Origin of the sequence: Microseira sp. BLCC-F43 (genome assembly GCF_041929235.1) — a bacterium.
Lineage (GTDB): Bacteria > Cyanobacteriota > Cyanobacteriia > Cyanobacteriales > Aerosakkonemataceae > Microseira.
On the sequence record NZ_JBHFNP010000352.1, the window covers coordinates 1 to 56682 of the forward strand.

Below are 56682 nucleotides of genomic sequence, written 5' to 3' on the forward strand. Positions count from 1 at the left end.
TAGGATGCTTCAACACGTAGATAGTTATTCCTACTTACAATTTAATTTTAACACAAAGACCACGGTGGTTAAAACCACTCGTGTCGCACACCGACCAGCACTAGAGTGACTGAGTTTCCCGCATACCGCGAGGTCTTATGATCGATCGCTCTTTGCCTGCAATTTGCGATCCCTGTGCTGGACTTGATACCATAATATCTGTCTCCCATTTTTTGGGGTATTTTGGCGATCGCCCTTTTGTTTGCGAGACTGGGGGGCGATCGCTTTTGGGTTATGAATTAGTTTACGGTGTTATACCACCTTCTGTCAAGCATGGGGTTAGTTAGAGTAAAAGTCAGAGAACTAGCGGCAGAGAAGGGCTGGACATTTAAGGAAGTTGCCGAACGCTCCGGGGTGGTTTACAACACTGTTAAACACTATGCGCGCTGTCCGGGAATGTCCACGGTTGACTTTATTTCGCTAAAAAAGCTAGCTCGCACGTTTGATGTGATGATTGAGGACTTGGTGGAGATAGTGGAAGAGTAGGTAAATGCCTACGGTAAGCGCGTGCGATCGCGCTTGACTAGAGTTTCTGACGCGCGATCGCTCTCTTAGATCGGTCTAAAAACAGGCGGTCCCTTTTAAGCAAAAATTTCCGCAACGGCAATCGCTGTATTTTTACTGTTGGAAAGGAACTAGCTCTACGTACTCACATCTGTAATTGTGGCATTTTCTTTTATTTTTTTATAAGCTCTCAGCCAATTTAAACAGCGTTTAGGACCTAGCTTATTTTTTAGATCTTCTAGGGATTTGTAAGAACGCCTAGCCCTAATTAGCTTGGCGTATCCAGACTTTATTCCTGGGATTGAAGTAAGATCCGAATTGGTATTGTTGAGAAATTCTATGAACTCTTTGACATCCTGTTCTGTAATGTCCTGTGGGTAAATCTTGGTTTGCTTGTATGATTTCAGCCAGTTCAAAGAACGCTTGACGCCAAGTTTCTTTTGGATATCTTCGAGTGAAGTGTAAGGACGATGTTCTGCAATTAGCTTGGCATATCCAGATTTGATTCCTGGGATTAAAGTTAGATCGTATCTCTTATTGTTGAGGATCTCTATAAATTCCCTAACGTCTTGAGGATCAATTACAATTTCATTTAGCTTTGATTGTAAAATTATTTGAGCAATAGCCTTCTCTGCTACTGATTTTTCAGCGGCAATAATAAATATCCAAAGTCGTTCTAGATCTGCTGCAATCGCAGCTTGGTAAATTGGCAATCCCGTTAACAGATGGTATTTTTCTTCTTCATCAGTGAGACAAGCAATTGGGATAGAGAAGTTAAATCCCCAATCCTTCAAGTGACTAGAAACATTTGCCAGGGTATCTTTTGAAGTCCCAGAATCTTGTGCAAATACTTCTATCTGGTTTAAAGCCACCAGGTAAGGTTTCGTTTCAATTCCACGGTAAAAACTAACCATCTTATCTTGCCACAACCCTTTCTATTGCATCAATTTTTTCTACTAACTTTTCGGTTAATTCTGAAAACTGCCTAGCCACTTTGCCAGCGTCTCGACAGCTTTCTGCGTATACAGAGAGGGGTTGTCGCTTCAGGGAAGCTTTACCAACATATTCTGACCGTTCAATTGTTGGCAAAATTGGAATTTCTCTAAATCTTTTCTCTACTAATTCTCTGACAATGTTATTCAAATTCGACCTTTTTTGAGTCATCATAGGAACAATGCCAAGAATGGTTCCCCGCTCACTACTAACCTCTTCTCGAATATCTTGCGCTCGTCTTATGGGAGTTTTAATACCATTGACTGAGAGGTACTCCATCTGTGATGGAATTATTAGATATTTAGCAGCAAACAATCCATTACGTGCAATATTGGTAGAACTTGCTGGTGTATCAATAATTACATAATCGTAGTCATTTGCCATACCTGATTTCTGTAGTGCCCTGTTAAGCCTATTTTGGGGATATGTTAAATCTGCGATCGCCGTATCATTAGTTTTATCACTGCTAGGTAAGACATCAATCTTACCTCCATAGCCAGCTATATCAAAACGTGTATTAAACGGACTCGGTTTTATGTATTCCTTATAGTCGAAAGTATCTAGATCGCAGTTCCGTAAAAATTCTACCAGCTCTTTCCTATTTGTAAAAGATTCCAAAATTTTTTCATATTGTTCTAAACTGGAAGCATTGTCAAATTCATCTGCATAGTTAACTCCCAAAGATAAGCTAGCATTAGCTTGATCGTCTAAGTCTATCACCAAAACTCTTTTCCCCTGCCTGGATAACTCATAGGCAATATTTACAACTAAAGTGGTTTTACCAACTCCTCCCTTAGAGGTGTAAACTGCAATTGTTCGCATTTTCACTGATTCCAAAAATTTTATCAAAAAATATGATATCGGTTGAACTTTTTCTGGATATACTATATGATGCTTACACTTTAACCTGGATTTTCCTTGTATATATTCATATATTTCAACTAAAAATGGGTCTATTAACACCCCAAATCTTATACGTGAATGTCGAAGGTACATATCTAATTGAAATCGAGCATTCTCATCAATCGGAGTATTCGCTGTCTTTACCTCAATTAAAAAGTTGACATACCTACTGAAATCTTCCACTAGAAAATCCACGTGTTTTGTATTAACGCCTTTTTTGTTTGACTTAGGCACTTTGATATTAAACTCTGGATGCCAGTGAGAATAACCACTTTTACGTGGTAAACCTGCCATCTCCAACATTGTTTGAACTAAATGCAGAGACACATAAGCTTCATCATTCCAATGGGAAGATATTTGAGACATACCTAAGTTTTAATATTTACCCTAGTTCCCTTTACAGATTTTGTATCAAAAATCCCCCGCCCACTGGCGGGGGATTTTTTCAATTACCTAAAACGAGGTGATTCAGCCGATTACATCAACCGAACTTACCAGCAGTAGAGGCAATCAAGAAGGCAGCGTAGGTCACGAAGTAGCCAACGGTAAAGTGAGCTAGACCAACCACACGCGCTTGAACGATGGACAGAGCAACAGGTTTGTCCTTCCAGCGAACCAGGTTTGCCAGAGGAGTGCGCTCGTGTGCCCAGACCAAGGTTTCGATTAACTCTTGCCAGTAACCGCGCCAGCTAATCAGGAACATGAAACCAGTCGCCCAAACTAGGTGTCCCAACAGGAACATCCAAGCCCAGACTGACAGGTTGTTCGTGCCGTAGGGGTTGTAACCGTTGATCAATTGGCTGGAGTTCAACCAGAGGTAATCCCGGAACCAACCCATGAGGTAGGTAGAGGACTCATTGAACTGAGCCACGTTACCTTGCCATACACACAGATGCTTCCAGTGCCAGTAGAAGGTGAGCCAACCAATCGTGTTGAGCATCCAGAACATCGAGAGGTAGAAGGCATCCCAAGCGGAGATGTCGCAAGTACCGCCACGACCTGGGCCATCGCAAGGGAAGGCATAGCCGAAGTCCTTTTTATCGGGCATCAGCTTCGATCCGCGCGCATCCAACGCACCCTTGACCAGGATCAGGGTGGTGGTGTGCAGACCTAGCGCGATCGCATGGTGTACCAGGAAATCGCCAGGACCAATTGTTAAGAACAGCGAGTTAGTACCAGCATTGATTGCATCCAACCAACCGGGTAACCAAACGTTACCGCTGTTGGGCCATGCGGTGGTGGCAATGCTATCTGGGTTAGACAGCAGGGTGTTGAAGCCGTACAGCACCTTACCGTGGGAAGCCTGAATGAACTGGGCAAACACCGGCTCGATCAGGATTTGCTTTTCAGGAGTACCGAAAGCAACTACTACGTCGTTGTGGACGTACAGACCCAGGGTGTGGAAGCCCAAGAACAAGGACACCCAAGACAGGTGAGAAATGATGGCTTCTTTATGTTGCAGTACCCGATCCAATACGTTGCCTTTGTTAGCTTCTGCATCGTAGTCCCGCACCAAGAAGATTGCTCCGTGGGCGAAAGCACCGACCATCAGGAAACCAGCGATGTACTGGTGGTGGGTATAAAGTGCCGCCTGTGTGGTATAATCCTGCGCCAAGAAAGCGTAGGGTGGCAGCGAGTACATGTGTTGAGCGACCAAGGAAGTGATGACGCCTAAGCTAGCTAGAGCCAGAGCCAGCTGGAAGTGCAGCGAGTTGTTAAGCGTGTCGTACAGACCTTGGTGAGGCAGGTTGAATTGCCCTTCGCTCTTGCCACCGATCAAACCCGACTTCGAGTTCAGCATTTCTTTAATGCTGTGACCGATGCCGAAGTTGGTGCGGTACATGTGACCGGCGATGATGAAGATGACTGCGATCGCCAGGTGGTGGTGAGCCATATCGGTCAACCACAGCGATTGCGTTTGGGGATGGAAGCCACCCAAGAACGTCAGAATTGCCGTTCCTGCACCGTCAGCCGTGCCGAACAGGTGAGCGGTGGTATCCGGATTCTCAGCGTAAACGCCCCAGTTGCCGGTAAAGAAAGGAGCCAAACCAGCTGGGTGAGGCATGGTGGACAAGAAGTTATCCCAACCCACGTGCTGACCGCGAGATTCGGGGATAGCAACGTGAACCAGGTGACCCGTCCAAGCCAAGGAACTGACGCCGAACAAACCAGCTAAGTGGTGGTTGAGGCGGGGTTCAGCACTCTTGAACCAAGACAAGGAAGGACGGAACTTGGGTTGCAAGTGGAGCCAGCCAGCAAACAGCATTACTGCTGCCAGAATCAGGAGGAATATCGAACCTTGGTAAAGGTCGTTACTCGTCCGCATCCCGATGGTGTACCACCACTGATACAGACCCGAGTAAGAAATGTTCACCGGATAAGCAGCAGTAGATTGGGTAAACGCATCCACAGCTGGTTGACCGAATTGGGGGTCCCAAATCGCGTGAGCAATGGGACGGACGTTTAGGGGATCTTTGATCCACTGTTCAAAGTTACCTTGCCAAGCCACGTGGAACAGGTTGCCCGAAGCCCACAGAAAGATGATGGCGATGTGACCGAAGTGGGAGGCGAAGATCTTTTGGTAAAGATTTTCCTCCGTCATGCCATCATGGCTTTCAAAGTCGTGAGCCGTAGCAATCCCGTACCAAATCCGACGAGTAGTCGGGTCTTGAGCGAGGTCTTGACTAAACTTGGGGAATTTGGTTGCCATAGTCTTACTAAATCCTCCTCGCCCTTATAAAGAAAGTGACCGAGCCAGGAAGAATGCCCAGGTTGTGGCAATTCCTCCCAAGAGGTAGTGAGCTACACCCACCGCACGTCCCTGAATGATGCTCAGAGCGCGAGGTTGGATTGCAGGCGCCACTTTTAACTTGTTGTGCGCCCAGACGATGGATTCGATTAATTCTTGCCAGTAGCCGCGACCGCTGAACAAGAACATCAAGCTAAACGCCCACACGAAGTGCGCTCCCAGGAACATCAGGCCATAAGCTGACAGCGCTGAGCCGTAGGAGTTGATTACCTGAGAAGCTTGCGCCCACAGGAAGTCCCGCAGCCATCCATTAATTGTGATGGCACCTGCGGCGAAATTACCGCCGGTCACGTGAGACACCGTACCATCGGGTAGAACGGTTCCCCACACATCCGATTGCATCTTCCAGCTGAAGTGGAAAATCACAATAGATAGGGAGTTGTACATCCAGAACAGACCCAGGAAGACGTGGTCCCAACCAGAAACCTGGCAGGTGCCGCCCCGTCCCGGACCGTCGCAGGGGAAGCGGAAGCCCAGATTAGCTTTGTCAGGGATGAGGCGAGAACTGCGAGCAAACAGCACGCCTTTGAGGAGAATTAATGCCGTGACGTGGATGGTGAAAGCGTGGATGTGGTGAACCATAAAGTCCGCCGTTCCTAACGCAATCGGCATCATCGCCACTTTACCGCCGACTGCGACAATGTCACCGCCGAAGGCATGGCTAACCGTAGCCAGCGCGTTGGGCGCTGTATTGCCGGGAGCCAGGGTGTGGATATTTTGTACCCACTGGGCGAATACGGGTTGTAGCTGAATTGCCGTATCCGAGAACATGTCTTGGGGACGACCCCAGGCACGCATTGTGTCGTTGTGGACGTATAAACCGAAGCTGTGGAAGCCCAGGAAAATACATACCCAGTTGAGGTGGGAAATAATCGCATCCCGGTGACGAATCACCCGATCGAGCAGGTTGTTGACGTTCTGCGCCGGATCGTAGTCGCGCACCATGAAGATCGCGCCGTGAGCTGCACCGCCAACGATACAGAAGCCGCCGATCCACATGTGGTGGGTGAACAGGGATAGTTGGGTGGCGTAGTCCGTCGCCATGTATGGATAAGGAGGCATCGCATACATGTGATGGGCAACGATGATGGTCAGCGAACCCAGCATGGCTAAGTTAATAGCCAGTTGAGCGTGCCAAGAAGTGGTGAGGATTTCGTAGAGACCTTTGTGACCTTCTCCGGTGAAGGGGCCTTTGTGGTTCTCTAGAATTTCCTTCATGCTGTGACCGATGCCCCAGTTCGTCCGGTACATGTGACCGGCGATGATGAACAGGACAGCGATCGCTAAGTGGTGATGTGCCGTATCCGACAACCACAAGCTGCCAGTTACCGGGTTCAAGCCGCCCTTGAAGGTGAGGAAGTCAGAATAAACTCCCCAGTTCAAGGTGAAGAAAGGCGTCAACCCTTGGGCGAAGCTGGGATACAACTCTGCCATCTTGCTTGGGTCCAAAATGAACTCGTGAGGCAGGGGGATATCCTTGGGTGCTACGCCAGCATCCAGCAGTTTGTTGATTGGCAGAGATACGTGAATTTGGTGACCGGCCCAACCCAGGGAACCACAACCCAGCAATACTGACAGGTGGTGATTCATCATCGACTCCACATTCTGGAACCATTCCAGTTTGGGAGCGCGCTTGTGGTAGTGGAACCAGCCAGCAAACAGCATCAAAGCTGCCATTACCAACCCACCGATAGCGGTGCAATATAGCTGGTAGCTGTTGGTGAAGCCGGAGGCGCGCCACAGATAGAACAGACCCGAAGTGATCTCAATCCCGTGGAACCCGCCGCCGACATCGGCGTTGAGAATTTCTTGACCTACGATAGGCCAAACAACCTGGGCACTGGGTTTAATCCCAGTCGGGTCGGCTAGCCAAGCTTCGTAGTTGGAGAATTTAGCGCCATGAAAATACATGCCGCTAAGCCAAACGAAAATAACTGCGAGGTGACCGAAGTGCGCGCTGAAGATTTTGCGCGATACATCTTCTAGGTCACTGGTATGACTGTCGAAATCATGGGCGTTGGCGTGCAGGTTCCAAATCCAGGTGGTGGTTTTGGGTCCCCGTGCCAGGGTACGGTCGAAATGACCTGGTTGTCCCCACTTTTCAAATGAAGTAGGTACCGGATCTTTATCGACGACTACCCTTGCCTTTGCCTCACGCTCTGGAGGACTAATCGTCATGCAAGACTCTCCTCTCTCTAGCTTTACAAGGATCGAGAGTGAACCCGTCAAGGTCGGGTTGTTGGGGGTTGTTGATCGAAACCCTCCGCCTTATTAGGCAATATAACGGTGGTTACAGAATTTAGCAAATTGTTACCCTCTGTTACATTGCTGGCAAAGGTTTCTGTTGATGAATTATAGGTCTAGCCTTCCAATATGTTTCACGGAAGTTAACAATAATTCAAAGAAGCTCAACCGTAAGCCTGTTCTGGCTTTTAGTTGGATGTCATGGCGAAAAAGTCAAGGGGGTTTTTGATTGAGTTTACAAAACTCAATGATTGAATAAAATTAATCTTCACATTTTGTCGAGTTGGGCGATCGCTCTTGGGTTACCAGATAAAGGTGAGGAAGGTTGAGCCTTTTGGGCTATAGTCTGCTATGGACAGCTTGTAGAGCGGGTTAGATCGAGGCAGATTCACTGAATAAATGACGGCAACAGGGTGGGTAGGTGCTGATTATTGCCGCTTACCGCATCAATTTTGTTGGCAGCTAAACCAGACTCTACAGGGCTGTGGTTCGATATTGGTCGTTTAGGAGTACTAGCAGCGTGATTGATATAAACTGGCGGCGGAAGCTTTGGCGATCGCTACTAACATCGATAATGGCAATCGTTCTGATATGGGGCGCGTTTGGGTGTAGTTCGCGCACTTCCACACCCCCACCACCCGAGGTGCCCAAATCTGTACCGGCGAAAGTCCAACCGAAGATATCCGAAGCTTCGCCCCCCGCAGTCATTCAACAATTGCGTCAGGAACTGGATAAATACCAGCCACAAGTCAAAATACTGAGTCCTCAACCCGACGAGGTGCTGCAAGATAATACTGTCACCGTCCAATTTCAGGTTCAAGATCTGCCCATCTTCAAAAACGCAGATCTAGGTTTGGGGCCGCATCTCCACGTCTTCTTAGACAATCAACCTTACCAGGCAGTTTATAACGCTTCGGAACCACTGGTGTTGGAAGATTTACCCCCCGGCACCCATACCCTGCGCGTTTTTGCTTCCCGTCCCTGGTACGAAAGCTTCAAAAACGAGGCAGCTTATGCCCAAACCACATTTCACATTTTCAGCAAAACCGATGAAAATAATCCCAACCCAACCTTGCCGCTGTTGACCTACAGCAGTCCTCAAGCGAGCTATGGAGCCGAGCCAATCATGCTCGACTTCTACCTTACCAACCAGCCGCACCTCGCAGCCCAAGAAAATCCCGGTATTGGTCAAGTGCGAATTCGCTGCACGATTAACGGCGAAAGCTTCACCCTCGACCAATGGCAGCCAATTTATCTCAAAGGCTTTAAGTCAGGAAAGAACTGGGTACAGCTAGAGTTACTCGACGAACAGGGTAACCCGATCAAAAATGCCTTCAACAACACGATTCGCGTCATTAACTATAACCCAGAAGGCAAAGATACTCTTTCTCAGCTAGTACGGGGCGAATTGTCAGCTGATGATGCTCGTGGCATAGTCGATCCTGGCTACGTTGCCAAAGAACCAGCGCCTACTCCAACTCCAGAGGCAACACCCACACCGACTCCAACTCCAGCAACAGGTGCAACAGAAACACCCACACCGACACCAACTCCAACCCCAAGCGCAACCCCAACTCCAGCACCAGCTGCAACACAAACGCCTACACCGACACCAACCCCCGTCGCAGTCCCGTCACCTGCGCCTACCGTTGAACAAACACCCGCAGTTCAACCACCTCAAGAGAAACTGCCTCAAGTTGAGCCAACTGCTTCTAAACCAATAGAAAAAGAGGAACCGCCTCAAGTTGAGCCAAGCAAACCATCTGAAACAGAGCCAACTGCTTCTAAAAAAATAGAAGAGCCTAAATCGGATGGATTTTACAGTCGCTTCCCCCGTCCAGGTGCTGCGGAAGCCACTCCCTCACCCGCACCGCTGGCAACAGAACCCAAACAGGTGCAAAAACCAAAATTCGGCGGATTCTTTAATTTCTTCCGGCGTCAACCTGCTGTTATGCCTTCACCTTCGCCCAGTTTGACGCCAACGCTACCGGAAGTAATTGTTACACCAACACCTGCACCGGCAGCAGCTAAAGCCGAGCCTTCAATACCAGAAACTTTGCCAGAAGTCAAGCCTTCTATTTCTCCTCAGCCGTCTTTAGAACCAACTACTCCTGTAGAAGAAAAACAGGCAACTGACCAAACGAGCGAAACTAATACCCCTGTCGATACAGAGGAGACAACTCAGCCAGAACCAGAAGCAACACCAGAATTAGAGTTGAAGCTTCCCAGTGAATCAACAGAACCATCTGCACCAGGGAAACAAGCAACACCAGAATCAGAGTTGAAGGTTTTCAGTGAATCAACAGAACCATCTGCACCAGGGAAAGAAGCAGAAGCACCAACAACGCCAGAACCATCAGAAACTCAGACACCTGAAAAAACGACGGGTGTTCTAACAGAGAGTTGATTGAATCGGGTAGGGTGGGCAATGCTCACCCTGCTGGAGGGCGATCGCACTCCCCCTCAAACTGCCGCTAAAGTAAAGAAGTCAAGACTTACGCACGTCGAGGGCATCACCTTTGTTTCTGCTGGATTTATTCTCAAGCCAGAAGGGCAAGAAACCCGGCTTGATGATTATGTAGAGGAGGTTAAGTTTTGCTGGCAAGATAGCTTTAAAAGTTCTGGTAATGAATGGCAATATCCAAAGGTTTGGCTGGTTGAAGAATATACTGTAAAGTTATATAATGAGGACATGAATTTAGAGCATTGTGAACGAGGTAATCGCATACAAAGTAAAGTTAAACGTGAGCTAATCAGGCATCTGCGTCAATCCTATCTACTTGGCTAAGGATACATTAATTACCAACAGGATATTCCGCTTCTGGAATACTGCTAATCGGCTTACTAAACCAGAGAATTTTGGATAAAATTAGGGGGGATAAATGCAAGTGAGGAAAGTCCAAGAATAGGCGGCGTAACTGATGAAAACCGACAAGGCTTTGCATGTGAGAGGAATAATCCTCCTGATCTTGATTAATTTGGTAGCGGCTACGACTTATCCACTGACCAAAGACATCGTTAGTAGTCTTTCACCAAGTGTATTGATAGCTACGCGTTTTGTAATAGCGGCGTTTTTTTTTGCTAGGAATTTACGAAATCTAAATATACTGCTGCTTCGCGATGGTGCGATTCTGGGACTTTTGCTGTTCCTCTATTTGACGACCGAAACAATTGCCCTTAAGACCATACCGGTAAATCGAGCCGTATTCATTGTGAGTCTAAGTGCACTGCTCGTGCCTTTGCTGGGGTGGTTAAATGGTCAACGCATATTACTGAGAACGTTTCTGTCTGCTGGATTAGCAGCGCTCGGGATTGGCGTAATGTTTTGGGAAGGAGGAGGACTGGGAGTTGGCGACCTGTTAATGTTGGGTGGTACTGTTTTTTATGCACTCTATACTCTATTCTTGGAGAAAGTCACACTAAATCACCCTGCTTTATCACTCACCAGTGTCCAACTGTTATGTATTGCGGGACTGGGAGCATTGTGGTCTAACTCGCGAATCATGACAGAGTTTGATGCAATTAACCAGCAATGGGGACCAATTCTCTATCTGGCACTGGTAGCAACTGCTGCCATCATCTGGCTGCAAACTTTAGCACAACGTTGGGTTTCAGCAAATGAAACTGCTTTACTCTACACAATTGATCCTATATTCTCCGTAATCTTCTCGTTTTGGCTACTGGGTGAACAGCTAGGTATACGAGGACTACTTGGCGCAGGTTTTGTTCTGGCTGCTCTTGTACTAAGTCAAGGCTTTCAGGGGACTGAGCAGCCTAGCGACGTACAAGTTAATGGGTCGGCTATTGCAGAACTGTTATCGGCTGATATTGAGTCAATTAATGTTCCAGCGACCCTTGTGACCCCTAACCTTGTGGAATTGGAATTAGATTCGTAATCTGTACTAGGAAAAAAAATGGACATGGGCAGCGATATTTTCATACAACAAACCGAGAAAGGCAGAGGCGTTTTCGCTGGCAGATTCTTCCGTAAAGGTGAGACTGTGGTGGTTGGACACCGAGTCAAGATCCTGCCAGAAAGAACTATTTACTCCTTCCAGATGGACTTTGACCTGCATGTAGAATTAGATCAACCGGCAGAATTGATCAATCATTCTTGTAGCCCCAACACGGGGGTGCGGAATAACCAATTCGGAGGCTACGATTTCGTAGCCTTGGTTGATATTCCTGTAGGCAGCGAGATTACATGGGACTACGAAACAACCGAGTATTCTTTCATTGACATTCCAAGATGTTATTGTGGATCGCCTCAATGTCGATTAAAGCCTCGTGGATTCAAATTTCTCCCTGCCGAAGTCAAGAAAAAGTACGGTGAGTTTATCGCCGATTACCTAAAGGTAACCGCAGTTTAAAACTGCACCCAGTTTCAGGTTGGAGATGGAGGTATGGCTCTGGCATGGGGTTGACTTTAGCTACTAACGTAAGTTGCTAGTTACATCCAACGACGCTGGTAATGGGTAATGGGTAATTGGTAATTGTCACGATTCCACCCCCAATGAATCGAATTAGCAATTACCAATTACCAATTACCAATGTGACAACAAGCTCAAATTCTGAGGCAAGCGCTCGGGACTAAAGTAAACGTTCGTAGTAAGGACTTTAGTCCTTTCAAGCATCCGGAAGAATTAACAAACGTAGAATTTTTTCTACATCATCGATTTCACCCACTATCTTTCGTACAGGTCGAGGCCAAATTTTGACAATCGTGGGTGTAGCAGATACCTGAGCAGCTTCTGCTTGCTCCGGATGCTTTAAAACATCAATCACTTTCAAAGTATAAGGTTGATGGAGCGACTGTTCCAAAAGCTGGTGCAAATTCTGAAGAATTCGCTCGGTAGCCGCATTGTAACCAGAAACAAAAAGGCGCAGCACATATCCAGGAGTTTCGGGCATTTCAGGCAGGTGCGAGTATTGTTCTGGTTCCCAACGCGGGTAAAAACCGTTTTTTTCAAATTGCACTACCAAGTCGTGTTCTTCCCACAATTGCGGGAAGTCCTCGCGATAAGTTCCCAACACCATAGGATCGCAATGTTCCTCTTGCCAAGGAGCAGTTTGCCAGACCAAATCCCGCATTTGAAAAATAGCGTTCAGCAGCGCTTGATGACGCAGAACAGGTGGGTAAGCTTCCGCAAAAATCTGCACTTGCTGCGTGCGAGGATTTAACGAGCGATCGATCGTAGCCGTGTAGCAGGGTACTAAAAAATGGGGTGGCTCTGGTAGAGATAAAATTTCCTGCAACGCCGCACACAAATGCAGATGCCATCGATTTTGCTTGTTGGGGTCAATGCAGTAAATTAAATCTCCCCCTGGGGTGAACAGCGCAATACCTTTGAAAAATTGTTCTTTGTCAGTAGTCATTAGTCAGTTGTTAGTTGTGTACGAGTAAGTTTGACTAAACATCCATATCAATAAATCGACAATTGTTATAAACTTGCCCAAGTCATATCATGTCATTAAGCAAAGGTAGTGCAAGTGTTTTTGATACTGTAGGCGTGGGTTTTACCAATCAATCCGTGGAACCACGAGATATTTCGTTAAACCCGCCCCTACAACAAGCAAAGTATAAATAAACCCGCCCCGCAACTGCGTTACCAATGAACCAAACATAATATCAGTAGGATTTAGGCAAAGAAACCAGGTTTCTCGGAAAAATAGTCGATTTGTCAGCTAGAGATAGACTCAGAAACCAGGTTTCTCGGAAAAATAGTCGATTTGTCAGCTAGAGATAGACTCAGAAACCAGGTTTCTCGGAAAAATCGTGGATTTGTCAGCTAGAGATCGACTCAGAAACCGGGTTTCTCGGAAAAATCGTGGATTTGTCAACTAGAGATATACTCAGAAACAAAGGTGATGGCATCGTCGTGGGTAAGTCCTGAGTTGTTTTTTCGATAAAATAACCCCAGGCGAGATACCTGGGGCTATTTGCTGACAAGATAGATAATTATACGCGACCTCGGAGGAACTGAGCCATCTCGTTCGGAGTCGGGGACATTTCCAAGGCAATTTCTTCGGTGATGCGACCGTCTTGATACAGCTTGAGCAGAGATTTATTCATCGTAGTCATGCCGTCGAATTCAGAGCGGTTCATGATCAGCGTAATTTCATCGTACTGACCCTCTTTGATATATTCTTTGACAGAATCAGTATTGATCAGAATGTCGTGGAAAGCTGCACGCTTACCATCGGTTGTTTTGCACAATCCTTGGGCAATTACTGCTACCAAGGATTCGGACAAGGCAACTCGCATTGAATGCTGTTCTTCCGCCGAGTAAAGGTTGAGAATCCGCTCGATGGTTTTGACGGCGCTGTTCGTGTGCAGCGTTCCCATTACTAAGTGACCCGTTTGCGCTGCTTTGAGGGCGGTGTTGACGGTTTCTTTATCCCGCATTTCACCCACCAGAATCAAATCTGGGTCTTCCCGCAAGGCAGCTTTGAGAGCGTTGTCAAACTTGAGGGTATGCATCCCGACTTCCCGTTGCTTAATCAGCGACTTGCGGCTTTGATGGACGAATTCAATCGGGTCTTCAATGGTGATGATGTGCTTCGCCATCTCTTTATTGATATAGTCGATCATCGCCGCCATTGTGGTGGATTTACCAGAACCCGTTGGTCCGGTCACCAAAATCAGTCCCTTGTGATAGTGGCAAATATCTTTGAAGATTGCGGGTAAGTTTAACTGCTCCATTGTCAAAATTTTGACCGGAATCAGCCGCATCACCATTGCTGGACCGCGCAGCGAGCCAAAGATGTTAATCCGCACGCGGGCGAAGTCGTATTGCGTCGCACCGTCAAAGTCTAAGTGGTCTTGAAAGCGACGAATTTCGTCATCGGTCAACACTTCCCGCAGCCAGCTGGAAAACGTAGCTTCGTCAGTTACGGGCCATTCTGTGCCAATAATGTCCCCCCGATGGCGGAAGCGGGGTGGTTCTGCTACACCCAGGTGAATGTCTGAATATCCCTGCTCAAAGGCTTTTTTTACAATTGTCTCTAGAGTCGGTTGCCCTGGTGGAAGACCTGTAGTTTTAGGTGTTGCTGGAGCGGCTGCGGGCGCTGCGGCTGGGGGTGGAGAAGCTTGTTTAACAGCGGCAGCAGGGGCTGTTTGTGCGGGCGGCGGTGATGTGGGTGGGGGTGCGGCTGCCCCTGGAGTCCGGGGCATTGTGGGCGGTACACCCATCGTGTTGGTTGGATTCGGATTCCGAGGTATTCCCGGCGGTGGGGGCGGCGGGGGGGTGGCTCCTGGAGTCGGCTGTCCCATGGGCATGGTTACAGTGCGATCCGTTGGCTGCTGATTGAGGTTAGCAGCCCCATCGGGGGTGGGGCGAGGTGGGGGCGGCGGTACGGGCGGAACGCTACGATAACCAGGTGGGGGCGATATGGGTGGACGCTGTGAATCTGTCATAGATTTATTTCTTTACTAGACTTGGGGATTTTCTATCTTTCGGGGTACAGCGAACTGGCTGGTATTTTGCTAACTTCAGTTTTCCCATAAATTGGTGTCGAGCATCAGTTCAGATAGAACATCGGAAATTTATTTAATCGTTGTTTGTGCAATAGCTTAATCCAACCGAGCGGCTCCACGCCTGGATGACGTCAGGGAAGGTTACGAATACAGGACTTACGCAAGAAGAGAAAAGAAACCTGGTTTCTTCGTTAATCTCTGGTTCCCAAACCCACGATTTTTCGTATCACCTTAGTTTCTTGGCGAAAGTCCTGGAATCATTGGCTTTAAGCAATCGCCTAAGCAAGACAAGCGAGATAAGTTCTGATCTCCCATCTGTCCCGATGGGCGACTGGTAGGCGAAAATTTTTTCTTTAACCAAGAACTTTTTATAAGCTTTAAGAAATTTTTTTGGCTCAAGCATAGGTTATATTTATAAAAACATCTGATGCCGGTTTTCCCCATTCGTCTCTAAATTCTCATGCGCCTCGTGCAAAAAATATATCCTTAGATAGATGCAGGATAATTATTTACTATTTGACTATTTGATGATAAAAGTGGAAAAAGGCTGAAAGGCTTATGGGGCTTGATAAAGAGCGATAGTAAGCCAGCAAGTGTAAAGTTTATTAAAAATTATGCTCATCTTCATGAAAAGTTTATATATACTAAAAACCACGCGATCCCGAAGCGGGGATGAACATACAGTATTCTGCACAACTTTAATTCTGGACTTAACCCAAGGAGAGATTAAAATGGCATTATCCAACAGCCAGACCTTAACACATACTTATTCCTTCGCAGCGATCAAGAGCTTTTTGATTTGGACTTTCGCTCTGTCAGTGTGCCTGCTGGTCGTAGGGTTCCCCATCGTGATCCTGATGGTGATCTTCGGGTCTTTATTGTCGATAGTGTTGCAATCTGTAATGCCGGTCAGTGCCGTTTTGCTAGTGGCAGGTGCTTTAATAGGAGCGAATCTTTTAGCGGTGATGGCAGGTGCGGCAATGCTCTCTGCTAAAGGCGTTCATCCAAACCAAGTCAGTTGGTTGCGTTGGATGTACGGTCAGGAGAACCCCGTACATAAGTCAGTGTACGCTGCTTGTCCTTTAACCTGCGATATCCATCCGTCTGCGTAATCTAGTAGGGAGGTATCTTTTGTAAGCCTATCTAGCATTGTTGCAACGGATTTACTGACCCGGCAAAAGCCGGGTTTTTTCACAATAAATTTTTTGCTCTTGACAGTAGGATGTGGAAAAATTAACATCAGGCTGACAACTGGCTATGCCCTGGGGTTAAATGTTGCAGTCTCCTTTCAAGGTTTGCATTATTTTGGGAACTCGTCCGGAAGCGATTAAACTAGCGCCGGTGATTCAACAGTTCAAGAGTTGGCGCAGCTTTGACACGCAAGTGGTTTTAACCGGACAGCATCGCGAAATGGTCGATCAAGTGATGCAACTGTTCGAGTTAAGCGCGGATTACGATTTGGAGATCATGCAGCAAAAACAAACGCTGACGGATATTACTTGTAAAAGTTTGCAAGGTTTAGAAAGATTATTTAAGCAATTGCAGCCTCAAGTCGTGTTGGTGCAGGGAGATACGACGACGGCGTTTGCAGCAACGCTAGCGGCTTTTTACCAAAAAATTCCTGTAGGACATGTAGAAGCAGGGCTAAGGACGGATAATATATATAATCCTTATCCCGAAGAAGCAAACCGGCGGCTGATTTCCCAGCTGGCACAGTTGCACTTTGCCCCTACATCCCGTTCTGTAGAACACCTGAAACGTTCTGGTATCTTGGGGGAAATTCACCAAACTGGTAATACGGTGATCGATGCTTTGTTAGCGGTGGCGCAACGTCAGCCAGAATGTAACGTTCCTGGTTTAGATTGGCAGAAGTATCGGGTGATGCTATCTACGGTTCACAGACGGGAAAACTGGGGTGAACCGCTGCGAGATATTGGGAAGGGATTTTTACAGATTTTAGATAAGTTTCCCGATACGGCGTTGTTGTTACCTCTGCATCGCAATCCTACGGTGCGAGAACCGCTACAGGAGATATTGGGGAATCATCCTAGAGCTTTTTTAACTGAACCTTTGGATTATGGGGAATTGGTGGGTGCGATTGGGCGTTGTTATTTATTGTTAACGGATTCGGGTGGGTTGCAGGAGGAAGCACCCAGTTTGGGGAAACCTGTTTTGGTGTTGCGGGAAAATACCGAACGTCCGGAGGCGGTTGAGGCGGGTACTGCTAAGCTGATTGGTACTACTCCTGGCGGGATTTTGGCTGCGGCGACCCAGTTGTTGACTAATGAAGTTGTTTATCAATCTATGGCGACGGCGGTTAATCCGTTTGGGGATGGTCATGCGGCGGAACGGATTTTAAAGATTGTGGAGGATTATTGTTTGAGGGGGGGATGAGAAGATTGATTGAACCGCAGAGACGCAGAGGACGCAGAGGGAAGAGTGGGGAGAGAGTGTCGCTTTCTTCTGTTCGCGTTCTTCGTGTCTTCGCGGTTAAATTATTAGAAGTTATACAAAGCCTGCCTTCGCAGGCTTGAATGTTATCAATTCTGGAGTGGCTATGTCTAAGCGCAAAAAGCACAATCTCCAATGGGTTAAGCAAACTCTTGAGCTAAAAGAAGATCATAATTGGAAGTCACAACCGGGTACTAAGATTTTTGTGGCTGGGCGAGGTGCGTTGCGGTTTGATGTCCCCGCAGATTGGTATTTTGAACCGCAGGAGAAGTCGTTCCGGTTTCTGGATAAAAAGCCACCCGATGATGATTGTTGTTTGGAGGCTTCGTTTAATTTACTTCCGCCTGGGGATTGGGCAGATTTTCCTCTGGTGCCTCTATTAAGGAAGGTGGTTGAAGAAGATAGCCGAGATGCGATTGAGAAGGGGGAAATTATTCGATTAAAGCGCCAAACTGCCCGTTTAGTCTGGACTCAGTTCAAGTTTATTGACCCTAAAGAACACCGGGAAGCTTATTCTCGTATTTGTATTGGGTTGGGTTCTAATGTTCAATGTCTGATTACTTTTGACTTTTGGGTAGATGATGCTGAGCGGGTTACGCCTGTGTGGGATACTGTGATGGATTCGGTAGTTCTCGGTTTATTTATCCGCGATCCGCGTACTGGGTTTGCTTTTCCTGATTAGAGTTGGTGTTGCGAGTGCGATCGCTTTATTGAACCGCCAAGACGCCAAGAACGCCAAGGAAGAGAGGGAAGGGAGAGCGATCGCACTTTAATCTGCGTTATTCTTCTGGTGGATGCCAGCCAGCATTTACCCACTGACCCCTAACTGTTACAGCAATTTTATTGTTTAATTTTAAAGCTATGACCGTTGCACGACCGCAGTCTGTCAATCCCATAATTTCTGTGCCGTCTTCACTCCAGGTAAAATGTTGCAACCATTGTTGAGTGCGCGGATTAAATAACTTAACGCGAGTGTTTGTAACGGGATCTAAGGCATCGGTTTGGGTTCCTTTGTAGTTATTACACAGACTACAAGCAAGCCAAAGATTTTCTTCATCGTCAGTTCCACCTCTTGCCTTGGGAATGATATGCTCAATTTCTAATATGCCCAGAATGTACTGTTGCCAACTGCGACAATAACCGCAGCGGTTTTGAGCTTGTACCCGGACTCTAGCACGGACTTCATCAGAAATTGTCATTGATGTTATCCTTTTAATGGTTCGAGTAAGCCGCGCCGTACCGCCTCATTTAATGCTTGAGCTTGTCGCAGAAGTCTATCTTCATAAATGTGGATGAGTGCCTGCAATTCGTCACGTTCTGTTAATGCAATTGTACCGGATTGTTGCAGGTCTAATAATTCAGTCAATCTTTGTTCTTGAATGGGTGGTAGCCTCAGTTGCGTTAGGGCAATTACTTCTGAGTCAGACAGTGCGGATACTGGTTTTGTAGTTGGTAACAGTAAAAGTTCAATCGTTTCTGCTAAAATTTCAGCTACACTGCGGTGTTGTAGCTGTGCAAGTCTTTCTGCTTGTTGATAGACTTCATCTGGCAGATTCAGGGTGATTGGGGTACTCATAGGTGAAAAGAGATCGCACAATTTTTTCTATTCTGGCACATTAGCTTTATAGAGCGATCGCCTACCTGAAACATACACTGCATCGCTAGCCTCTAAAATGAATAGCGATACGGCTGACGCCACACTTCGTGACCGGGTAGCGTGCGGTCGGCATATCGCTTTCTCTCTATTTCTACACTTGCTGAAATTGGCTTACTAACCACGTTGCTACTTGTGACTGATCTGGTTGTCTGCTACGTTCTAATGCTTCTTCTAATACAGAGATAGCTAACTCTGGTAATGCCTGAGATTGATAAATCCGCCGACTTCCACCATCGGCTAAGATTTCAAATGCCAAAACTTTGGCTTTTTGGACATCTACTATCCAATATTCATCCACTTTTAATTCTTCATACAATAACCGCTTCTCACCTTTATCATCGGATAAAGTAGTATCAGCAATTTCACTTGCTAAATTAGGCGGTAAGAATTGATCGAGATCGACAACGGAACTTCCTGTAGGTGCTGATTGAACTCTCTCTCTTAAGTAATAAGATATATCGGGTTGAGATTCCCGCACGCCTGTTTTACGATAGCTACAATTTACCAGTCCTCGATGAGGAATGCCTTTGAAGGCACAAAATAGATTTACCGCTAAGTAAATGATTCCATTATCGTTTGCATTGTCAGGCCCTACTGCCATTGTTTCAATCCTCATTTGTCCGTTGTGGTAGTAGCACCTAGCTTTTTGATAGGCGGGGTCTTCCGCGATCTGGATAAATTCATTCCAAGTCGCTGTCACCCAGGTATCTGTTGTTAGTTTGTCTTTGATTGCAATCATGATTAAACCTCTAATACTTTACAATCTTATTTCCACCTCAGAGCTTGCAGGTTTTATTTAATTATATCTGACTTAGGCGAGCGCTACTCTGTTAAAATCAAATGCGATATGCCAAGGGCTAGCTACGCGATCGCCTTTAGTTTGAAGGTCTATTAACTCGAATCAGCATCCCTGTAAGTGTTTCAAGTAAGGAAATCGCTTGATTAATTCTTGCTGCTTGTCTATTCCAGTCATCATCTCGCGAACAAACTATAATACCAGGATCGTTTGGTTGTAATTGATGTAATCAGATAAAATGACGCCGATTCAGAGTTAAAACGGCTCGATTTTGGGTCGTTGCAAAAGCTAGTACTTCTTCATCAGGAAGTCCAGCGTTTCCTGCTTCTTGAACTGTGATTACATCATGCCCTAAATCTCTTAGTATTTCCACAACTCTTCGAGGAAATTGTTCATCTGCGTATAAAGCTGCCACGGGTTAATCTTCCTCGTTTTCTCGGATTGCTGTGTCGATTTCTTCAGAGTGCGCTTCAGCATAAACCCAAGCATTCACTAGGTCTGCGGCAGATAGAGTGGGATAGTTATACAAAAGTTCTGATTCGCTGACGCCTAAGCGACGATAACCCACGAGTACCCAAACGGGAATACGAGTACCTTCGATACAAGCATCGCCACCACAAACTCCTGGAGTTTTGGTAATTCCACGCCAATTTTTGTTAAGGCTACGTGATAATATTTGGATTAGTTCGGCTTTCTCGGCAGGAGTTAAGGCTAGTAGCTGGATTTCTAATTCTTGGATAGTCATGTTTCAACAGTTGACAGTTGACAGTTGACAGTTGACAGTTACCTCTCCCTAAAGCTTATAGGATTGTGAGCGAGGAAAATTAATTTTTCCTTTACCCTTAAAAGAGGAAGGCTAACAACCCATTTTTTCTGGTAATTTTTAGGTGATTGAGGTTAAAGAGTTAAAAGGGGGCGATCGCTCTTTTTTTATTTTATCAAGCTGCTGAAATAGGTAGGTAGCAATCTCATAATTTTTTACATCTAGCACGTTGGTTGCACAGAGCGATCGCATACCTAAAAAATACACTACGCGATCGCTGTTCTTTCAAACCCAATACATATTTCTGGAGACTGAGACAGTAACCACATTGGTTTCTAGCTTGTGTCCGAACTCGCGTTTTAACTTCTTCGGAAATATGACTATAACTCATTCAAAGGCTCCATGAGTCCGCGCTGAACTGCTTCTTTGAGCGCAGTAGCTTTCCGCAGCAGTCCTTCTTGATAAATCTGCATTAAGCTTGACAATTCTATCTGTTCGGCTTCAGTTATAATTCCCTCTTGTTGCCTATTTAACAGATTGCTTAGACGTTTATCCTGCTCTGGTTCCAATTGCAACTGTGTCAGAGCAATTACTCGATCGTCAGAGAGTCGAGATCCGGATTCAATTAGTTCAGTTTGTCAGCCTAATTCTGGGATTGAAAGTTTAATTGCATCACTCAGTACATCAGCAATATCGCGGCTGGTTAGTTGTGCCAGTCGTTCAACTTGATGATAGACTTCATCAGGCAAGGTGATAGTGATTTGGGTACTCATAGATGAAAAGAGATAACACAATTTTTTCTATTCTGGCACATTATCCTTATAGCGCGATCGCATACCTGAAAAATCAGCTGCGATCTAGCCTCTAAAATGAATAGCGATCGCGCTAATTTAAGCAAGTGGTCGATCAAATGATATGTTGACTGAGGTGAGCCTGCATATTTCCGCCTAAATTTTACAAATATGACAATTCCTTCGGAAATCTTAGCTCTTATTGACCGACTGAACCAAGAATTAACCCAGATTGAGCAAGAAGCAGCTAGGGGACTCAACCTAACCAGAACGGCACTATCTCAATTTCCTGAGAATCCTAGACTCGCTCAGTTTTTTACATATTTGAATAATGTTAGTTCCTTGGTAGAAACCTATAAAAGAGAAATTCAGATTATGGCTGAGGAAATTTCGCCAGCGGATGTGCCTGCCAATCTCATTCAAGATGCGGGGGAAGATTTAGGTACTTTACTAGGCGTCACCCTAGAAATTAAGTTACAATTGAGCCAAGTTATTGCTCGCTTGGAGAACTTGTCATGAAACAGTTGCCGAATGACAAAGAACTGGATGAATTGGTGGAAATGGGCAGACTGCTTGAAGAAAAAGCCAAAAAATTTAGTAATTTAGCAGATAGGTTTGTAAAGAAATATAAAAAACGTTTGCGCGATCGCAGGGAAGCTGTAGGGAAAAAACAAGAAATGAAGTAGGAGTTAGGAGAAGCGATCGCATACCCGAAAAATCAACTGCGATTGCTTGCCTCTAAAATTAATAGCGATCGCATAGTGTGCCGTAGGCATATCGCTTTCTCTCTATTTCTACACTTGCTGAAATTGGGTTAATAACCAGTTTCCTACTTGTGACTGATCTGGCTGTCGGCTGCGTTCTAATGCTTCTTCTAATAAAGAGAAAGTTAACCCCGGTATTATCTGAGATTGATAAATCCGCCGACTTCCACCATCGGCTAAAATTTCAAATGCCACAATTTCGGCTTTTTGTACATCTACTACCCAATACTCATCTACTTTTAGTTCTTCATATAGTAACCGTTTCTCACCTTTATCATCGGCTAAAGTAGTATCGACAATTTCAATCGCTAAATTAGGCGGTGAGGATTGAGCGAGTTCGACAATAGAACTACCCGTAGGTGCTGATTGAACTTTTTCACCTAAATAATAAGATGTATCTGGCTGAGCTTCTAGCACACCCGTTTGTCGATAGCTACAGTTAACCAGTCCCCGATGAGGAATGCTTTTGAGGGTACAGAATAGATTGATAGCAAATGTCATTATTCCATGCTGGCTGGCGCGATCGCACCCAACTGGCATGGTTTCAATCTTCATTTTTCCGTTGTAATAGTAGCCTTTAGCTTTTTGGTATGCGGGGTTTTCAATAATTTGGATAAATTCATCCCAACTTGCTGCAACCCCAGTATCTGTTGTTATTTTATCTTTTTTAGATGCTTGTTTTTCACGTTGTGCAGATTGAAAACTATCTGCACAGACGCTGACTTTACCAATTTGGACAAAACCTTTACCAAAATTTGAGATATTAGAGAATCGAAGCCTCTCCATTGTGGCTCGAAAATTGTTCTTACTAACATTTTCCCCTAATACATCTGATATTGTCTTCCACAATTGGGAGCCAACATCCCTAACGTGACCCGGAGTACAACCAAATTCCCGCGCTATTTCCGAGTACCTCTGACCTTGACAAACTCCCCGCACAATAGCTTGTTGCAGATCGTCCAGATGGTTTCCAGTCTTTGCAAAAACTAAGCGGTCGGCTAGTTTTAAGACTTGTTCAATGTTCATCGGTCGAGTAAATTTAGTAATTTTACTTATTATAATCTAACATTTTCCTACTTTTTCCTATTTAACCGACATTTTCCTACTTTTTCCGTCAAAAATATTTCGTATTTTAATCTAATAATATTTTACGAATTTTCACGAATGTACAAAAATTAAATTTTGCCAGAGCATGTTTGTATAAAATAAGAATGCGATCGCTCAACTCATTTACTTACCCAACTACTCAAACTCAGACTGGTGGACGACGAATTCTGGTCTGTATTTCATCTGCAACTACTAAACAACCTTGCAGACTTTCTAATGGTTGTTCGCTCAAAACACGAGAAAGAAGATTTAGCACCGCCTGACGGCTACGACTACGGGGACGCAACAATAAGATACCGGGATGACTTCCTGGTGGAAAACGGCGAACATCGGAAAAATCTAAGTCAAGGGTGATAAAAAAACGCCCCTCAGCACAAGCCTGTTGCCATACAACCTCGTCATCTGCACCCGATAATCCTTCGTCAGTAACCCGATCGCAATCGTAACCAGCCTGTCGCAGAAACTCGGCGTGGGTGCTACTCAAATTTTCATCCAATTTAACCAGCATTGCAATCTATCTAAGCGGCAACAATTCTTCTTCTCTCGTCAGTGCAGCAGCATAAGCGATCGCTGCTAAAACATTTGCTAAAGTCAATGGTGGATATTCTGCCACTATTTCTTCCGGCGTCAGTCCTTCTGCTAGGTTATCAAGGATAACTGAAACCATGATGCGCGTTCCTTTAATGCAAGGTTTCCCGTGGCAAACCTTGGAGTCAATGCTAATACTTTCTTGCCAGGTTTCCATTTTTTTCACCGTCAAGTTTCTCCAAGTCTATCCTAAATTTCAATAAACCTTAAGCTTTCTAAAGTAAGTATAGCTTCCGCACTACTGACTCGTGGTAGTCTAGGCGCTCAACACCTCGAATGTAGTTAACATACGAGGAGAAGTTTTAGGCAAAGGGAATTCTTCTAAATAGAGTTCTGTTGCTTCTTTGAGATTAGCGATCGCTTCTTCAATCGTTTCTCCCTGGCTAGCCGTCCCTACTTCAGGACATTCTGCCACATATACATCTTCTTCCCAATAAACGATTGCTGTAAAAGTTCGAGGCATTCTTAACAATATTGATTTTATTTTTTCCTTTTCTTAGTTTAACACATCCCCCTCACCATGACTTAGCCCTTCCTAGACTCACTGCAAGTTAGTGCTGGCGGCTAAATAGAATTAGCAAGGTGCGAAGCACTTTACCAGCTACCAATTAAGAGTGCGATCGCATCCTCTATTACCTTTCAATTACAGGTGCGATCGCTCTTCTATAATTTACGCGGGAACAGTGTTATTTCTGACAGGAGCAATATTCCCCTCTGAATTTAAAGTATAAAACCATTCCAGAGGAATTTTTGTTTGATTTAAAATGCTCAGATGTTGACTCATATCCTCAATATAAAATGCTCCTACATAGGTGACACTTTTTGTTTCTAATGGATTGATAATATCGTTTTCTCCTATATAGCGTCCCTCACCTATATAGCCTAAACTGGACAGGATTTCTTCTACTTCTGGCTCAACGATTGGCATATTCAGATCGTCATCAGGATAATCAATGAAGATTGCAATTTGTCCCGGTGTAGGAATTTCGAGTTCGGTCGAAGTCCAACCCTCTTTATAGTTCCAAACAATAGCGCCTTTAGTCTTCATTTTCGCCTCCTGGAAAAATACACTGCCAAATGTTCCCCTGGAAATGTTGAACTGCGAGTAGCTGTCGTCCTTTTGCTGCTTGTAAGCAGCGCTCAACTGCTTTTTTTCTTGTACCCGCCACAACAGGTTCGGTTTGAGGCTTTCCCATGCGCCGGATTTCATCTTCCGGATCTTCAAGATAGCCATGTGCGTCAATTGTCATTATCCGCACCTTCCTGCTGCTGTTGGCGGGCGCTGAGGGCTTTATCAATCAGCTTAGCGACTATCCAAGAAACCGATCGCTCTTCTGAGGCTGCCCATTCCTCTAAAGCCACTTTCTTTTCTTTGGTTATGTACACCGCTATCAACTCAAGTTTACGTTTTCCGCCCACTAACTCTCTCGCCTCCAGTTCTATCAAGATTTTATCTCCTTTATTTTGCCTTACTATATTGTATAGTATAAAATATTGTGCTATAGTAGCATGACAAATTGAAATGGGTAGGCAGTATCCTTGCCAGAAAGCGATCGCACTAGCTCTAACCTAATGCGATCGCTCTGCTTTCATCACTTAACGCAACCTAAAAATAGAGGCGTTGCGTCAGTCCTGAACGGGTAAAATAGCGAGTCAAAATCCGAATCACTTCACCCTGAACCGGCGAAGGTAACGGTGGACTCCATTCGCCAACCTCTGCAAAACGCACTACGTGCAGTTGATGAATGACGCTTTCTATCCCCAGTGGAACGCCACAAGCAAGCAAGCGGATCGGTTGCCTGCCTTCTGGGTCATTCAAACTTGTGGCTTTGATTAGTTCCGGGACGGGCTGCGGTGTTGATATCATAGAATTTTGCTCCGTAGGAGTCCAAGCCCCCATCGTGTCTTGATTGGCGTCAGTAGCGGTGGGGGTTTGGTTTTTGCTTGCTAATGCAATAGTAGATGTTTAACGTAAATAGTGCAATAGGAGTATATGAGGTAAAATGGGTAGAAGTAGAGTATCAAGGTAAACTTGTGGAGATCAACGCAACATCATGCAACTCTGCTGTGGCTAGACCCCGTGTAACAGTTTATTTTTCTGAAGAGATATACAAGTATCTAGTAGAGCGCGCTGACCGAGAACTAAGGACGGTGGCTAACCTGGTGGAATATCTGGTTGTTCAGAGCGTACAGCAAGAGCAAAACGAACAACAGAAAGCTCAACAAAAACCGCAAGAGTGATTTCAAGATGCGATCGCATACCTGACCGAAAAAAATGGGATACAAGCCCCGTTCTTCTAGGACGGCTTTTTCCAACTTGACGCTGTCCTTGAGGATTTTGAATAAACACATACTCATTTATTCAGGCGGTTGATATAATGCTTGTATGCTGAATCTAACCTACGAGTACAAACTCATTCCCACAGACGCGCAACGCGAAACCTTTGATCTTTGGCTCAGTATTTGTCGGCAGGTCTACAACTATGCATTGCGCGAACGAAAGGACTGGGTTAATTCTCGTAAGTGCGATATCAATGCTTGCAGTATCAGGCAGGAATATATCATTCCTGCTGATGCGCCTAGACCAACCTTTTATACTCAGTGCAAGTCATTGGCTGAGGCTAAGAAGTCAAATCCCTTCCTCAAACTGCCTCACACTCATGTGTTGCAGCAAGTCTTGCGGCAATTAGAAGCGGCATTTGTGGCGATGTGGGAAAGAGGACATGGTTTTCCTAGATTCAAAAAACGGATGCGCTCCTTCGTGTTTCCGCAGTTGAATCAGGAAGTTGTTAGGAAGTTTGATCGAAATCACGAGGTCAATCTCCCTAAGATTGGCTGGGTGAAAATGCACTTATCACGCCCCATTCCACAAGGGTTTGAAGTGAAGCAAATCCGCATTGTTAAGCGAGCTTCTGGTTACTATGCCATGCTCTCATTAGCATTAGAGGTTGATCTGCCTCAACCTTTACCATCGGGTCGTGGACTAGGGATTGATTTGGGTCTAGAACACTTTTTGGCAACTTCTGATGGGGAGTTGATTGATAGACCTCGATTCTTTGTGGATGGACAACGCAAGCTGAAATTGCTGCAACGTCAACTGAAGCGTAAGCTCATAGGCTCTAGGAAGTATCGTCAATTGCACAGTCGGATTGCCTTGCACCACGAATACATCTCGAATTCACGCAAGGACTTTCACTTTAAGACCGCTCATTACCTATGCGACCAAGGGCAGATGATATTTGCTGAGGATTTGAATCTCAAAGCGATGTCAGCCGGAATGTTGTGTAAGCACACTCTTGATGCTGGTTTTGGGCAGTTCCTTAATATTTTGGGACATGTTTGTTTTAAGCGCGGTGCATATTTCGCCAAAGTTGATGCCAATGGCACTAGCCAGACATGCCCAAGATGCCAATCTCATACAGGCAAAAAAGAACTGTCTCAACGGATGCATAAATGTCCTGAATGTGGATATGAAACGAATCGAGATGTAGCAGCAGCGCAAGTTGTTTTGCAACGTGGATATACAGCGGTGGGGCACATCGCAGTGAATTTTGGGGAGGGCAAGTAGCATGAGTTATCCCGATGAACCAACAATCCTCTCGACTTCAGGCAGGGGAGTTGTCAAAAAGTAGGCAGAGAGCGCATAGCAGTAGATGTAGGCGACCTAAGAAACTTGCTCGAACAAGAAACCCAAAATTCTGGTAATTCTCTGTCTCAAGAAGTTCGTCTTCTAATCCAAGAAGGATTGAAACAAAGATATAAACAGAGGACGCTTGCCCAAGTACTGTCTCTGTTCGATGTAGAACAACTAGCTAAGGATTCTGGCATTTGTGCGCCACGCTTGGCAGAATTGATCGCAGAAGCCGATGCCCCTACTTACTTGGAGCTAACCAAGCTGGGTCGCTGTCTGCCGCTGAATCCTGCTGAACTTGCTTCTATCTCTCGAAAACCACCCAAAAAAGATAATTAGAGGACATCGGAATGGGCGGAAAGCGCAAGCTTGAGTTGATCGCTGTATATTTAACCTTTATGAGGTGCGTCGTCAATTGGTTTACAAGCAAAGCCATTACGGTACGTCAGTTGAGTTAGTAGACCGATGGTTTCCTTCGTCTAAAACCTGTTCTTGTTGCGGTCACGTTCAGGAAATGAAGCCAAGGGATAGAGTGTTTGATTGCCAAAATTGTGACAACGTGATGGACAGGGATTTGAATGCCTCAATTAATTTGGAAGCGGCCCCTGAAGAAAAAGTAAGGTCGGCTCGACCTAAACTTAACGCCTGCGGACAAGAAGGTGCTGACACCCTTGGTTGATGCAGGAAGAAAATTCCGCGTCTAGTTAACAAGTTTAACTAGGTTTGGGTAAGTTTTTCGGAGCAGTATCAAGGTAAACTTGTGGAGATCAACGCAACATCAGAGTCGTAAAGTTTTTTACCCCACCCCAACCCGACCCTTATTAAGGGGAGGGAGTAAGAAATTCACAAATGATTTAGGGCTACTATAGCCTATTTCACTGCGATCAACAAGTGTCAAAAGTAGTATTAAGACAGCTAGCAACAAAAGTTTTTACTTTCTTTCCTGTTTTTACTGCTTTGCCTAAGTCATAATACATTTAGTGTACAACTGTTTCAGCAGTTGATGGCGGTGCAGCTTTGATATGAGTACAAACTGGTTATTTCAGGCTAAATTACTGCTATGTCAACTCTTTCTATAAACCGTTTAACTGCCAAACTTTCTGGAAAAGTTAACCTGCGAACTGTTCTGATAGTTCCCTTTATCCTACAAATATTTGCAGCAGTGGGGCTGGTGGGGTATTTATCATTTAGGAATGGTCAAAAGGCTGTTAACGATCTTGCCAGCCAGTTGATGAGCGAAGTTAGCAATCGCATCGAGCAAAATGTGAAAACTTATGTGGAAACTCCCCACCAAATCAATCAAACCAAGCTGGATGCAGTAAAATTGGGTCTTTTGAATATGAAAGACTTGTCAACTTGGGAGAAATATCTCTGGCGGCAAGTACAGCTATATCCTAATATTAATTTTACAGGGGTCGGCAACAAGGATGGAGAATATCGCGCCGGAGAACAGATGTCAGACGGCACTTTATTGATTAACCAAGCCTACCCGTCTACTGGTTTTGATTTCTATTCTTTCAATACTAACGATACAGGCGATCGCACCACCAGAGTAGCAACCAATGTTAAAAAATTTGATATGCGGCAACACACTTCCTACACAAATGCAGCAAAAGCAGGCAAAGCAACTTGGAGTTCAGTTTATATCTCGTTTCTAGAACCAACATTAATACTTAGCGCTCTTCAACCAGTGTACGATCGAAACCAACTAGAAGGAGTATTAGTTTCTGCCTTGCGCCTAGACGGTATCGGTAGATTTTTAAACAGCCTCAAAATTGGCAAATCCGGACAGACATTTATTATCGAAAGAAATGGCACGCTGTTAGCAACTTCCACCCTGGAAAAACCGTTCCGCATCCAAAAAGATCGAAAAGAACTGTTCAAAGTAGTAGAGAGTGGCAATGCAGTAACTCAAGCTACAGCCAAATACTTAGCGACTCAATTTCAAAACTTGCACGAAATTAGAAATTCGCAGCAACTCAATTTTGAAATAAACGGTCAGCGACAATTTTTAAAAGTCCTGCCATTCCAAGACGGCAAAGGCTTAGACTGGCTGATTGTCGTCGTCGTTCCCGAATCCGACTTTATGGAACAAATCGATGCCAACAGTCGCACTACTGCGTTGCTATGTCTGGCAGCTTTGGGAATGGCAACAGTTTTAGGAATTATCACTTCCCGCTGGATTACCAAACCTATTTTACAACTGAAAGATGCAGCAAAAGCTTTGTCTGAAGGACAATTTGACCAAACTGTCAAGCTCGATCGATCTGATGAATTGGGTATACTTGCTAAAGCTTTTAACAGCATGGCTGCACAACTGCAAGCATCTTTTAGCACATTAGAAGCTAAAAATGACGAATTGCAGCGACTTGATAAACTTAAAGACGAATTTCTCGCCAATACTTCCCACGAACTCCGCACACCCCTTAACGGAATTATTGGCATTGCAGAATCTTTAATAGACGGTGCTACTGGAAAATTGCCAGAGCAAACTAATGTTAACTTAGCTTTGATTGCATCTTCTGGGAAAAGATTGTCTACTTTAATTAACGACATTCTATATTTTTCACAACTCAAACATAAAACTATTGAACTGCAAATTAAGCCTGTCGGATTGCGAGAAATTGTCTATGTAATCCTGACCTTATCTAAACCATTAGTAGGTCAAAAGAAATTGCAGTTAATTAACTCAATTAGTCCGGATTTGCCACCAATAGCAGCCGATGAAAATCGATTGGAACAAATACTGTACAACTTAATCGGCAATGCGATTAAATTTACCGAAATTGGTACAGTTGAAATTTCAGCAGAATTGCTCGCAGACAACGATCGATCGTCCATGCCAAATTCCCAATTAGCCATTACTGTATCTGACACTGGGATTGGCATCCCCGAAAATAAATTAGAGCAAATTTTTGAATCTTTTGAACAAGCAGACGGTTCCACTGCTAGAGAATACGGCGGTACGGGTTTGGGTTTAGCTGTTGCTAAACAATTAGTTGAATTGCACGGAGGGAAAATTTGGGTATCTTCAACTGTAGGCGTTGGTTCTCAATTTACTTTTACTTTGCCAGGATCTCAAAGTCAGCCAGAAGTTAGCAGCAAAAGATCGCGTTTAATTAAGAGCGATCGAGATTTAGCAACTACTCAATCTGCCACCCAACTACCTGTTATAAATTCTCGGCTGGCGGTCGATCGAGAATCAGAAGAAACAGACAAAATTAAAATTTTAATAGTAGATGATGAACCCATTAATATTCAGGTACTAATCAATAGTTTGAGCCTAGAAAACTACGACATAACTCAAGCAAGTAACGGCTTAGAAGCCTTAACTATGATTCAAGAGGGATTGAAGCCAGACTTGATTTTACTCGACGTAATGATGCCGCGAATGACAGGTTATGAAGTGTGTCGAGAAATTCGCAAAAAATACTCGCCTTTAGAACTGCCGATTTTGATGCTGACGGCTAAAAATCAAACAGTAGACTTAGTAGAAGCTTTTAACTTAGAAGCCAATGATTATATAACTAAACCTTTTATTAAGAAGGAATTGTTAGCCAGAATTAACACGCAAATTCGCCTCGCCAAACTGAATGCAGCCTACGGCAGATTTGTGCCGCACGACTTTTTGAATTTACTAGAAAAACCAAGTATTGTTGAGGTAAAATTAGGTGACAATCAAGAAAAAAATATGACAGTGCTGTTTTGTGATATTCGTTCCTTTACGGCGCTTTCAGAGCAAATGACACCGCCAGAAAATTTTGCTTTCATTAATAACTACTTGGGGAGAGTTAGCCCTGTAATTAGAAAAAATCACGGCTTTATTGATAAATACATTGGGGATGCAGTTATGGCGCTGTTTCCTACCTGTCCCGATGATGCTCTTCGGGCAGCAATTGATATGCAAAAAGCAGTGAATCTCTACAACCAGCACCGCCAAAATAGTGGCTTGGTTCCGATTTCGATCGGCATTGGTTTGCACGCGGGCAATTTAATGTTGGGTACAATTGGTGAACGAGAACGGATGGAAAGTACGGTGATTGCTGATGCTGTTAATTTAGCTTCTCGTTTGGAAGGATTGACGAAGGTTTACGGAGCGGGAATTCTAGTTAGCGAAGCAATTATCGCTCGCCTAATTGAACCAGAGCAATATAAATACAGATTTGTCGATCGAGTGATGGTGAAAGGGAAAACAGCGGCTGTCTCGGTGTTTGAAATTTACGATACAGAAACAGAGGAAATCATCAAACTCAAACAGCAAACTTTGGAGATTTTTCAAGAAGGTTTAGATTTGTACTATCAACAAAAATTTGTGGCATCACAGAAAATATTTGAGAATATTTTACAAATTAATCCTGAAGATCAAGTAGCAATGCTGTATTTTAAACGTTCTCGCAAGTATCGAATGTATGGAGTACCGGAGGGGTGGTCGGGGGTGGAAGCTTTGACTGAGAAATAGGGCTATAATGCCTAATTGCTTTTAGTTAAGTGCGATCGCTCTGAGATCTTGCACGCCTGTCAATTAGGGATTTATCGTCGGGTGGGGGGGTTTATTTAACCTGAACTTCCCCTCTACTAGGGGAAGTTAAAATCTCTGAAACCTTGACCGAAATAATGGGATACAAGCCCCGTCCTTCTAGGACGGCTTTTTATGTGGTTCAGGGAAACGAGCTATTAAACTCCTAATCAGCTCTGATTGTGTCATACCACGCCTAGCAGCTTCCTCTATAAGCTGCTGTTTTTCGTATGGAGTAACTCTCAAAAATATTTTCTCAGTTTTCATAAATTTGTGCTGTCAAATAGATATACGTCTACTATAATAGATTTAGGAGGACAAACAGTTGAAAGCAAGATATCAGTACAGATTTTATCCAACAGACCAACAGAAACAGAGCCTAGCTCGGTTGTTTGGTTGTGTGCGAGTAGTCTGGAATGATGCCTTAGCAATCTGTAAACAATCCGAGAAGAAACCCAAATCGGCTGAACTTCAGAAGCTGGTTATTACTCAGGCTAAAAAGACCGAGGAAAGAGCTTGGCTTAGTGAAGTATCAAATATACCCCTGCAACAGTCGGTAGCTGATTTAGAAGCAGCTTTCAAGAACTTTATCGATTCCTGTAAAGGCAAACGAAAAGGGCAAAAAGTTGGCTATCCTAAATTCAAGAAGCGCACTTCTAGCCAGTCAGCAAGGCTCACTCGTGGGGGATTCTCGTTAAAGGGTGATGGCGTGTATCTAGCCAAGATTGGGATTGTAAAACCGATTTGGTCTAGAGAGTTACCATCTGACCCTAGCTCGGTAACTATCATTAAGGATTGTGCTAATCGCTATTTCCTAAGCTTCGTAGTAGAAGTAGAACCTGTTCAACTCGACGCTAAACACATGAGCATCGGAATTGATTTAGGGATTAAAACTTTTGCCGTGATGAGTAACGGGGAAAAAGCCTTTAGCCCCTGCTATGAAGCGATAGACCGTAGAATTCGCAAGCTTCAGAAGAAGCTAGCGCGTCAGTCAAACGGGTCAAATCGTAGAAGCAAGACCAAGATTCAAATAGCAAAATTGCATAACCAAATTGCGGATACTCGTAAAGATTTCTTGCACAAACTGTCTACCAAGATTGTTAGTGAAAACCAAACTATCGTCTTAGAGGATTTGAATGTGTCAGGGATGGTCAAAAACCGTAAACTATCTAGAGCGATTAGTCTGCAAGGTTGGAGGGAATTCAGAACCTTGGTTGAGGCAAAATCTGAAAAACTTAACCGGAATTTCAGAGTAATTAGCAGATGGGAACGTACGAGCCAAACTTGCTCTTGCTGTGGGTATCGTTGGGGCAAGTTGGATTTGTCCGTGAGACGGGTAGTGTGTTTGAATTGCGGTGCAGAACACGACCGCGATCAGAACGCCTCAGTAAATATAAAAATGGTCGGCATGGGGCATCGGCACGACCTTAAATGTACGTCGAGACAGAGTAAGACTACCTCGGTAGCGTCAGTCGATGAAGCGTAAAGAATCCCCGTGCGTTCACGCCGGGGAGTATGTCAAACTGAACAATAGCCAACAAAAAAGCCCCTGAAGAGGGGCTTCGTTTGTATAGCCGCGCCTTCAGGCGTTCGGCATATTGGTGTGCGACATTTTATTTACCGATCGATGGCGCACCAATAAATGGTTGCAAAGCCAAAGGTGTTTCAGGCATTTGCTGTTTCTGTGCGATCGCAGGCACCGATTCCCGCAATCTCTCCGTCAGTTGCACAGTCGTCGCATCGTACACCTGAGTCAAAATCTTAGGATACAACCCAATCCCGATAATCGGCACCAACAAGCAGGCAATAATAAATACCTCGCGCGGTTCGGCATCGATCAAAGCTTGGTGTTCCACCAATTCTTTGTTTTCAGGGCCGTAACAGATCTCCCGCAGCATGGAGAGTAAGTATATTGGTGTCAAAATTACACCAACTGCTGCCAGTAAAATTACTAATGCCTTGAACGTGGGGTTATAGGCATCGCTTTGAGCAAAGCCGACGAACACCATCAACTCTGCCACAAAACCGCTCATTCCGGGCAAGGCTAGAGATGCGAGAGAACAAGCTGTCCACATCGAGAACATCTTGCCCATGCGCTTGCCAACTCCACCCATTTCATCGAGCATCAGGGTGTGAGTGCGGTCATAAGTTGCCCCTACCAAGAAGAACAAACTTGCCCCAATTAACCCGTGGGAAACCATTTGCAGGACAGCACCACTTAAACCTAAATCGGTAAACGAGGCAATCCCAATAATCACAAATCCCATGTGGGAAATTGAAGAGTAAGCAATCTTGCGCTTGAGGTTTCGCTGGGCGAATGAGGTAAGCGCGGCGTAGACAATATTCACCACCCCGAATATCACTAAAGCGGGGGCGACAACTGCGTGGGCATCGGGTAACATCCCGGCATTCATCCGAATATAGGCATATCCGCCCATTTTTAGCAGAATACCAGCCAGCAACATGTGTACTGGCGCGGTAGCTTCGCCGTGGGCGTCGGGTAGCCAGGTATGGAAGGGGATGATCGGAAGCTTGACGGCGTAGGCGATAAAGAAGGCGGCGTACATCCAGAGTTGGAAATTCACAGCCATATCTTTGGCAGCGATCGCCCGCATATCAAACGTCACGCTATCGCCGTAAAATGCCATTGCCAGCGATGCGACCAAAATAAACAGCGAACCACCCGCGGTATACAGAATAAACTTGGTTGCCGCATATTGCCGCTTCTTACCGCCCCAAATTGCCAGCAGCAGGTATACCGGAATTAACTCCAGTTCCCACACCAGGAAGAACAACAGCATATCCTGGACGGCGAACACGGCAATTTGACCGCCGTACATCGCCAGCAGCAAAAAGTAAAACAGACGGGGCTTCCAAGTCACAGGCCAAGCTGCTAAAGTCGCCAACGTGGTAATAAAGCCTGTTAAGATTACCAGCGGCATGGAAAGTCCATCTGCCCCTACCGACCAATTCAAACCGATTTGGGGTATCCAGGGGTAGCTTTCTACCAACTGCAAGCCTGGGTAAGACAGGTCGTACTGAGTATAAAAAGCGTAGACTATCAGGGCAAAGTCGATCAGCCCGATAACTAGAGCGAACCAGCGAATCGGTCTGCCTTTACCTTCCTTGTCGGGAATGAACGGTATCAGCAGCGACGCCACGATGGGAAATAAGATTATCGTCGTCAGCCAAGGCATAAATCGAGATACCTAAACATTAACTTTTGCTAAAGGAGCAGTACAGTTATAGCAGCCCCTATTATGAATAAACTTTACTTTTCGCCGAAAGCCATCCTGATTTAGACTTACTTAACAAATCGCGGGTGTAGTTTTTGGGTTGTAGGGTATGGCGAAGCGGGGTAATATCTAGGAATTTGAATATTTGTAGCTGTTTTTTATCGTCGAGGGCAAGTAGATAAATCTTTACTTTGGGGTTGCGGTTGATGCGAGCCCGCATCTGGTTAAAATCAGATTTTGGAGAAAGATTCTGTATCATCGGCGATCGCAGACTGTAGTAGCACAGCAATATAAATATCTTGGCTATGACGACAAAGGTTATTGATGCCGTGCCCCTACCCCCGTGGATGGATGTGAAAACAACATTGTTGCGGTGGTACAAAATAAGCGATCGCCCGTGGATCGTTGACTGTAGGGGCAAGGCATCGATAACCAAAGTCTTCACAGCCAAGATTTATAATGCCTTGCCCCCCGGCGTGAATCTGACGAACACTGTAGGGGCAAGGCATCGATAACCAAAGTCTTCACAGCCTGCGATCTGGAGATTGCCGTGCCCTCACCAGGCGTGAATTTGACCATCGCTGTAGGGTCACGGCATCGATCAGCAAAGACTTCACAGCAGGCGATCTGAAGATTGCCGTGCCCTTCTAACGAAAGATCTTCAAGTCACTCCAAAGACAATCGCACCTACCAACACCGCTGCAAACACGATCAGGGCGTAGAATTGGGCGCGACCTGTTTCAAAGTATTTCAGACCTTCACCACTGAGGAGGGTGAGTAAACCCGTAATGTTGACGACGCCATCAACGACTTTCAGGTCTACTTCCATCACTTGTCGTGCTAAACGGCGGCTACCTTGAACGAATAACGAATCGTAGATTTCGTCAAAGTACCATTTGTTTTTGGATAGCTTGTAGAGCGAGGTTATTTTAGCAGCGATCGCTTTCGCATCTATCTTGCGACTGAGATACATCAGCGAAGCCAAAGTAATTCCGAGCAAAGATATCCCTACCGAACTACCTGCCATGACTGCGAATTCGGGCAGATTAAACTCTGCCGCAGCTTCAACCATGTCAAAATGTTCCCCAGGCGCGTGGACAAACGCTTCAAAATAATTGGCAAACGGAGTTCCCACAAAACCGATCAGCATCGAAGGAATCGCCAGTATCACCAACGGCAGTACCATCGTGATGGGGGATTCGTGGGGTTCGTGGGCGTGACCGTGACCGTCGTGGCTATCATGTTCGAGAGCGATCGCCGCCTTTTCACGGGTATCCATTGCCCCAGGGCCAAAATTGAAGCCCAGGACTTCTTGACGAACTTGATTATCGTTGCCCCGGAATTCGCCTTCAAAGGTGGTGAAATACATCCGGAACATGTAAAACGCCGTGATTCCGGCGGTAATCCAGCCGATTGCCCACAAAACTGGATTTGCAGCGAAGGTGCTGCCCAAGATTTCGTCTTTTGACCAGAAACCGGCAAACGGGGGAATCCCGCAGATGGCAATTGTGCCAATCAAAAAGGTAATTGCGGTAAAGGGCATATACTTACGCAGTCCGCCCATCATTCGCATATCTTGAGCCAAAACCGGATCGTGTCCTACGACGCCTTCCATGCCGTGAATCACTGAGCCGGAGCCAAGGAACAACATGGCTTTAAAATAAGCGTGGGTCATCAGGTGGAACAACCCAGCGGTGTAAGCACCGACGCCCATAGCCATTACCATGTAACCCAGCTGGGACATGGTAGAGTAGGCCAAGCCTTTTTTGATGTCGTTTTGCGTAATCGCGGTAGTGGCGCCCACAAATGCGGTTGCAGCCCCCGTCCAAGCGATCGTAGTCATCGCGGTGGGGATTTCTTCAAACACGGGGTACATGCGCGCGATTAGAAATACCCCAGCTGCCACCATTGTCGCGGCGTGAATTAATGCTGAAATTGGTGTGGGACCTTCCATTGCATCGGGTAGCCACACGTGCAACGGTACTTGAGCAGATTTGGCTACTGGCCCCATAAAGACTAACACGGCAAACAGCGCTGCCAAAGCACCGGAAAGCAATCCGGATTCAACCAAAGATTGCAGCCTTTCGCCCATGACGTCAAACTCGAAGCTGCCGGTGGCCCAATAAATGCCTAACATCCCCAACAGCAAGCCAAAGTCACCGACGCGGTTAGTGACGAAAGCTTTTTGACAAGCATCGGCTGCCGCCTTGCGATCGTACCAGAATCCGATCAGCAAGTAGGAACACATGCCGACCAGTTCCCAGAAAATGTAAATTTGGACTAGATTGGGACTTACCACCAGACCCAACATCGACGAGCTAAACAAGCTCAAGTAGGCGTAGAAGCGCACGTAGCCAGGATCGTGCGACATGTAGCCGTCGGTGTAGATCATGACTAAAAATGCGACCGTTGTGACGATCGCTAGCATGACTGCCGTTAGGTGGTCGATGGTAAAGCCCATCTTGAGGTGGAAATTCCCAGCAGCCGCCCAATCCAGGTAATAGCTATAGGGCGCGTGTCCTTGAAATTGACTCCACAGCAGCGCGAAGGAGAGAAACATCGCTGCCCCCAGCAGGGAGACAATAAAGACGGCGTTTAACTGCCGTAGCTGGTTGGTAAACTTGTTGAATGAAATCAGCCCCAGGCCGACTAGCATCGCCCCCGCTAGGGGTAGAACTGGTATCAGCCAAGCATACTGATAGATTGCTTCCATCATCAGAAAATTGGGTTTGAAACCCCGCCCTTCAAGGGCGGCTTTACCTTGTTTCCCAGCAGGGAAGCTGGTTTTTAAATCCCGATAAGGGCAAGAACCAGCAAACTTGTTTTATGTCCCTTCCCGCAACCCAACCAAGATGTCCTTTCTTAAAGCGCCTGCACCAATCAGGCTTAGAGATAGTCCGAACTAGGGAAGTATTCGGAAGTCTGTACCGGGCTGAGTCTAATTGCGGTAGTCGCTGCTTGCGTCGTTCAAATTGGTTTGAACAAGCCCCGTGCCTAAAGGCACGGGGTCAGTGACTGATGCCTACTTTAGTATTCTCGACAATCGTTTGCTGGACTTGGGCACTCGCCAGCTCTATTGACACGGAGATGAGAGCGTCCCAGTCTGTAAACAATTGTGACACACATAGCTTATCGTCAACTAATTAGATTAATAACCCACCCCGATTGGTCGGGGTGGGTTTGTTAAGGATTAAATCGGATTCGCTAGCTTCTTTAGGCCGAATGGGTTTGATATTGGCGCGATCGCACCCGTGAAGTTGCACAGGTGAGCGAAATCGATTGGAGAGCTTGCCAGACATCATCCCGCCCTCGGAAGTTTTCCTGCCGATGCAAGATCTGTCCGTCTTCAAACAAAATTAACGTTGGTAGCGATGTCAAGTGATAGGCATTCGCCAACTTGAAATTGCTATCCGCGTTAATTCCGACTAATTTGACATTTGGGCCCCATTGTGGTTGAAATTTTTGCAATTGGGGGTTGATCAGATGGCAAAGACCACACCAAGGCGCCCAAAAATGAACCAGCACCGGGATGGGAGATTCTAATACTTCTTGTGTAAAAGTCCGTTCCGTCACCGACAGTACCATGATCCCTCAAGCCAAGTTTTATAGAGTTTTATTATCGACTAGGGATCATGCTACATCGATTCGGGATCATATGCTCCAGGGGAATTACAGATATGCGATCCCAAATCGGGGATCGGTCTGTTTGTGCAGGTGGGCTTCTTCGGCAGGTGGGCTTCTTCGGCAGGGGGGCAGGGGGGCAGGTGAGCTTCTTTTGCCGATTTAAATGTATCTATGGGCATCCACCCGCACACCCGCACACTTGCTTACCAGTTAACCCTTGCGGTCCCTGCGATTAAAAGCGGGTGCGCCCACCACAGCGCACCGACGAAAACGGCTACACCTAAATAGGCAGGACGAAGAAACTCGCTCCAAACTAAGGTTTGACGCCCTTGCAGGATAGCCAGAAATGGTATTACCGTCGTTCTGGCTTTTACGGCGGCAAAAGCTTCGCCGTAGCGATCGCCCAGTCGCCGATCCCCGTGCCAAACACCAAACAAATGGTGCAATACCAACCCAATCGAGGTTAATAAGGTAAACGTAGTGCCGATCCACAGCGTGTGGGCGATGCACCAAATCAGCTGTCCTACCATTTGGGGATGTCTGGTGATGCGGATGATGCCGGTTTCGTACAAATGTACTTGGGGCTTCTCGATGGCAGCAATTTCCAGCAGGTTAAACGTTGCTGGATAGAGAAACAGAAACGATATCGCCGATAGCACCCACACGATCGGTTTTACTGCTGGAACCCCCTGGACTTGCCAAAGTTGCAAGCCGTCGTAGCGATGGTTGAAAAAGTAAATAATCATTGCCACAGCCAAATTCAGGCTGACGAGGGCAAACAAGATGCGGTACAGTCTAGAGCCAATGCGTTTTTCTGCCAGAGGACGCAACGCTGCCAAACCGCTGTGAGCGATCGCAAACCCTACCAATAAACCCAGCATTGTCAAGTGACTGGGAGTAAGCCAAGCAATTTTTAGCATAAATGGTTAAGTATTTTAACTCTGGTAAAATTCCCCAAACCCGATGTCGAAAAGCAATCACAAGGATCTTGATCCCTGGTTGTGTTACTTTCGATGTCAGTGGAAGTCTCAAAACGTAATTCGCTGCGAATCGCGGATGGCAAACTTCATCGGATGATGGATAGTTGTCTCAAGGCTTCTTTCCCCTTTCAGGTTTAGCATTATGTCTGACCTTCCTTTCACTTTAGATCAGTTGCGTATTCTCAAGGCGATCGCTGCTGAGGGAAGCTTCAAGCGTGCCGCCGATAGCTTATATGTCTCCCAACCCGCCGTCAGTTTGCAAGTGCAAAACTTAGAGCGGCAGTTGGACGTGCCTTTGTTCGACCGAGGTGGACGAAGGGCACAACTGACAGAAGCTGGTCATCTACTACTCAGCTACGGTGAGAGAATTTTATCGCTTTGCGAGGAAACTTGTCGCGCCATTGAGGATTTGCAAAATCTCCAAGGAGGCACCCTAATTGTAGGAGCCAGTCAGACGACAGGAACCTATCTGTTGCCCCGCATGATCGGGTTATTTCGGCAAAAATATAACGATGTGGCAGTGCAATTGCACGTTCACTCAACCCGCCGAACTGCCTGGAGCGTAGCCAACGGACAAATTGACCTGGCAATTATTGGCGGCGAAGTTCCACCCGAACTAACAGATTCCCTAGAAATTACGCCGTATTTAGAAGACGAACTGGCGTTGATTGTACCCCCATCCCATGCTTTCGCCAAACTCGAAACGATTCAAAAAGACGACCTTTACAAGTTGCAGTTTATTGCTTTAGACTCCCAATCTACAATCCGCAAGGTAATCGACCAAGTGCTAACGCGCTGCGGCATCGATACCAGGCGTCTCAAAATCGAAATGGAATTAAATTCGATCGAAGCAATTAAAAATGCGGTTCAGTCGGGATTAGGAGCCGCGTTTGTTTCAATTTCGGCGATTGAGAAGGAATTACAAATCGGCGTCCTCCACCGCACCCGAATTGAAGATGTCATGGTCAAGCGAATCCTGTCGGTGTTGGTCAATCCTAACCGATACCGTTCAAAAGCTGCCGAAGCTTTTTCCAGGGAAATCTTGCCTGCGTTCGCCACGACTACATGGGGAAAGGAAATACTAGAAACATCGCCAGCGCTGGCAGCCAATTCCCTCAAAGCAACGGTAGGGCATTCTCAAGGAAATACCCACGTCGGAGGAAGTTAAAAGTTAAAAGCAAAAAGGACAAAGTAAAAATAAAAACTGAAAGGAAGACTGTTTTTTACCTACTTGCCTTTTAACTTTTACCTTTGTTTTGAACCCCTGGTTATGGAACTTTACTGCACCCGTCCAGCTTGCCCCCGCCCCCTGAACCTGTTTTCCGATTTAGACGATCCGGCTACCCTTAAGCGGGTTCCTCAAAAGTACTGCACGACCTGCGGAATGCCGCTAATTTTGGCGGATCGCTACATGCCGTTAAAGCTGTTGGGGCAGGGTGGATTTGGGGCGGCTTTCTTAGCACGCGATCGCTATACGCCCACAATGCGTCGGTGCGTAGTGAAGCTGTTTCAACCATCGGGAAACTTAACCCCACAGCAGTTAAAAACCGCGCAAAATCTGTTTGAACGCGAAGCAGAAGTTCTGGAAGAATTGGGCAACCAACACCCTCAAATTCCAGATTTATTTGCCTTTTTTCAGTTAACTGTACCCAGCCTTCAACCCGGAAAACAAGACCAATTTTTTTATTTAGTACAAGAATTTATCGACGGGGAAAACCTAGAGGAAGAATTTACCAAAAATGGTAAATTTTCAGAAGCTCAGGTATTAGAAATATTGCAGCAAATCCTGCCAGTGCTGCAATTCGTTCACGAACACGGCTCGATCCATCGCGATATTAAGCCATCGAATATCATGCGTTCGCGCAAAGGTTCGCTTTTCCTGTTAGATTTTGGCGCGGTCAAACAGGTAACAAAAGTAGCATCATCAACTGCGAGTTCTACTGGTATTTACTCAATGGGATATGCCCCTCCAGAGCAAATGTCTGGAGGTCAAGTCTATCCTTCAACAGATTTATATGCCCTGGCAGTAACTTGCCTGACCTTACTGACTGGCAAGCAACCAAATGAATTATTTGAGACTTACAGCAATCAGTGGAAATGGAAAACTTATGCTCAGGTAAGCCCTCGACTGGCGAATATATTAGACCGAATGTTGTTGAGTTCGCCCAATCAGCGATACCACTCAGCACAGGCAGTTCTAGCCGCCTTGACTTTACCTCGACCCATTCCCCCTGTGCAAACGACTGCTGCGGTAACGCCTGTAAATCCATCTCCACCCCCAATCCCAATACAACCAAGATTTTCGCTGGTGGAAGTATTAGGTGCGGCGGCATTTAGCGGGTTTGAGGGTGGGTTAATTGCGATCGCTCTCTCCAATCTCCCCGTGACGGCGGGAATTAGCATGGGATTAACGATTGCGATCGTAGGCGGTCTAATTTATGCTCAGTACCGCCGCATTCTGGAAGGCAAAGACCTGCCGATTCTGATCGGGATTACTCTAACAATTGTGGTGATATTCCGTAATTCTCTCGTACCGGCGTGGATGATTACGTTGTATGGCAATCCAATTGTGGGTGTATTATTTGTAGCCGGGTTGGCAGCAGCGGGAGCGCTCGCAGTAACCGCTCTATTTCGACTCATTTACAAATTACTTTCCCTCATGCTTTAAATTATGTAAAAACTATCAGTTATGACTCAAAAAAACGAAACAACAGTTTTAGTTTTAGCCCTCTTAATTACCACTGGCTTAATCGGTTTGGGTTTTTGGTGGTTTACCAGTAATACTGGTGACAAAACCGAAAATTTAACCAATCAAACCGACCAATCTCATCTCAAAACTTTTACTCAAGTCAAAAACGTCCCCAGGGGACTATTTAGTTATGGAGGTAGCACAACTTGGGCAACAATTCGGCGCGATTTAGATCCAGCAATTCAAACAGTTTGGCCTCAATTTCGCTTGCGCTACACTCAACCGAATCAAGGTAATCCTAGTACGGGTTCAGGTATCCGCATGTTATTAGACAATCAATTGTCTTTTTCTCACGCTTCGCGCCCGATTGTAGATCAAGAATACGAACAAGCGAAACAACGAGGTTTTACTTTAGTAGAAATTCCAGTAGCAATTGATGGGAGAGCGATCGCAGTTCACCCAAGCTTAAATATTCCAGGCATAACTATACAGCAACGCGATGATATTTATGCAGGCAAAATTACCAACTGGAATCAACTGGGTGGTCCAAATCTGAGCATCAAGCGTTACGCCGTACAAGGTGACGAGGGAGAGAATCTTGAAATAGTACCAACTCCCACCGAAGCTATTCGTAAAGTTGCGGAAGATCCAGCAGGAATGTTTGAAGCTTCTGCTCCATTATTGGTATCTCAGTGTAAAGTTAAAACATTGCCGCTAGGTCGAAACTCGAATCAACTAATTCCACCTTATAAACTGCCTTTAGTGCCGCTGTCCGAGTGTCCATCTAAGCGGAATGAAGCGAATACAGAAGCTTTTTTGACTGGAGAATATCCCTTAACTCGTAGGTTGTTTGTAGTGGTTAAAAAGAACAATCAAATTGACCAGCAAGCAGGAGAAGCTTATGCCAATTTATTGCTAACAGAACAAGGTCAGGAAATGATTGAAAAGGCGGGATTTGTCAGAATTCGCTAAAGTATGTAACGCAAGTTGATAGTTATCTTTTTAGGGATCAAGACAGGCTAATGGCTAATAGCTAATGGCTGGTAGAACCGAAAAATATTCCCATCAGCAATTAGCAAGCTTGCGATTAGCAATGCGATCAACCCACGAGAGTTATAACTAGCAACTTGGGTTATGTAATTTCTCAACTACGAGCTACCTATGTCCCAAAGAAATGAAACAACGATTTTAATTTTAGCCCTTGTAATTACACTAGGATTGCTATTTACGGGTTTTTGGTTGTTTAATCGACTAATAAATACACAAAAAAATCAACCAATTTCACCTTTTACAGGAAGTTTAGAAGAACGCATCAGTTTGGGCAACATAATTTTAGTCAATGCAGATAAAAACCCTAATAAAGAAGCCGGAGTGAAAGCATTTGCCAAAGGAGATTTTCCTACAGCGATTTCACAACTAGAATCTTCATTAAAAAAGAAACGAAACGATCCAGAAGCTTGGATTTACTTTAATAATGCTAAAGCCGGTCAAAATAATCCTCTCAAAATAGGCGTTAGCGTTCCTATTGGGGGCAATCTAAATATTGCCAAAGAAATTATGCGGGGTGTGGCTCAAGCTCAAGATGAAGCTAATAACAATGGCGGCATAAATGGGATGCCATTGCAAGTTGAAATTGCCAATGATGACAACGACCCCAGCATCGTGAAAAAAATTGCCGAAAAATGGGTGAAAGACACCAAAGTTTTAGCAGTGGTGGGTCATAATACGAGCGATGCTTCGCTTGCAGGTGCGCCAATTTATCAGCAGGGAAATTTGGTGATGATTTCTCCTACAAGCAACGCCAAAAAGTTATCTGGAATTGGTAGTTATATATTTCGGACTGTTCCTAGTATTAGTTCTGAGGCTGAAGTTCTTTCCCGTTATGCGAGCAAAACAAATCGGCTGAGCAAACTAGCGATTTGCGCGGATTCGCAAGCAAAAGCCAGTCAGTCTTTCAAACAGGAGTTGCGCTCGGCTATTGATAATGAGGGAGGCAAAATTAGCCAAATTGCTTGCGATTTTTCCGACCAAAATTTTAACCCTAGTGGCGCGATTTCTCAAGCCGTGAGCGATGGTGCAGAGGGGTTAGTATTAGCGGCTTCTGTCGATAAAATTAAGCGATCGCTTGACATAATCAGAGCAAATAAAGGGCGACTGTCTTTGATGGCGAATTCTACGCTTTACACGTTTGATACTCTCAAGTTGGGTCAAGCAGAAGCAAATGAAATGGTGTTAGCTGTCCCGTGGCATCCGGAGGCAATTCCAGATAATCCTTTTCCTAAAAATGCTAGGAAATATTGGGGCGGTGATGTGAATTGGCGCACGGCATTGGCTTACGATGCTACTCAAGCGATTATCGCAGGTTTAAAGCAAGATAATACTCGCCAAGGACTGCAAAAAACTTTATCTAGTTCGGAGTTTTCTGCCAATGGTGCGACGGGGAAGATTCAGTTTTTGCCATCAGGCGATCGCAACGCCTCCTCAATCCTCGTTAAAATTCAACCAGGTCAATCTTCCGGCACAGGGTACGATTTCGCACCCGTGCCACAATAGCAAGGCTTGAGGCGATCGCATTATGTCTCAAAAAAGTGTATAAAAATGGGTAGTTAGCCCAATCAACAATTAGATCGACCTCCATAAACTAACGGACTATTCTATTATGTCTCAAAAAAATGAAACAGCAGTTCTAGTCTTATCCCTATTAATCACCCTGGCATTAGTAGGAGTAGGATTTTGGTGGTTTAGCAGTAGAATTACAAGTCAGGAAAAAACCAGTCAAAGCCTATGGGGAAATCAATCTATTAAATTCCGAATTAGTGGTGGAGAAAAAACTTTATTTGCCGGGGCAATATCACCGAAAAAACAAGCAGGGTGGCAAGCGTTCGCATCTAAAAAATTCGCTGTTGCTGCTGCCAATCTAGAAGCAGCATTACAAGCAAAGCCAAACGATCCAGAAGGTTTAATTTTCCTCAATAATGCCAGGATTGGCGATCAGAAAAGCTACACCATTGCCGTATCTGTCCCAATTGGTACTGACCCCAATGGTTCTTTGGAAATACTGCGCGGAGTCGCTCAAGCTCAAAATGAAATCAATCAGGCAGGGGGAGTTAACGGCGTTCCTGTAAAAGTAGCGATCGCCAACGACGATAATAATCCAGTAATTGCTCAGCAAATTGCCAACGAATTGACGAAAAATCAGGAAATATTAGGGGTAATCGGTCCTTATGCCAGCGATGTCAGTTTGGCAGCTGCAAAAGCTTATGAATCGGGACAGCTCGTTACTATTTCCCCCATCAGCACTTCGGTGAAACTTTCAGGATTTAGCCGCTATTTTTTCCGCACAGTTCCCAGCGATTACGTTGCTGCTAGATCCCTAGCAGATTACATGCTGACCAAACTCAAAATAAAAAATGCAGCCGTTTTTTTTAATTCCCAAAGTTCCTATAGCCAATCTTTGAAATCTGAGTTTGTCACTGCCGTTTCCTTGGGAGGTGGAGAAGTATCGAGCGAATTTGATCTATCAGCTCCGGATTTTAGCGCGGCAGCAAGTTTTAAACAAGCCAAAGCTCGGGGAGCAAAATTATTAATGTTAGCTGCGAATACCGCCAGCTTAGATAAAGCTTTACAAGTAGTGCAGGTCAACAGCAAACAATTAAGCTTGCTAGGGGGAGATGATGTTTACACACCCAAAACTTTAGAAGTTGGTGCAGCATCAGCAGAAGGGATGGTAGTAGCAGTTCCCTGGCATATTAAGGCCGTTCCAAATTCAAATTTTGTTCGCCAATCTAAACAACTTTGGAATGCGGATGTCAACTGGCGAACTGCTTTATCCTACGATGCTGCACAAGCGCTAATTGCAGCCATCAAGCGCAACCCGACTCGCTTGGGAGTTCAACAGGCACTAATTGCATCAGATTTTTCTGCCCCAGGCGCTTCCGGCATCGTGCGTTTTCTGCCATCAGGCGATCGCAACAGTACCATTCAACTCGTGAAAATCGTTCGCGGCGATCGCTCTAGAACTGGCTACGATTTTGAGCCAGTGCAATAATATCTTCAAATTTTTACAGTTGATTTATGTCTCAAAAAAACGAAACAGCAGTTTTATTCTTAACCCTTCTCATCACAGCAGGATTAATTGGCGCAGGCTATTGGTGGTTTACTCGACGTTCTGAAATTAATCTCCCCGATTCGGCTCAAAAAGGCCAAAATCCACCAGGAAACCTTCAAGGGTTTAACACCGTACAGAACGCTCCTTCTGGACTATTTAACTATGGTGGCAGCACTTCTTGGGCACCGATTCGCCTACGGGTAGACTCGGCGATTCAAGCAGCTAGACCTGAGTTCCGCCTGCGTTATGTCGATCCCGTCGGTATAGCTCCTAGTTCAAGCACCGGGATTAAAATGTTGCTAGATGGTCAACTTGATTTGGCTCAATCTTCTCGACCCATTCTCGATCAAGAATACAATCAAGCCAAGCAACGAGGGTTCGCTCTCCAACAAGTTCCCGTCGCCATTGATGGCTTAGCAGTTGCAGTTAATCCTAATCTAAATATTCCAGGTTTAACTATAGACCAGCTTAAATCTATTTACTCTGGCAAGATTACTAACTGGCAACAGCTAGGAGGGCCAAATTTAACTATTAAACCTTTTTCGCGCCCAGCTAACTCTGGTGGTACGGTTGAATTGTTCCTGGAAGATGTCATGCAGGGTCAAGCTTTTAGCGCCAATGTGGAGTTTGTTCCCACCACAACGGAAGCTTTGCGAAAACTTGCTGCTAGTCCTGGGGGCATTTATTTTGCTTCGGCACCAGAAGTTGTACCCCAGTGTACGATTAAGCCCGTGCCTATAGGTCGCCAAGCAGGCGAGTTCGTACCGCCCTATCTTGAACCCTTTGTACCCCTCTCCCAGTGTCCTGGAAAACGCAATCAGCTAAACGTACAAGCTTTTCAATCGGGAAAGTATCCGATGACGCGCAACTTGTTTGTAGTAATCAAACAAAACAATCAAACCGAACAACAAGCTGGAGAAGCTTATGCCAAATTTTTGCAAACCCAGCAGGTACAGGAATTAATCCAGCACGCGGGTTTTGTTCGCATTAGGTGAAATAAGCTGATCTGCCTTCAAGTTGCATAACTCAGATCTTGCACCACGGCTAACACCTTAGTTTCTTGCAAATAGCTAAACTTGAAAGCCTAGATCTTTCATCAAGAAACCCGGTTTTTCAAGGCTTGTTGACAATGGTGCAAGATGTGAGATAATGCAAATTGCCCCAAAGACGCACCAGACGGGGAGACACCAAAGACGCAGTGATGCAATTTCGATCGCGATTAGCTTAGTAAGCTGCTACGCATTTAAATCCCATAAAGAGGCGGGCAAGATGCCCACCCCACAAGAAGAAGGGAAAATTTGGCTCTCAAATTAGGTGCGTAGCAGCTTAGGGAAAATCCGAAAATTATCTCTAAGGGAAGATTTTACGATTGCCCTGCAAGTGAAATAGTAGGGGCACGGCATGGGAAAATTATCTCCAAGGAAAGATTTTCTGATTGCCGTGCCCCTACAAATTTGCCACTGTTTCTTTGGTCCTAGCGACGAAGCGTTATATCTCCGGGTAAGCAGATGAGATTATCATCCTGGGTGTGAATTAACCCGCGTTGGCGTAATTTACCCATCAAGCGCGTTACGGTGACGCGAGTCGAACCAATGGCGCTGCCAATTTGAGCGTGAGTCAAAGTCCAAGGCAGACAGTAGCCAAGTTCTGCAGGTTCGCCATATTCTTCAATTAACAGGGTGAGAAATCCTAACAAGCGGTCAATGGTGCGCCGCTGTCCCAGGGTACTCAGCCACAACAACTTACGCTGGTGCTGATAGCGAAAGGCATCTAATACTTCGCGCCGGAAGTGAGGCCAGTTGTCGAGGTCGTGCCAATACATCCAAACTACCGATGTTTGGTCAACGTGGGCATAACTGTGGAGTGTAAAGGGTGATTGAGCGACGATTTCAAACGGTTGTCCTGCACCAACAAAGCCTAAGAATGCTTCCTCCGCCGTTGCGTTAGTGGCGCGAGCTGAGCGACTCGTGGCACTGACCTGGGCGACACCGACCATTCGGACAGCGCCGCGCTGGACTAGGTAGAGCAGTCCGGGGCGGGCAGGTATTTTCTCGTCTTTACTGAAGGTGCGACACCGATAGTGTTCTTGCGCCCAGTCTAGAATCCGCTGCCAGGTTAAAAATGGCCGTGCAGACTCTGAAGATACAGATGCCTCTGATGATGCAGAATTGGGTTGAACGGGAAGGGATTGTTGGAGCATAAGTCAAGCTCTCAAAAACGAGTAAACAATGGGTTTTTGCTTGTCAAGCTGGGTTTAACTCTACGGACTACCTTTTTGCGGTAGCAAGCGTTGAGTCATTTATACGATCTTTATATAAGTCTTACTGTAACTCTAAAGTAATAAAAGATACTTTAGATTTTCACAAATTCTCCTATTAGTCAGATTTCGATTTTTTATGTGTGTCTGAAGATACACCCTAAGATAGATGGCAAGAGGTAAAGAGGAGTCGATTGGGGTTGAATTTCCGGCGAGCGCGCATCTTTTACGTTGCAGGTTGCAAGCGGCAGCGGTTTTATCGAGCCAAATGCTGGGAATCTCTACCTTTGGGCAGAAATATCTGGAGTTACAAGCAATACCCTTGCGGGCGGTGAAAGGTGGGACGCAGGTGGTGTATGTATCTGCGATCGCACTCAAACTGGCAAACGCCTGGAAAACGCCAGTCATAGACATTGCTACCCTGATAGCGGCAAATCTGTTTTGCTCGGATGAATCCAACGACAGCGCCACAAATGCCGCGTTACAAAATTTTACAGTCAAAGTTGTCCCTCCTGGCTGGATTTACTTGCAATTGAGCGACTTAGGAACGGCAGCGTGGTTACAGCGTCTCGCTCAAGCACCCCCTTGGGTGGGGAGCTCTGGAGCTGGTGAGCAGGGGGGCAGGGGAGCAGGGTGGCAGGGGGGCAGTATTTCTGCTGAGATCTTGCACCAGTTGCCAAGGGAGGCAGAGCCTCCAGATGAGCGTTCCCATGGAGCCTGGGAACGAGAGGAACGAGAGGAAGATTCCCCGCGTCGCCGCGTCCAAGTGTCCCCGCGTCCTCTGTTTGAGGCTCAATATGCCCATGCCCGTTGTTGCTCGCTGCTGCGCCTTGCCCATCGAGAAGGCATGATCGAGCTTGCCCAAGTGGATCCGGAGATTCGTCCTTTGTTTAGGGCGATCGCTCCTAACCCCATTCCTTGGCTCGATAGCGACCAAAAACTGCGCTTGGTGCATCCTGCCGAAAGTAGCTTGATTTTCCATTTGCTGACATTGCTCGATGACCTCTACTCGCTTTCCCCATCCCGCTATCGAGTTGATTGGGAAAAATCCGCCAGGACTTTAAGTCAAGTGTTTCTGACTTTCTACAGCCAATGCCGCATTTGGGGGGAAGTAAAGACAGCAACTCCCCAACTCGCTCAAGCCAGATTGGGATTAATTCTGGCAACTCAACCGTTGCTGCACTTGTTGCTGCAAGACTTGTTAGGCGTACCAGCACCCCTCGAACTATAAATAATAGGATTTACCCACGACGATCTTAGAAACCGGGTTTCTGCGTCAAGCTCTAGTTTTTCATAGAAACCGGGTTTCTTTGCCTAAGTCCTGAATAAGTTCCGATCAGAAAGAGGACCGACGACTGGCCGTGTTTCGTCTCGGTCCTCCAACTGGTTCGCTCCTCACACAGTTGTCACTATACAGGAGGTCACCCGGATTTGTCACGCCTAATTTATTAAATTTTCATGACAATAGCAACAAAGTAGGGATCGTTGAAGAGGACGCGGGGACAGGGGGACACGGTGACGCGGAGAGTTTTTCTACACAATTCCCTGTGTCTTTGCGTCCCAGCGTCCCCGTGTCTTCTTGGTCATCGGGCTTGCGGTTGATTTTTGGGCGGTAGGGAACATCAGTAAGTTTTGTTTGCAGCTCAAAGTTTTGCTGCTGCCGTGCCTTTACTGGGAAAGGATAAATTCTTCGATTGCTGCGACGACGCCGTCTTGATCGACGCTGGGGGCGACCCAATCGGCGAAGTCTTGCACTTTTTCAGGTGCATTTCCCATCGCCACGCCGATACCGGCATATGCGAGCATCTCCACATCGTTGAAGTTATCGCCAACCGTCATCACGTTACTCGGTTGCAGTCCCAGAATTTCTTCGGCGAGGTAACGGACTGCGGTTCCCTTGTTCACCAAGGGGTTAGCTGCTTCAAAAAACGTTGCAACCGATGTGGTCAGGTAAAGTTCGGCGGGGGTGTATTGCTGCTGCAACGTACCGTGCAAGCGTGCGATTAAGTCGCTATCGTCGCTGAGGGCTAATACTTTCGTCGGTTCCTCTCCCAAGGCGTTGCGCAGGTCGCCAACGGCAATAGGCTCGATATTACAGCGTTGGGCATAAAGTTTCGTTTCCTCTGTTAGTTCCCGCACGTATAGCTGGTCGTTGATGTAAAAGTGGACTGAGAGCAGATTTCGCAGTTCGCTTTGCTCGAAGTAGTCCAACAGTTGGGATGCGAGTTGGCGAGAAACCGGCAGATGACGCAGAACATTTTGCGTTGCCGGATCTTTAATTAACGCGCCTTGGTAGGCACACAGGGGCAGATCCGAGGCAATTGCTTGATGGAAACGCAAGGCGGAACGGTACATGCGACCAGTTGCGATCGCTACCCTCACCCCTTTTGCTCGTGCTGCTTCAATTGCTTGCAATACGGGTGGGCGAATTTGGTTCGACTCGCCCGCGATCGTGCCGTCAATATCCAAAACGAGCAGTTGAATATCCCTAGCAGCGATCGCTTCTTGTCTGGATGCCGAAGCTAGATGAGCAACAGATGCTTTCTGCATGATTGCTTGTCGGTTTTCTCATGTCTTCCTTTTAGAGGGTAGCAGTCGAACTGACAAACAAACCGAGTTTCTCTAAAATTTATTCGTATTTCCACTAAGACGCGCTGCCAAAAAATAGTTTTTTTGGCTTTTTTATCTAAAAATACTGAAATTTAACACGGCAAAAGTCCGGCAAAAAAGACAATATTAGTAATTCCGCTTGACGTTTATTTAAAGCTCTGGCTTTTTCGAGGTATAATCACTTAATAAATTCAATTTTGTCGCGGGCATTAAATATTAAAAAACCCCCAAATAAAGCATATTTGCAATAATTTTACAATCCTGTTTAATTTGATAAAGAGTTGAATAAAAGACAGAAAAAACGGCATATGTAGCGAAGGGATAAGGTTGAATATAAGTAGGGTTGATTATGCCATAAAAGGAATAGTAAAATGAAAGCTAAACAGATTCTAGGTTTGATGGCGACTGCTACTGCGGCTTTGGTTAGCTATACGGATCCTGGACAAGCAGCTTCTCTAACAGCAGGTGAAAGATTTGGCACTCAGGGCATCAAATTTATTGAGAATACCGAAGTAAAATTTAACTTTGTTCAGTCGAATGGTGCGTTTAAATCAACCGTCAAACTGTTTGAAGTAGGCGGTGGCAACAGGCTGACATTTGTTAAAGATTTGTTTGTGGAAACGAAAGGCTCAGATAACCTGTCGGAGAAAGGTTGGCGGGGGACTTGCGGAAATACGGTAGCCTTTACAGAAGGCACGAGTTGTACGAGTTATTTCACATTTATAGCGAATAAAACCTATAGCTTAGGGTTAGATAGCGGGGTGAACGGAATTGTTTACTCGACAACGGCATTAAATACTTTCGCTCCAGGTGGAACGCAACAAGCTGTGTTTAATTCTTTCGGTGCGCAAGCAGAAGAGGATACAACTCTATTTACAGGTGTAAATGCAGCTCAGTTTCAATCAAGCGATCCGTTGTCTAGTGTTGTCAGAATTGGCTTCGAGGATACCGGAAACGGTAACGACGGCGACTTCCAAGATTTTACAATTACGGCGGTTGCCAGAAGAACAGCAGTTCCCGAACCCACGACTTTGGCTGGTTTAGCGCTGAGTGGGGGTGCTTTAGCCTTCTTGCGTCGTCGTCCCGTGGGTAGAGTTTAATCGGCGACTGGATATTTCTTCCGGTGAATGTGGAAAGGCTTCGCTGGTAGCTAAAATGGAGTTTGTCGCAAAATCCATTTTAGCTACCGTGGAAATGCCGCTAATTATTTTGGTTGATGGTCACTCGTTAGCGTTTCGTTCCTTCTATGCCTTTGCTAAAGGACGAGATGGGGGGTTGAAAACTTCCACGGGAATTCCGACAAGCGTCTGTTTTGGCTTTATCAAGTCGCTGTTGGAAGTAATGGCGTCAGAGAAACCAGATAGTATAGCGATCGCATTCGATTTAGGGTTGCCGACTTTCCGCCACGAAGCGGACGATACTTATAAAGGCGATCGCGTCGAAACACCGGAAGATTTCATCACCGACCTAAAAAATCTCCACGACTTACTAGATGCATTTAACTTGCCCATTGTAACCGCTCCAGGCTACGAGGCGGATGACGTTCTAGGCACTTTGGCAAAAAAAGCAACTGCTGTTGGATATAAAGTCAAAATTCTCACCGGAGATCGAGATTTATTCCAACTCGTAGATTCAGATGGGTGCATCACGATTTTGTATCTAGGTAAAACTTTCTTGCAGCGCAGTAGCAATACTGGACTTACAGAGTTTGGCAGAGAGCAAGTTAAAGAAAAAATGGGAGTATTCCCAGAGCAAGTTGTTGATTTAAAAGCGCTGTGCGGTGACAAATCCGATAACATTCCCGGCGTTAAAGGCATTGGCGAAATCACAGCGGTTAAGTTACTTACCGAATACGGTTCTTTAGACCAAATTTATGCCTCTATCGAGCAAATTCAGGGTGCAACTAAGAAAAAGCTACTCGAAGGCAAAGACGCCGCTTATCATTCTCAGCACTTGGCGCAACTGGTACTCGATGTGCAGTTGGAAGTTACTTTAGAAAACTGCAAGCTAAAAGGTTTTGATAGCGAGATTTTAGAACCACTGCTAGAAAAGTTAGAATTTAAATCTTTTTTGGGAAGAGTCAGGCAACTTCAGCAAGCATTTGGAGGTATTGTCGAAGAAAATCAACAACCAGAGGCTACCCCATCAGAAGATTTATTTGAAGGTGAGCAACTGTCATTTTTCAGTTTCGAGGAAACACAAGCAGCGCAGTCAGAAAAAAATTCACCGATTAAACCTGAAATTATTGATACCCCTGAAAAGCTGACCCAACTGGTCGCTAAACTACAAACTTTCACCAATACAAATATTCCCGTTGCTTGGGATACAGAAACCAGCGATATAGAACCGCGCGATGCTGAATTAGTAGGAATTGGTTGCTGTTGGGGAACCGAGCCAACGAATATTGCCTATATTCCCATTAATCATAAAAATGGTAAAAATATAGAGAAGGCAAGGGTTTTAGAAGGGTTGCGTCCTATTTTAAAAGATACAAAATATCCCAAAGCATTACAAAATGGCAAATTCGACCGCTTAGTATTGCGCTGTCAGGGAATTAAACTAGCTGGAGTTGTATTCGACACTATGCTAGCAGGTTACGTGCTAAATCCAGAAGATAGCAGTAATCTCGGCGACCTTTCTCAGCGATATTTGGGAACAAGCATCAGCAGTTATGGAGATGTAGTTCCCAAGGGAAAAAATATCGCCGATATCAACATTGCCAAAATTGCGAATTACTGCGGAATGCAGGTTTATGTGACATTTCAATTAGTGGCAAAAATGGGCGAGGAATTAGCAGCAATTACTCGCCTAAAATCGCTGCTTGAGGAAGTGGAACAGCCGCTAGAACCCGTTTTAGCAGAAATGGAGTATGTTGGTATCCGCATTGATGCAGATTATCTTGGGGAACTGTCGCAACAATTAGGAAAAGATTTAGCTGCACTGGAACAGAAAGCTTATGAGGCGGCGGGGGAAAAGTTTAATTTAGGTTCGCCCAAACAACTTAGTCAAATATTATTTGAAAAGCTGGGATTAAGTACTAAAAAATCTCGCAAAATCCAAAGCGGATATTCCACCGACGCGGCGACGCTGGAAAAATTGCAGGGAGATCACCCCGTGGTCGATGCAATTTTAGAATATCGCACCCTGTCTAAGCTGAAATCTACATATGTTGATGCACTACCAGCATTAATACGTGCTGATACCCAGCGCGTCCATACGGATTTTAACCAAACTGCGACGGCGACGGGAAGGTTATCTTCTTCTAACCCGAATTTGCAGAATATTCCGATTCGCACTGCATTTAGTCGGCAAATTCGCAAGGCGTTTTTACCCGAAACGGGATGGTTGCTAGTAGCGGCGGATTATTCCCAAATTGAGTTAAGAATTTTGGCGCATTTAAGTCAAGAACCAGTATTAGTTGAAGCGTACAAGAATAATGAGGATATTCATACGGTGACGGCGCGGTTAGTGTTTGAGAAAGACGAAATAACCGCTGATGAAAGACGGTTGGCTAAGACTATCAACTTTGGCGTGATTTACGGGATGGGTGCTTTGCGGTTTTCGCGATCAACTAAAGGAGTTAATAAGGCGAGTGCGAACGATTTTATTAAGCGGTTTAATAGCCGTTATCCCAAAGTTTTTGATTATTTGGAACGGATGAAAAGGGAAGCGATCGCTAACGGTTATGTAGAAACAATTCTGGGGCGTCGTCGCTATTTTAAATTCGAGGCTGGTAGTCTGCGCCAACTCAAAGGTAGCAATCCAGATGATATTAATTTAGGCGAATTGAAGAAAATGGGTCAAAACGATGCCCAACTTTTACGCGCCGCTGCGAATGCTCCAATTCAGGGTTCTAGTGCAGATATTATCAAAATTGCAATGGTAAAACTGCACGAAGTGTTACAGAATTACCAAGCGCGATTGCTATTACAAGTGCATGATGAATTAGTGTTTGAAATTCCCCCATCGGAGTGGGAAGAATTGCAAGGTAAGATTCGCACGACGATGGAAACTGCTGTAGATTTAAGCGTGCCGTTAGTGGTGGATGTTCACGCGGGACTAAATTGGATGGAAACAAAATAAAATGAACCGCAGAGGCGCAGAGAACGCAGAGGGAAGAGGAAAGAAGAGGTTGTGAAAGCCAAATCAGCTGGGATGGTGCGTTACGCTATCGCTAACCCACCCTACAGAAGAGTTTACAGCGGATTGCAGCCGTATGAGGTACAGCGTTTTCGCGCAAGGCAAGTGTAGCGGCAGCAAAAATGGCAGCGCGCTTGACAAACTCAGGTGTACCTCAATCGGTTGCAAGTTGCTATAAGATTTCATCAGCGATCGCATCGCGAACAATGATGTTACCTTTGCGATCGCACAATACTGTCCCCACCTGTAACGCCACATTGGCATACTTTTGGACATATGCCTGAGCTTTCTCGCTAATCGTTGTCGCTAAGGCTTTGAAGGCGGATTCAGCTAATCCTAATTCCACCAAAGTTTTATACGCTGCATCGGCTGTTTTAGCATTTAAAACTGCTTGCGCTGCTTCAATATTACCACAAATTCGCACTACAGCGGCGCTGATAATTTCTAATTTGGCATCTGCTAAATGACTAGAGGTGTTGAATATACCACCCGCGAGTTTAATCAATTTACCTTGATAACCTAAAAGTAGAACGGATTCTGCACCGCGCAATCCGGCTTCTACTAACAACGCGCCGATCCAGTTACCTGTCGGTGCGATCGCTTCTTCTTTTATCCCTAATTTTTGTGCCACTTGCATCCCATTGCTACCGATGCAAAAGACTAAGTTAGGACAATTTTTCACCTTTGCTTGCAAGATTTGTTGAAATTCTTCTAGATGATCCGCCGCTGACAAAGGTTGAGAAATGCCACTGGTTCCTAATAATGCCAATCCTTCTAAAATACCAAATGCTTCGTTAGAAGTGCGCTGGGCAAGTTCGCGACCTTCTGGCAGAATAATCGATACAGTTACCGTTTTATCGGGTGGAATTAATGGTAGCAAGTTGGCATCAAATAAGCGACGGGCGTAGCTATAAATTGCCGGTTCTTGTGTGGCAGTTTTTCCTAAACCTTCCCCAGCTTCTAATATTAAGGCTTGGGATTGTCTAGCAGTTAATTTTACCCATG

The 56682-nt window shown here is 45.5% G+C and carries 58 protein-coding genes (1 of these 58 only partly in view); 26 read left to right on the top strand and 32 right to left on the bottom strand.

Annotated elements, in window-relative coordinates; all coding sequences use genetic code 11:
• The first annotated feature begins 137 nt into the window (after nucleotides 1-137).
• Complete coding sequence (locus tag ACE1CM_RS46570) at nucleotides 138-326, top strand: hypothetical protein (protein ID WP_374886437.1); 189 nt, start codon at nucleotides 138-140, stop codon at nucleotides 324-326.
• Nucleotides 313-525, top strand: a complete 213-nt coding sequence (locus ACE1CM_RS46575) for a helix-turn-helix domain-containing protein (protein ID WP_374886438.1) — start codon at nucleotides 313-315, stop codon at nucleotides 523-525. The genes ACE1CM_RS46570 and ACE1CM_RS46575 overlap by 14 nt, the downstream gene beginning before the upstream one ends.
• 155 nt (nucleotides 526-680) lie before the next feature.
• On the opposite strand, the gene ACE1CM_RS46580 is transcribed toward ACE1CM_RS46575, so the two are convergent.
• The 5 genes from ACE1CM_RS46580 to ACE1CM_RS46600 form a co-directional block, all read right to left on the bottom strand.
• Nucleotides 681-1457, bottom strand: coding sequence for a hypothetical protein (locus ACE1CM_RS46580; protein WP_374886439.1), 777 nt, complete (start codon nucleotides 1455-1457; stop codon nucleotides 681-683).
• 1 nt (nucleotide 1458) lies between these two features.
• The gene (locus ACE1CM_RS46585; protein WP_374886440.1) at nucleotides 1459-2805 is read right to left on the bottom strand and encodes a ParA family protein; all 1347 of its coding nucleotides are present in this window, start codon (nucleotides 2803-2805) and stop codon (nucleotides 1459-1461) included.
• Between the two features lie 115 nt (nucleotides 2806-2920).
• Entirely contained in the window at nucleotides 2921-5149 is a 2229-nt protein-coding gene (psaB, locus tag ACE1CM_RS46590; RefSeq protein WP_374886441.1) for a photosystem I core protein PsaB, read from the bottom strand.
• Nucleotides 5150-5173: 24 nt separating this feature from the next.
• Nucleotides 5174-7426 carry a photosystem I core protein PsaA gene (psaA, locus tag ACE1CM_RS46595; protein WP_374886442.1) on the bottom strand — a complete coding sequence of 751 codons (2253 nt, stop codon included), beginning with the start codon at nucleotides 7424-7426 and terminating at the stop codon, nucleotides 5174-5176.
• 540 nt (nucleotides 7427-7966) lie between these two features.
• Nucleotides 7967-8200: a hypothetical protein gene (locus ACE1CM_RS46600; RefSeq protein ID WP_374886443.1), complete on the bottom strand. Its 234-nt coding sequence runs from the start codon at nucleotides 8198-8200 to the stop codon at nucleotides 7967-7969.
• Between the two features lie 7 nt (nucleotides 8201-8207).
• Here ACE1CM_RS46600 and ACE1CM_RS46605 point away from each other — a divergent pair, with 7 nt between their 5' ends.
• From ACE1CM_RS46605 to ACE1CM_RS46620, 4 genes are all read left to right on the top strand, one after another.
• The gene (locus ACE1CM_RS46605) at nucleotides 8208-9899 is read left to right on the top strand and encodes a hypothetical protein (RefSeq protein ID WP_374886444.1); all 1692 of its coding nucleotides are present in this window, start codon (nucleotides 8208-8210) and stop codon (nucleotides 9897-9899) included.
• 21 nt (nucleotides 9900-9920) lie between these two features.
• On the top strand, nucleotides 9921-10280 hold the full coding sequence (locus ACE1CM_RS46610) for a hypothetical protein (RefSeq protein WP_374886445.1): 360 nt from the start codon (nucleotides 9921-9923) through the stop codon (nucleotides 10278-10280).
• Between the two features lie 133 nt (nucleotides 10281-10413).
• Nucleotides 10414-11388: a DMT family transporter gene (locus tag ACE1CM_RS46615; RefSeq protein WP_374886446.1), complete on the top strand. Its 975-nt coding sequence runs from the start codon at nucleotides 10414-10416 to the stop codon at nucleotides 11386-11388.
• 18 nt (nucleotides 11389-11406) lie between these two features.
• Nucleotides 11407-11862, top strand: a complete 456-nt coding sequence (locus ACE1CM_RS46620) for an SET domain-containing protein (RefSeq protein ID WP_374886447.1) — start codon at nucleotides 11407-11409, stop codon at nucleotides 11860-11862.
• Nucleotides 11863-12118: 256 nt separating this feature from the next.
• Here the strand turns inward: ACE1CM_RS46620 and ACE1CM_RS46625 are convergent, their stop codons facing one another.
• Together ACE1CM_RS46625 and ACE1CM_RS46630 are read right to left on the bottom strand one after the other, a co-directional pair.
• Nucleotides 12119-12868: a circadian clock KaiB family protein gene (locus tag ACE1CM_RS46625; RefSeq protein ID WP_374886448.1), complete on the bottom strand. Its 750-nt coding sequence runs from the start codon at nucleotides 12866-12868 to the stop codon at nucleotides 12119-12121.
• A 583-nt stretch (nucleotides 12869-13451) separates the two neighbouring features.
• Complete coding sequence (locus ACE1CM_RS46630) at nucleotides 13452-14684, bottom strand: type IV pilus twitching motility protein PilT (RefSeq protein WP_374886509.1); 1233 nt, start codon at nucleotides 14682-14684, stop codon at nucleotides 13452-13454.
• A 1016-nt stretch (nucleotides 14685-15700) separates the two neighbouring features.
• Between ACE1CM_RS46630 and ACE1CM_RS46635 the strand changes: the two genes are divergently transcribed.
• The 3 genes from ACE1CM_RS46635 (at nucleotide 15701) to ACE1CM_RS46645 (ending at nucleotide 18102) form a co-directional block, all read left to right on the top strand.
• Nucleotides 15701-16081, top strand: a complete 381-nt coding sequence (locus tag ACE1CM_RS46635; protein ID WP_374886449.1) for a hypothetical protein — start codon at nucleotides 15701-15703, stop codon at nucleotides 16079-16081.
• Nucleotides 16082-16241: 160 nt separating this feature from the next.
• Nucleotides 16242-17363: a non-hydrolyzing UDP-N-acetylglucosamine 2-epimerase gene (gene wecB / locus ACE1CM_RS46640; RefSeq protein WP_374886450.1), complete on the top strand. Its 1122-nt coding sequence runs from the start codon at nucleotides 16242-16244 to the stop codon at nucleotides 17361-17363.
• Nucleotides 17364-17526: 163 nt separating this feature from the next.
• Nucleotides 17527-18102, top strand: a complete 576-nt coding sequence (locus ACE1CM_RS46645; protein ID WP_374886451.1) for a hypothetical protein — start codon at nucleotides 17527-17529, stop codon at nucleotides 18100-18102.
• A gap of 97 nt (nucleotides 18103-18199) precedes the next feature.
• Here ACE1CM_RS46645 and ACE1CM_RS46650 read toward each other — a convergent pair whose 3' ends face one another.
• From ACE1CM_RS46650 to ACE1CM_RS46685, 8 genes are all read right to left on the bottom strand, one after another.
• Nucleotides 18200-18619, bottom strand: coding sequence for an HNH endonuclease (locus ACE1CM_RS46650; RefSeq protein WP_374886452.1), 420 nt, complete (start codon nucleotides 18617-18619; stop codon nucleotides 18200-18202).
• Nucleotides 18620-18624: 5 nt separating this feature from the next.
• A complete protein-coding gene (locus ACE1CM_RS46655; RefSeq protein ID WP_374886453.1) occupies nucleotides 18625-18996 on the bottom strand; it encodes a hypothetical protein in 372 nt (123 codons plus the stop codon).
• A gap of 172 nt (nucleotides 18997-19168) precedes the next feature.
• Nucleotides 19169-19816, bottom strand: a complete 648-nt coding sequence (locus ACE1CM_RS46660) for a Uma2 family endonuclease (RefSeq protein WP_374886454.1) — start codon at nucleotides 19814-19816, stop codon at nucleotides 19169-19171.
• Nucleotides 19817-20102: 286 nt separating this feature from the next.
• Nucleotides 20103-20288, bottom strand: coding sequence for a DUF5615 family PIN-like protein (locus tag ACE1CM_RS46665; protein ID WP_374886455.1), 186 nt, complete (start codon nucleotides 20286-20288; stop codon nucleotides 20103-20105).
• Nucleotides 20289-20291: 3 nt separating this feature from the next.
• Nucleotides 20292-20618 (bottom strand): DUF433 domain-containing protein, encoded by a 327-nt coding sequence (locus tag ACE1CM_RS46670; protein ID WP_374886456.1) that lies wholly within the window; start codon nucleotides 20616-20618, stop codon nucleotides 20292-20294.
• A gap of 223 nt (nucleotides 20619-20841) precedes the next feature.
• On the bottom strand, nucleotides 20842-21027 hold the full coding sequence (locus ACE1CM_RS46675; RefSeq protein WP_374886457.1) for a hypothetical protein: 186 nt from the start codon (nucleotides 21025-21027) through the stop codon (nucleotides 20842-20844).
• Entirely contained in the window at nucleotides 21017-21205 is a 189-nt protein-coding gene (locus ACE1CM_RS46680; RefSeq protein WP_374886458.1) for a hypothetical protein, read from the bottom strand. Before ACE1CM_RS46680 ends, ACE1CM_RS46675 begins: the two co-directional genes overlap by 11 nt.
• 69 nt (nucleotides 21206-21274) lie before the next feature.
• Nucleotides 21275-21409 carry a hypothetical protein gene (locus ACE1CM_RS46685; RefSeq protein WP_374886459.1) on the bottom strand — a complete coding sequence of 45 codons (135 nt, stop codon included), beginning with the start codon at nucleotides 21407-21409 and terminating at the stop codon, nucleotides 21275-21277.
• Between the two features lie 189 nt (nucleotides 21410-21598).
• On the opposite strand from ACE1CM_RS46685, the gene ACE1CM_RS46690 reads away from it, so the two are divergent.
• Entirely contained in the window at nucleotides 21599-21946 is a 348-nt protein-coding gene (locus tag ACE1CM_RS46690) for a hypothetical protein (RefSeq protein WP_374886460.1), read from the top strand.
• Complete coding sequence (locus tag ACE1CM_RS46695; protein ID WP_374886461.1) at nucleotides 21943-22113, top strand: hypothetical protein; 171 nt, start codon at nucleotides 21943-21945, stop codon at nucleotides 22111-22113. Before ACE1CM_RS46690 ends, ACE1CM_RS46695 begins: the two co-directional genes overlap by 4 nt.
• Nucleotides 22114-22221: 108 nt before the next feature.
• Here the strand turns inward: ACE1CM_RS46695 and ACE1CM_RS46700 are convergent, their stop codons facing one another.
• The 8 genes from ACE1CM_RS46700 to ACE1CM_RS46735 form a co-directional block, all read right to left on the bottom strand.
• On the bottom strand, nucleotides 22222-23217 hold the full coding sequence (locus tag ACE1CM_RS46700; RefSeq protein ID WP_374886462.1) for a Uma2 family endonuclease: 996 nt from the start codon (nucleotides 23215-23217) through the stop codon (nucleotides 22222-22224).
• A 226-nt stretch (nucleotides 23218-23443) separates the two neighbouring features.
• A complete protein-coding gene (locus ACE1CM_RS46705) occupies nucleotides 23444-23806 on the bottom strand; it encodes a DUF5615 family PIN-like protein (RefSeq protein ID WP_374886463.1) in 363 nt (120 codons plus the stop codon).
• 6 nt (nucleotides 23807-23812) lie between these two features.
• Nucleotides 23813-24043 carry a DUF433 domain-containing protein gene (locus tag ACE1CM_RS46710; RefSeq protein ID WP_374886510.1) on the bottom strand — a complete coding sequence of 77 codons (231 nt, stop codon included), beginning with the start codon at nucleotides 24041-24043 and terminating at the stop codon, nucleotides 23813-23815.
• A gap of 99 nt (nucleotides 24044-24142) precedes the next feature.
• Nucleotides 24143-24349: a type II toxin-antitoxin system HicB family antitoxin gene (locus tag ACE1CM_RS46715; protein WP_374886464.1), complete on the bottom strand. Its 207-nt coding sequence runs from the start codon at nucleotides 24347-24349 to the stop codon at nucleotides 24143-24145.
• Between the two features lie 207 nt (nucleotides 24350-24556).
• Nucleotides 24557-24934 carry a hypothetical protein gene (locus ACE1CM_RS46720; RefSeq protein WP_374886465.1) on the bottom strand — a complete coding sequence of 126 codons (378 nt, stop codon included), beginning with the start codon at nucleotides 24932-24934 and terminating at the stop codon, nucleotides 24557-24559.
• Nucleotides 24924-25136 carry a hypothetical protein gene (locus ACE1CM_RS46725; RefSeq protein WP_374886466.1) on the bottom strand — a complete coding sequence of 71 codons (213 nt, stop codon included), beginning with the start codon at nucleotides 25134-25136 and terminating at the stop codon, nucleotides 24924-24926. The genes ACE1CM_RS46720 and ACE1CM_RS46725 overlap by 11 nt, the downstream gene beginning before the upstream one ends.
• Complete coding sequence (locus ACE1CM_RS46730) at nucleotides 25126-25332, bottom strand: hypothetical protein (protein WP_374886467.1); 207 nt, start codon at nucleotides 25330-25332, stop codon at nucleotides 25126-25128. The genes ACE1CM_RS46725 and ACE1CM_RS46730 overlap by 11 nt, the downstream gene beginning before the upstream one ends.
• A gap of 160 nt (nucleotides 25333-25492) precedes the next feature.
• Nucleotides 25493-25753, bottom strand: coding sequence for a hypothetical protein (locus ACE1CM_RS46735; RefSeq protein ID WP_374886468.1), 261 nt, complete (start codon nucleotides 25751-25753; stop codon nucleotides 25493-25495).
• Between the two features lie 95 nt (nucleotides 25754-25848).
• On the opposite strand from ACE1CM_RS46735, the gene ACE1CM_RS46740 reads away from it, so the two are divergent.
• From ACE1CM_RS46740 to ACE1CM_RS46760, 5 genes are all read left to right on the top strand, one after another.
• Nucleotides 25849-26127: a hypothetical protein gene (locus ACE1CM_RS46740; protein ID WP_374886469.1), complete on the top strand. Its 279-nt coding sequence runs from the start codon at nucleotides 25849-25851 to the stop codon at nucleotides 26125-26127.
• A 145-nt stretch (nucleotides 26128-26272) separates the two neighbouring features.
• Nucleotides 26273-27454, top strand: coding sequence for an RNA-guided endonuclease InsQ/TnpB family protein (locus tag ACE1CM_RS46745; RefSeq protein WP_374886470.1), 1182 nt, complete (start codon nucleotides 26273-26275; stop codon nucleotides 27452-27454).
• 105 nt (nucleotides 27455-27559) lie between these two features.
• Entirely contained in the window at nucleotides 27560-27856 is a 297-nt protein-coding gene (locus tag ACE1CM_RS46750) for a hypothetical protein (RefSeq protein ID WP_374886471.1), read from the top strand.
• Nucleotides 27857-27920: 64 nt separating this feature from the next.
• Nucleotides 27921-28196, top strand: coding sequence for a zinc ribbon domain-containing protein (locus ACE1CM_RS46755; protein ID WP_374886472.1), 276 nt, complete (start codon nucleotides 27921-27923; stop codon nucleotides 28194-28196).
• A gap of 381 nt (nucleotides 28197-28577) precedes the next feature.
• On the top strand, nucleotides 28578-31976 hold the full coding sequence (locus tag ACE1CM_RS46760) for an ATP-binding protein (protein WP_374886473.1): 3399 nt from the start codon (nucleotides 28578-28580) through the stop codon (nucleotides 31974-31976).
• A gap of 177 nt (nucleotides 31977-32153) precedes the next feature.
• Here the strand turns inward: ACE1CM_RS46760 and ACE1CM_RS46765 are convergent, their stop codons facing one another.
• The gene (locus ACE1CM_RS46765; RefSeq protein WP_374886474.1) at nucleotides 32154-32300 is read right to left on the bottom strand and encodes a CopG family transcriptional regulator; all 147 of its coding nucleotides are present in this window, start codon (nucleotides 32298-32300) and stop codon (nucleotides 32154-32156) included.
• Nucleotides 32301-32358: 58 nt separating this feature from the next.
• Here ACE1CM_RS46765 and ACE1CM_RS46770 point away from each other — a divergent pair, with 58 nt between their 5' ends.
• A complete protein-coding gene (locus ACE1CM_RS46770) occupies nucleotides 32359-33519 on the top strand; it encodes an RNA-guided endonuclease InsQ/TnpB family protein (protein WP_374886475.1) in 1161 nt (386 codons plus the stop codon).
• A gap of 127 nt (nucleotides 33520-33646) precedes the next feature.
• On the opposite strand, the gene ndhD1 is transcribed toward ACE1CM_RS46770, so the two are convergent.
• From ndhD1 to ACE1CM_RS46795, 5 genes are all read right to left on the bottom strand, one after another.
• The gene (gene ndhD1, locus ACE1CM_RS46775) at nucleotides 33647-35230 is read right to left on the bottom strand and encodes a photosynthetic/respiratory NAD(P)H-quinone oxidoreductase subunit D1 (RefSeq protein WP_374886476.1); all 1584 of its coding nucleotides are present in this window, start codon (nucleotides 35228-35230) and stop codon (nucleotides 33647-33649) included.
• 61 nt (nucleotides 35231-35291) lie between these two features.
• A complete protein-coding gene (locus ACE1CM_RS46780) occupies nucleotides 35292-35714 on the bottom strand; it encodes a hypothetical protein (RefSeq protein WP_374886477.1) in 423 nt (140 codons plus the stop codon).
• 216 nt (nucleotides 35715-35930) lie between these two features.
• The gene (locus ACE1CM_RS46785; protein WP_374886511.1) at nucleotides 35931-37982 is read right to left on the bottom strand and encodes an NAD(P)H-quinone oxidoreductase subunit 5; all 2052 of its coding nucleotides are present in this window, start codon (nucleotides 37980-37982) and stop codon (nucleotides 35931-35933) included.
• Between the two features lie 500 nt (nucleotides 37983-38482).
• Nucleotides 38483-38854, bottom strand: coding sequence for a thioredoxin family protein (locus ACE1CM_RS46790; RefSeq protein WP_374886478.1), 372 nt, complete (start codon nucleotides 38852-38854; stop codon nucleotides 38483-38485).
• 242 nt (nucleotides 38855-39096) lie between these two features.
• Nucleotides 39097-39813 carry an NnrU family protein gene (locus ACE1CM_RS46795; protein ID WP_374886479.1) on the bottom strand — a complete coding sequence of 239 codons (717 nt, stop codon included), beginning with the start codon at nucleotides 39811-39813 and terminating at the stop codon, nucleotides 39097-39099.
• Between the two features lie 202 nt (nucleotides 39814-40015).
• Between ACE1CM_RS46795 and ACE1CM_RS46800 the strand changes: the two genes are divergently transcribed.
• From ACE1CM_RS46800 to ACE1CM_RS46825, 6 genes are all read left to right on the top strand, one after another.
• Entirely contained in the window at nucleotides 40016-41041 is a 1026-nt protein-coding gene (locus tag ACE1CM_RS46800; protein WP_374886480.1) for a LysR family transcriptional regulator, read from the top strand.
• A 102-nt stretch (nucleotides 41042-41143) separates the two neighbouring features.
• Nucleotides 41144-42541 (top strand): protein kinase, encoded by a 1398-nt coding sequence (locus tag ACE1CM_RS46805; RefSeq protein ID WP_374886481.1) that lies wholly within the window; start codon nucleotides 41144-41146, stop codon nucleotides 42539-42541.
• Nucleotides 42542-42562: 21 nt separating this feature from the next.
• A complete protein-coding gene (locus tag ACE1CM_RS46810) occupies nucleotides 42563-43534 on the top strand; it encodes a PstS family phosphate ABC transporter substrate-binding protein (RefSeq protein ID WP_374886482.1) in 972 nt (323 codons plus the stop codon).
• A 189-nt stretch (nucleotides 43535-43723) separates the two neighbouring features.
• The gene (locus ACE1CM_RS46815; RefSeq protein ID WP_374886483.1) at nucleotides 43724-45115 is read left to right on the top strand and encodes an ABC transporter substrate-binding protein; all 1392 of its coding nucleotides are present in this window, start codon (nucleotides 43724-43726) and stop codon (nucleotides 45113-45115) included.
• Nucleotides 45116-45221: 106 nt separating this feature from the next.
• Nucleotides 45222-46610: an ABC transporter substrate-binding protein gene (locus ACE1CM_RS46820; RefSeq protein ID WP_374886484.1), complete on the top strand. Its 1389-nt coding sequence runs from the start codon at nucleotides 45222-45224 to the stop codon at nucleotides 46608-46610.
• Between the two features lie 26 nt (nucleotides 46611-46636).
• Nucleotides 46637-47665 (top strand): PstS family phosphate ABC transporter substrate-binding protein, encoded by a 1029-nt coding sequence (locus ACE1CM_RS46825; RefSeq protein WP_374886485.1) that lies wholly within the window; start codon nucleotides 46637-46639, stop codon nucleotides 47663-47665.
• Between the two features lie 479 nt (nucleotides 47666-48144).
• Here ACE1CM_RS46825 and ACE1CM_RS46830 read toward each other — a convergent pair whose 3' ends face one another.
• Entirely contained in the window at nucleotides 48145-48870 is a 726-nt protein-coding gene (locus tag ACE1CM_RS46830) for a Crp/Fnr family transcriptional regulator (RefSeq protein ID WP_374886486.1), read from the bottom strand.
• A gap of 226 nt (nucleotides 48871-49096) precedes the next feature.
• Between ACE1CM_RS46830 and ACE1CM_RS46835 the strand changes: the two genes are divergently transcribed.
• A complete protein-coding gene (locus ACE1CM_RS46835; RefSeq protein ID WP_374886487.1) occupies nucleotides 49097-50158 on the top strand; it encodes a DALR anticodon-binding domain-containing protein in 1062 nt (353 codons plus the stop codon).
• 437 nt (nucleotides 50159-50595) lie between these two features.
• Here ACE1CM_RS46835 and ACE1CM_RS46840 read toward each other — a convergent pair whose 3' ends face one another.
• The gene (locus ACE1CM_RS46840; protein WP_374886488.1) at nucleotides 50596-51477 is read right to left on the bottom strand and encodes a Cof-type HAD-IIB family hydrolase; all 882 of its coding nucleotides are present in this window, start codon (nucleotides 51475-51477) and stop codon (nucleotides 50596-50598) included.
• A gap of 431 nt (nucleotides 51478-51908) precedes the next feature.
• On the opposite strand from ACE1CM_RS46840, the gene ACE1CM_RS46845 reads away from it, so the two are divergent.
• A complete protein-coding gene (locus ACE1CM_RS46845; protein WP_374886489.1) occupies nucleotides 51909-52637 on the top strand; it encodes a PEP-CTERM sorting domain-containing protein in 729 nt (242 codons plus the stop codon).
• Between the two features lie 55 nt (nucleotides 52638-52692).
• Complete coding sequence (gene polA, locus ACE1CM_RS46850) at nucleotides 52693-55620, top strand: DNA polymerase I (protein WP_374886490.1); 2928 nt, start codon at nucleotides 52693-52695, stop codon at nucleotides 55618-55620.
• Nucleotides 55621-55849: 229 nt separating this feature from the next.
• Here polA and cbiD read toward each other — a convergent pair whose 3' ends face one another.
• On the bottom strand, nucleotides 55850-56682 hold the 3' portion of the coding sequence (gene cbiD, locus ACE1CM_RS46855) for a cobalt-precorrin-5B (C(1))-methyltransferase CbiD (protein WP_374886491.1). The gene runs 235 nt beyond the window's last position; 833 of the gene's 1068 nt are visible here — the last part of the coding sequence; the start codon falls outside the window, past its right edge; its stop codon occupies nucleotides 55850-55852.

Excerpts from the sequence above, each read along its gene's own strand:
- ndhD1 (WP_374886476.1), bottom strand. The coding sequence starts at position 35,230 with ATGCCTTGGCTGACGACGATAATCTTATTTCCCATCGTGGCGTCGCTG.
- psaB (WP_374886441.1), bottom strand. The coding sequence starts at position 5,149 with ATGGCAACCAAATTCCCCAAGTTTAGTCAAGACCTCGCTCAAGACCCG.
- ACE1CM_RS46820 (WP_374886484.1), top strand. The coding sequence starts at position 45,222 with ATGTCTCAAAAAAATGAAACAGCAGTTCTAGTCTTATCCCTATTAATC.
- ACE1CM_RS46760 (WP_374886473.1), top strand. The coding sequence starts at position 28,578 with ATGTCAACTCTTTCTATAAACCGTTTAACTGCCAAACTTTCTGGAAAA.
- ACE1CM_RS46800 (WP_374886480.1), top strand. The coding sequence starts at position 40,016 with ATGTCTGACCTTCCTTTCACTTTAGATCAGTTGCGTATTCTCAAGGCG.
- ACE1CM_RS46710 (WP_374886510.1), bottom strand. The coding sequence starts at position 24,043 with ATGGAAACCTGGCAAGAAAGTATTAGCATTGACTCCAAGGTTTGCCAC.
- ACE1CM_RS46695 (WP_374886461.1), top strand. The coding sequence starts at position 21,943 with ATGAAACAGTTGCCGAATGACAAAGAACTGGATGAATTGGTGGAAATG.
- ACE1CM_RS46575 (WP_374886438.1), top strand. The coding sequence starts at position 313 with ATGGGGTTAGTTAGAGTAAAAGTCAGAGAACTAGCGGCAGAGAAGGGC.
- ACE1CM_RS46690 (WP_374886460.1), top strand. The coding sequence starts at position 21,599 with ATGACAATTCCTTCGGAAATCTTAGCTCTTATTGACCGACTGAACCAA.
- ACE1CM_RS46715 (WP_374886464.1), bottom strand. The coding sequence starts at position 24,349 with ATGCCTCGAACTTTTACAGCAATCGTTTATTGGGAAGAAGATGTATAT.
- polA (WP_374886490.1), top strand. The coding sequence starts at position 52,693 with ATGGAGTTTGTCGCAAAATCCATTTTAGCTACCGTGGAAATGCCGCTA.
- ACE1CM_RS46635 (WP_374886449.1), top strand. The coding sequence starts at position 15,701 with ATGGCATTATCCAACAGCCAGACCTTAACACATACTTATTCCTTCGCA.
- ACE1CM_RS46840 (WP_374886488.1), bottom strand. The coding sequence starts at position 51,477 with ATGCAGAAAGCATCTGTTGCTCATCTAGCTTCGGCATCCAGACAAGAA.
- ACE1CM_RS46720 (WP_374886465.1), bottom strand. The coding sequence starts at position 24,934 with ATGAAGACTAAAGGCGCTATTGTTTGGAACTATAAAGAGGGTTGGACT.
- ACE1CM_RS46735 (WP_374886468.1), bottom strand. The coding sequence starts at position 25,753 with ATGATATCAACACCGCAGCCCGTCCCGGAACTAATCAAAGCCACAAGT.
- ACE1CM_RS46625 (WP_374886448.1), bottom strand. The coding sequence starts at position 12,868 with ATGACTACTGACAAAGAACAATTTTTCAAAGGTATTGCGCTGTTCACC.
- ACE1CM_RS46615 (WP_374886446.1), top strand. The coding sequence starts at position 10,414 with ATGAAAACCGACAAGGCTTTGCATGTGAGAGGAATAATCCTCCTGATC.
- ACE1CM_RS46660 (WP_374886454.1), bottom strand. The coding sequence starts at position 19,816 with ATGATTGCAATCAAAGACAAACTAACAACAGATACCTGGGTGACAGCG.
- wecB (WP_374886450.1), top strand. The coding sequence starts at position 16,242 with ATGTTGCAGTCTCCTTTCAAGGTTTGCATTATTTTGGGAACTCGTCCG.
- ACE1CM_RS46685 (WP_374886459.1), bottom strand. The coding sequence starts at position 21,409 with ATGAGTACCCAAATCACTATCACCTTGCCTGATGAAGTCTATCATCAA.
- psaA (WP_374886442.1), bottom strand. The coding sequence starts at position 7,426 with ATGACGATTAGTCCTCCAGAGCGTGAGGCAAAGGCAAGGGTAGTCGTC.
- ACE1CM_RS46805 (WP_374886481.1), top strand. The coding sequence starts at position 41,144 with ATGGAACTTTACTGCACCCGTCCAGCTTGCCCCCGCCCCCTGAACCTG.
- ACE1CM_RS46740 (WP_374886469.1), top strand. The coding sequence starts at position 25,849 with ATGTTTAACGTAAATAGTGCAATAGGAGTATATGAGGTAAAATGGGTA.
- ACE1CM_RS46620 (WP_374886447.1), top strand. The coding sequence starts at position 11,407 with ATGGACATGGGCAGCGATATTTTCATACAACAAACCGAGAAAGGCAGA.
- ACE1CM_RS46610 (WP_374886445.1), top strand. The coding sequence starts at position 9,921 with ATGCTCACCCTGCTGGAGGGCGATCGCACTCCCCCTCAAACTGCCGCT.
- ACE1CM_RS46825 (WP_374886485.1), top strand. The coding sequence starts at position 46,637 with ATGTCTCAAAAAAACGAAACAGCAGTTTTATTCTTAACCCTTCTCATC.
- ACE1CM_RS46645 (WP_374886451.1), top strand. The coding sequence starts at position 17,527 with ATGTCTAAGCGCAAAAAGCACAATCTCCAATGGGTTAAGCAAACTCTT.
- ACE1CM_RS46705 (WP_374886463.1), bottom strand. The coding sequence starts at position 23,806 with ATGCTGGTTAAATTGGATGAAAATTTGAGTAGCACCCACGCCGAGTTT.
- ACE1CM_RS46795 (WP_374886479.1), bottom strand. The coding sequence starts at position 39,813 with ATGCTAAAAATTGCTTGGCTTACTCCCAGTCACTTGACAATGCTGGGT.
- ACE1CM_RS46580 (WP_374886439.1), bottom strand. The coding sequence starts at position 1,457 with ATGGTTAGTTTTTACCGTGGAATTGAAACGAAACCTTACCTGGTGGCT.
- ACE1CM_RS46600 (WP_374886443.1), bottom strand. The coding sequence starts at position 8,200 with ATGACTGCGGGGGGCGAAGCTTCGGATATCTTCGGTTGGACTTTCGCC.
- ACE1CM_RS46845 (WP_374886489.1), top strand. The coding sequence starts at position 51,909 with ATGAAAGCTAAACAGATTCTAGGTTTGATGGCGACTGCTACTGCGGCT.
- ACE1CM_RS46765 (WP_374886474.1), bottom strand. The coding sequence starts at position 32,300 with ATGAAAACTGAGAAAATATTTTTGAGAGTTACTCCATACGAAAAACAG.
- ACE1CM_RS46815 (WP_374886483.1), top strand. The coding sequence starts at position 43,724 with ATGTCCCAAAGAAATGAAACAACGATTTTAATTTTAGCCCTTGTAATT.
- ACE1CM_RS46810 (WP_374886482.1), top strand. The coding sequence starts at position 42,563 with ATGACTCAAAAAAACGAAACAACAGTTTTAGTTTTAGCCCTCTTAATT.
- ACE1CM_RS46785 (WP_374886511.1), bottom strand. The coding sequence starts at position 37,982 with ATGGAAGCAATCTATCAGTATGCTTGGCTGATACCAGTTCTACCCCTA.
- ACE1CM_RS46700 (WP_374886462.1), bottom strand. The coding sequence starts at position 23,217 with ATGAACATTGAACAAGTCTTAAAACTAGCCGACCGCTTAGTTTTTGCA.
- ACE1CM_RS46655 (WP_374886453.1), bottom strand. The coding sequence starts at position 18,996 with ATGAGTACCCCAATCACCCTGAATCTGCCAGATGAAGTCTATCAACAA.
- ACE1CM_RS46650 (WP_374886452.1), bottom strand. The coding sequence starts at position 18,619 with ATGACAATTTCTGATGAAGTCCGTGCTAGAGTCCGGGTACAAGCTCAA.
- ACE1CM_RS46830 (WP_374886486.1), bottom strand. The coding sequence starts at position 48,870 with ATGCTCCAACAATCCCTTCCCGTTCAACCCAATTCTGCATCATCAGAG.
- ACE1CM_RS46835 (WP_374886487.1), top strand. The coding sequence starts at position 49,097 with ATGGCAAGAGGTAAAGAGGAGTCGATTGGGGTTGAATTTCCGGCGAGC.
- ACE1CM_RS46725 (WP_374886466.1), bottom strand. The coding sequence starts at position 25,136 with ATGACAATTGACGCACATGGCTATCTTGAAGATCCGGAAGATGAAATC.
- ACE1CM_RS46675 (WP_374886457.1), bottom strand. The coding sequence starts at position 21,027 with ATGAGTTATAGTCATATTTCCGAAGAAGTTAAAACGCGAGTTCGGACA.
- ACE1CM_RS46745 (WP_374886470.1), top strand. The coding sequence starts at position 26,273 with ATGCTGAATCTAACCTACGAGTACAAACTCATTCCCACAGACGCGCAA.
- ACE1CM_RS46670 (WP_374886456.1), bottom strand. The coding sequence starts at position 20,618 with ATGACTATCCAAGAATTAGAAATCCAGCTACTAGCCTTAACTCCTGCC.
- ACE1CM_RS46585 (WP_374886440.1), bottom strand. The coding sequence starts at position 2,805 with ATGTCTCAAATATCTTCCCATTGGAATGATGAAGCTTATGTGTCTCTG.
- ACE1CM_RS46630 (WP_374886509.1), bottom strand. The coding sequence starts at position 14,684 with ATGGGTGTACCGCCCACAATGCCCCGGACTCCAGGGGCAGCCGCACCC.
- ACE1CM_RS46790 (WP_374886478.1), bottom strand. The coding sequence starts at position 38,854 with ATGGTACTGTCGGTGACGGAACGGACTTTTACACAAGAAGTATTAGAA.
- ACE1CM_RS46570 (WP_374886437.1), top strand. The coding sequence starts at position 138 with ATGATCGATCGCTCTTTGCCTGCAATTTGCGATCCCTGTGCTGGACTT.